The sequence below is a fragment of the Exiguobacterium sp. s16 genome, from assembly GCF_018618115.1.
GTDB lineage: Bacteria > Bacillota > Bacilli > Exiguobacteriales > Exiguobacteriaceae > Exiguobacterium > Exiguobacterium mexicanum_A.
On sequence record NZ_JACSLM010000001.1, the window covers coordinates 1 to 56,982 of the forward strand.

56 protein-coding genes, 14 tRNA genes and 2 rRNA genes (1 of these 72 only partly in view) are annotated in these 56,982 nt (G+C 52.5%); 58 read left to right on the forward strand and 14 right to left on the reverse strand.

Going from position 1 to position 56,982, the window contains the following annotated elements:
• From KNP86_RS00005 to KNP86_RS00075, 15 genes are all read left to right on the forward strand, one after another.
• Positions 1-83, forward strand: a 23S ribosomal RNA gene (locus tag KNP86_RS00005); the annotation flags it as partial.
• Between the two features lie 98 nt (positions 84-181).
• A 5S ribosomal RNA gene (rrf, locus tag KNP86_RS00010) occupies positions 182-297 on the forward strand.
• Between the two features lie 8 nt (positions 298-305).
• Positions 306-380, forward strand: a tRNA-Asn gene (locus KNP86_RS00015).
• Positions 381-393: 13 nt separating this feature from the next.
• Positions 394-484 (forward strand) — tRNA-Ser (locus KNP86_RS00020).
• A 19-nt stretch (positions 485-503) separates the two neighbouring features.
• Positions 504-578: transfer RNA gene (locus KNP86_RS00025), tRNA-Glu, on the forward strand.
• An 18-nt stretch (positions 579-596) separates the two neighbouring features.
• A tRNA-Met gene (locus KNP86_RS00030) sits at positions 597-670 on the forward strand.
• 8 nt (positions 671-678) lie between these two features.
• A tRNA-Asp gene (locus KNP86_RS00035) sits at positions 679-754 on the forward strand.
• Positions 755-781: 27 nt separating this feature from the next.
• Positions 782-857, forward strand: a tRNA-Phe gene (locus KNP86_RS00040).
• 3 nt (positions 858-860) lie between these two features.
• Positions 861-944: transfer RNA gene (locus KNP86_RS00045), tRNA-Tyr, on the forward strand.
• A 3-nt stretch (positions 945-947) separates the two neighbouring features.
• Positions 948-1,018: transfer RNA gene (locus KNP86_RS00050), tRNA-Trp, on the forward strand.
• A gap of 18 nt (positions 1,019-1,036) precedes the next feature.
• Positions 1,037-1,112, forward strand: a tRNA-His gene (locus KNP86_RS00055).
• Positions 1,113-1,118: 6 nt separating this feature from the next.
• Positions 1,119-1,193, forward strand: a tRNA-Gln gene (locus KNP86_RS00060).
• A 4-nt stretch (positions 1,194-1,197) separates the two neighbouring features.
• Positions 1,198-1,272 (forward strand) — tRNA-Gly (locus tag KNP86_RS00065).
• 8 nt (positions 1,273-1,280) lie between these two features.
• Positions 1,281-1,354, forward strand: a tRNA-Cys gene (locus tag KNP86_RS00070).
• A gap of 9 nt (positions 1,355-1,363) precedes the next feature.
• A tRNA-Leu gene (locus KNP86_RS00075) sits at positions 1,364-1,444 on the forward strand.
• Positions 1,445-1,552: 108 nt separating this feature from the next.
• Here the strand turns inward: KNP86_RS00075 and KNP86_RS00080 are convergent.
• Complete coding sequence (locus tag KNP86_RS00080) at positions 1,553-2,212, reverse strand: DUF6241 domain-containing protein (protein ID WP_214752351.1); 660 nt, start codon at positions 2,210-2,212, stop codon at positions 1,553-1,555.
• 293 nt (positions 2,213-2,505) lie between these two features.
• Here KNP86_RS00080 and desA point away from each other — a divergent pair, with 293 nt between their 5' ends.
• The 10 genes from desA to KNP86_RS00130 all read left to right on the forward strand — a co-directional run bounded on the left by desA (position 2,506) and on the right by KNP86_RS00130 (position 9,151).
• Positions 2,506-3,525 (forward strand): Delta(5) desaturase DesA, encoded by a 1,020-nt coding sequence (desA, locus tag KNP86_RS00085; RefSeq protein WP_034776483.1) that lies wholly within the window; start codon positions 2,506-2,508, stop codon positions 3,523-3,525.
• Between the two features lie 225 nt (positions 3,526-3,750).
• Positions 3,751-3,821, forward strand: a tRNA-Gly gene (locus tag KNP86_RS00090).
• Between the two features lie 78 nt (positions 3,822-3,899).
• Positions 3,900-5,048, forward strand: a complete 1,149-nt coding sequence (gene queG, locus KNP86_RS00095; RefSeq protein WP_138860337.1) for a tRNA epoxyqueuosine(34) reductase QueG — start codon at positions 3,900-3,902, stop codon at positions 5,046-5,048.
• Positions 5,038-5,472 carry a methylated-DNA--[protein]-cysteine S-methyltransferase gene (locus KNP86_RS00100; RefSeq protein WP_214752874.1) on the forward strand — a complete coding sequence of 145 codons (435 nt, stop codon included), beginning with the start codon at positions 5,038-5,040 and terminating at the stop codon, positions 5,470-5,472. Before queG ends, KNP86_RS00100 begins: the two co-directional genes overlap by 11 nt.
• A gap of 10 nt (positions 5,473-5,482) precedes the next feature.
• On the forward strand, positions 5,483-5,956 hold the full coding sequence (gene trmL, locus KNP86_RS00105) for a tRNA (uridine(34)/cytosine(34)/5-carboxymethylaminomethyluridine(34)-2'-O)-methyltransferase TrmL (RefSeq protein ID WP_034776487.1): 474 nt from the start codon (positions 5,483-5,485) through the stop codon (positions 5,954-5,956).
• 226 nt (positions 5,957-6,182) lie between these two features.
• Positions 6,183-6,740, forward strand: a complete 558-nt coding sequence (locus tag KNP86_RS00110; protein WP_021066738.1) for a DUF5366 family protein — start codon at positions 6,183-6,185, stop codon at positions 6,738-6,740.
• Positions 6,737-7,195, forward strand: a complete 459-nt coding sequence (locus KNP86_RS00115; RefSeq protein ID WP_214752353.1) for a hypothetical protein — start codon at positions 6,737-6,739, stop codon at positions 7,193-7,195. Before KNP86_RS00110 ends, KNP86_RS00115 begins: the two co-directional genes overlap by 4 nt.
• 110 nt (positions 7,196-7,305) lie before the next feature.
• Positions 7,306-7,704 (forward strand): IS200/IS605 family transposase, encoded by a 399-nt coding sequence (gene tnpA / locus KNP86_RS00120; RefSeq protein WP_138858715.1) that lies wholly within the window; start codon positions 7,306-7,308, stop codon positions 7,702-7,704.
• A 4-nt stretch (positions 7,705-7,708) separates the two neighbouring features.
• Positions 7,709-8,785 (forward strand): RNA-guided endonuclease InsQ/TnpB family protein, encoded by a 1,077-nt coding sequence (locus KNP86_RS00125; RefSeq protein ID WP_214752355.1) that lies wholly within the window; start codon positions 7,709-7,711, stop codon positions 8,783-8,785.
• A gap of 150 nt (positions 8,786-8,935) precedes the next feature.
• Positions 8,936-9,151 (forward strand): hypothetical protein, encoded by a 216-nt coding sequence (locus KNP86_RS00130; protein ID WP_214752357.1) that lies wholly within the window; start codon positions 8,936-8,938, stop codon positions 9,149-9,151.
• 29 nt (positions 9,152-9,180) lie between these two features.
• Here the strand turns inward: KNP86_RS00130 and KNP86_RS00135 are convergent, their stop codons facing one another.
• A complete protein-coding gene (locus KNP86_RS00135; protein WP_251130389.1) occupies positions 9,181-10,968 on the reverse strand; it encodes a transglycosylase domain-containing protein in 1,788 nt (595 codons plus the stop codon).
• 152 nt (positions 10,969-11,120) lie between these two features.
• Between KNP86_RS00135 and KNP86_RS00140 the strand changes: the two genes are divergently transcribed.
• The 4 genes from KNP86_RS00140 to KNP86_RS00155 are packed head-to-tail and all read left to right on the forward strand — an operon-like array spanning position 11,121 to position 17,316.
• Positions 11,121-12,275: a glucose-1-phosphate adenylyltransferase gene (locus KNP86_RS00140; protein WP_214752361.1), complete on the forward strand. Its 1,155-nt coding sequence runs from the start codon at positions 11,121-11,123 to the stop codon at positions 12,273-12,275.
• A 34-nt stretch (positions 12,276-12,309) separates the two neighbouring features.
• Positions 12,310-13,410 carry a glucose-1-phosphate adenylyltransferase subunit GlgD gene (gene glgD / locus KNP86_RS00145; protein WP_214752363.1) on the forward strand — a complete coding sequence of 367 codons (1,101 nt, stop codon included), beginning with the start codon at positions 12,310-12,312 and terminating at the stop codon, positions 13,408-13,410.
• Positions 13,411-13,421: 11 nt separating this feature from the next.
• The gene (glgA, locus tag KNP86_RS00150; protein ID WP_214752365.1) at positions 13,422-14,861 is read left to right on the forward strand and encodes a glycogen synthase GlgA; all 1,440 of its coding nucleotides are present in this window, start codon (positions 13,422-13,424) and stop codon (positions 14,859-14,861) included.
• A gap of 22 nt (positions 14,862-14,883) precedes the next feature.
• Positions 14,884-17,316 carry a glycogen/starch/alpha-glucan phosphorylase gene (locus KNP86_RS00155; RefSeq protein WP_034776498.1) on the forward strand — a complete coding sequence of 811 codons (2,433 nt, stop codon included), beginning with the start codon at positions 14,884-14,886 and terminating at the stop codon, positions 17,314-17,316.
• A 17-nt stretch (positions 17,317-17,333) separates the two neighbouring features.
• On the opposite strand, the gene KNP86_RS00160 is transcribed toward KNP86_RS00155, so the two are convergent.
• A complete protein-coding gene (locus KNP86_RS00160; RefSeq protein ID WP_052090077.1) occupies positions 17,334-18,152 on the reverse strand; it encodes a sulfurtransferase in 819 nt (272 codons plus the stop codon).
• Between the two features lie 99 nt (positions 18,153-18,251).
• Here KNP86_RS00160 and KNP86_RS00165 point away from each other — a divergent pair, with 99 nt between their 5' ends.
• The 3 genes from KNP86_RS00165 to KNP86_RS00175 all read left to right on the forward strand — a co-directional run bounded on the left by KNP86_RS00165 (position 18,252) and on the right by KNP86_RS00175 (position 21,510).
• Positions 18,252-19,979 carry a phospho-sugar mutase gene (locus KNP86_RS00165; protein WP_214752367.1) on the forward strand — a complete coding sequence of 576 codons (1,728 nt, stop codon included), beginning with the start codon at positions 18,252-18,254 and terminating at the stop codon, positions 19,977-19,979.
• Between the two features lie 125 nt (positions 19,980-20,104).
• Positions 20,105-20,863 carry a transporter substrate-binding domain-containing protein gene (locus KNP86_RS00170; protein ID WP_034776504.1) on the forward strand — a complete coding sequence of 253 codons (759 nt, stop codon included), beginning with the start codon at positions 20,105-20,107 and terminating at the stop codon, positions 20,861-20,863.
• Positions 20,860-21,510 (forward strand): amino acid ABC transporter permease, encoded by a 651-nt coding sequence (locus tag KNP86_RS00175; protein WP_214712585.1) that lies wholly within the window; start codon positions 20,860-20,862, stop codon positions 21,508-21,510. Before KNP86_RS00170 ends, KNP86_RS00175 begins: the two co-directional genes overlap by 4 nt.
• Before the next feature lie 345 nt (positions 21,511-21,855).
• On the opposite strand, the gene KNP86_RS00180 is transcribed toward KNP86_RS00175, so the two are convergent.
• Complete coding sequence (locus tag KNP86_RS00180; protein WP_034776508.1) at positions 21,856-22,956, reverse strand: ABC transporter ATP-binding protein; 1,101 nt, start codon at positions 22,954-22,956, stop codon at positions 21,856-21,858.
• 103 nt (positions 22,957-23,059) lie between these two features.
• Positions 23,060-23,917: a PucR family transcriptional regulator gene (locus KNP86_RS00185; RefSeq protein WP_353048135.1), complete on the reverse strand. Its 858-nt coding sequence runs from the start codon at positions 23,915-23,917 to the stop codon at positions 23,060-23,062.
• A gap of 70 nt (positions 23,918-23,987) precedes the next feature.
• On the opposite strand from KNP86_RS00185, the gene KNP86_RS00190 reads away from it, so the two are divergent.
• The 4 genes from KNP86_RS00190 (at position 23,988) to KNP86_RS00205 (ending at position 27,941) form a co-directional block, all read left to right on the forward strand.
• Positions 23,988-25,079 (forward strand): DUF445 domain-containing protein, encoded by a 1,092-nt coding sequence (locus tag KNP86_RS00190; protein WP_052090200.1) that lies wholly within the window; start codon positions 23,988-23,990, stop codon positions 25,077-25,079.
• A 35-nt stretch (positions 25,080-25,114) separates the two neighbouring features.
• Positions 25,115-25,486 (forward strand): YlbF/YmcA family competence regulator, encoded by a 372-nt coding sequence (locus KNP86_RS00195; RefSeq protein ID WP_034776512.1) that lies wholly within the window; start codon positions 25,115-25,117, stop codon positions 25,484-25,486.
• Between the two features lie 129 nt (positions 25,487-25,615).
• Positions 25,616-27,388, forward strand: a complete 1,773-nt coding sequence (locus tag KNP86_RS00200; protein WP_034776514.1) for an SLC13 family permease — start codon at positions 25,616-25,618, stop codon at positions 27,386-27,388.
• A 58-nt stretch (positions 27,389-27,446) separates the two neighbouring features.
• Positions 27,447-27,941 carry a hypothetical protein gene (locus KNP86_RS00205; protein WP_214752371.1) on the forward strand — a complete coding sequence of 165 codons (495 nt, stop codon included), beginning with the start codon at positions 27,447-27,449 and terminating at the stop codon, positions 27,939-27,941.
• Positions 27,942-27,973: 32 nt separating this feature from the next.
• Here KNP86_RS00205 and KNP86_RS00210 read toward each other — a convergent pair whose 3' ends face one another.
• The 3 genes from KNP86_RS00210 to KNP86_RS00220 all read right to left on the reverse strand — a co-directional run bounded on the left by KNP86_RS00210 (position 27,974) and on the right by KNP86_RS00220 (position 30,302).
• Entirely contained in the window at positions 27,974-28,192 is a 219-nt protein-coding gene (locus KNP86_RS00210) for a YhzD family protein (RefSeq protein ID WP_034776515.1), read from the reverse strand.
• Positions 28,193-28,231: 39 nt separating this feature from the next.
• Positions 28,232-29,323, reverse strand: a complete 1,092-nt coding sequence (dinB, locus tag KNP86_RS00215) for a DNA polymerase IV (RefSeq protein ID WP_235420122.1) — start codon at positions 29,321-29,323, stop codon at positions 28,232-28,234.
• Between the two features lie 61 nt (positions 29,324-29,384).
• Positions 29,385-30,302, reverse strand: a complete 918-nt coding sequence (locus KNP86_RS00220) for a magnesium transporter CorA family protein (protein ID WP_052090080.1) — start codon at positions 30,300-30,302, stop codon at positions 29,385-29,387.
• A 172-nt stretch (positions 30,303-30,474) separates the two neighbouring features.
• On the opposite strand from KNP86_RS00220, the gene KNP86_RS00225 reads away from it, so the two are divergent.
• Positions 30,475-31,347, forward strand: a complete 873-nt coding sequence (locus tag KNP86_RS00225) for an HD domain-containing protein (protein ID WP_233004917.1) — start codon at positions 30,475-30,477, stop codon at positions 31,345-31,347.
• A gap of 38 nt (positions 31,348-31,385) precedes the next feature.
• On the opposite strand, the gene KNP86_RS00230 is transcribed toward KNP86_RS00225, so the two are convergent.
• A complete protein-coding gene (locus KNP86_RS00230) occupies positions 31,386-32,384 on the reverse strand; it encodes a peptidylprolyl isomerase (RefSeq protein WP_034776518.1) in 999 nt (332 codons plus the stop codon).
• A gap of 151 nt (positions 32,385-32,535) precedes the next feature.
• On the opposite strand from KNP86_RS00230, the gene KNP86_RS00235 reads away from it, so the two are divergent.
• Positions 32,536-32,874 (forward strand): DUF1878 family protein, encoded by a 339-nt coding sequence (locus tag KNP86_RS00235; RefSeq protein ID WP_235420124.1) that lies wholly within the window; start codon positions 32,536-32,538, stop codon positions 32,872-32,874.
• On the opposite strand, the gene KNP86_RS00240 is transcribed toward KNP86_RS00235, so the two are convergent.
• Positions 32,858-33,421, reverse strand: coding sequence for an HTH-type transcriptional regulator Hpr (locus tag KNP86_RS00240; protein WP_021066715.1), 564 nt, complete (start codon positions 33,419-33,421; stop codon positions 32,858-32,860). The genes KNP86_RS00235 and KNP86_RS00240 overlap by 17 nt on opposite strands.
• A gap of 60 nt (positions 33,422-33,481) precedes the next feature.
• Positions 33,482-33,838, reverse strand: coding sequence for a hypothetical protein (locus tag KNP86_RS00245; protein WP_235420126.1), 357 nt, complete (start codon positions 33,836-33,838; stop codon positions 33,482-33,484).
• A 174-nt stretch (positions 33,839-34,012) separates the two neighbouring features.
• On the opposite strand from KNP86_RS00245, the gene KNP86_RS00250 reads away from it, so the two are divergent.
• Positions 34,013-34,342 carry a hypothetical protein gene (locus KNP86_RS00250; protein WP_232938993.1) on the forward strand — a complete coding sequence of 110 codons (330 nt, stop codon included), beginning with the start codon at positions 34,013-34,015 and terminating at the stop codon, positions 34,340-34,342.
• Between the two features lie 50 nt (positions 34,343-34,392).
• Here the strand turns inward: KNP86_RS00250 and KNP86_RS00255 are convergent, their stop codons facing one another.
• On the reverse strand, positions 34,393-34,821 hold the full coding sequence (locus tag KNP86_RS00255; protein WP_214752373.1) for an HIT family protein: 429 nt from the start codon (positions 34,819-34,821) through the stop codon (positions 34,393-34,395).
• 131 nt (positions 34,822-34,952) lie between these two features.
• Here KNP86_RS00255 and KNP86_RS00260 point away from each other — a divergent pair, with 131 nt between their 5' ends.
• Complete coding sequence (locus KNP86_RS00260) at positions 34,953-36,002, forward strand: hypothetical protein (protein ID WP_214752375.1); 1,050 nt, start codon at positions 34,953-34,955, stop codon at positions 36,000-36,002.
• Positions 36,003-36,048: 46 nt separating this feature from the next.
• On the opposite strand, the gene KNP86_RS00265 is transcribed toward KNP86_RS00260, so the two are convergent.
• Positions 36,049-36,303: a GlsB/YeaQ/YmgE family stress response membrane protein gene (locus tag KNP86_RS00265; RefSeq protein ID WP_034776523.1), complete on the reverse strand. Its 255-nt coding sequence runs from the start codon at positions 36,301-36,303 to the stop codon at positions 36,049-36,051.
• Positions 36,304-36,470: 167 nt separating this feature from the next.
• Here KNP86_RS00265 and KNP86_RS00270 point away from each other — a divergent pair, with 167 nt between their 5' ends.
• On the forward strand, positions 36,471-37,208 hold the full coding sequence (locus tag KNP86_RS00270; protein WP_138859881.1) for an ABC transporter ATP-binding protein: 738 nt from the start codon (positions 36,471-36,473) through the stop codon (positions 37,206-37,208).
• Positions 37,205-38,335: an ABC transporter permease gene (locus KNP86_RS00275; RefSeq protein WP_214752377.1), complete on the forward strand. Its 1,131-nt coding sequence runs from the start codon at positions 37,205-37,207 to the stop codon at positions 38,333-38,335. Before KNP86_RS00270 ends, KNP86_RS00275 begins: the two co-directional genes overlap by 4 nt.
• 39 nt (positions 38,336-38,374) lie before the next feature.
• On the opposite strand, the gene KNP86_RS00280 is transcribed toward KNP86_RS00275, so the two are convergent.
• A complete protein-coding gene (locus tag KNP86_RS00280) occupies positions 38,375-39,673 on the reverse strand; it encodes an ammonium transporter (RefSeq protein WP_214752379.1) in 1,299 nt (432 codons plus the stop codon).
• 128 nt (positions 39,674-39,801) lie between these two features.
• On the opposite strand from KNP86_RS00280, the gene KNP86_RS00285 reads away from it, so the two are divergent.
• From KNP86_RS00285 to KNP86_RS00360, 16 genes are all read left to right on the forward strand, one after another.
• Positions 39,802-40,107, forward strand: coding sequence for a MerR family transcriptional regulator (locus KNP86_RS00285; protein ID WP_034776533.1), 306 nt, complete (start codon positions 39,802-39,804; stop codon positions 40,105-40,107).
• A 116-nt stretch (positions 40,108-40,223) separates the two neighbouring features.
• Positions 40,224-41,273 (forward strand): uroporphyrinogen decarboxylase, encoded by a 1,050-nt coding sequence (hemE, locus tag KNP86_RS00290; RefSeq protein WP_034776536.1) that lies wholly within the window; start codon positions 40,224-40,226, stop codon positions 41,271-41,273.
• On the forward strand, positions 41,270-42,199 hold the full coding sequence (hemH, locus tag KNP86_RS00295) for a ferrochelatase (RefSeq protein WP_214752380.1): 930 nt from the start codon (positions 41,270-41,272) through the stop codon (positions 42,197-42,199). The genes hemE and hemH overlap by 4 nt, the downstream gene beginning before the upstream one ends.
• Positions 42,192-43,577, forward strand: a complete 1,386-nt coding sequence (gene hemG, locus KNP86_RS00300) for a protoporphyrinogen oxidase (RefSeq protein ID WP_214752382.1) — start codon at positions 42,192-42,194, stop codon at positions 43,575-43,577. Before hemH ends, hemG begins: the two co-directional genes overlap by 8 nt.
• Before the next feature lie 89 nt (positions 43,578-43,666).
• The gene (locus KNP86_RS00305; RefSeq protein ID WP_232939005.1) at positions 43,667-44,554 is read left to right on the forward strand and encodes a Cof-type HAD-IIB family hydrolase; all 888 of its coding nucleotides are present in this window, start codon (positions 43,667-43,669) and stop codon (positions 44,552-44,554) included.
• Between the two features lie 68 nt (positions 44,555-44,622).
• Complete coding sequence (gene lplA, locus KNP86_RS00310; RefSeq protein WP_138859874.1) at positions 44,623-45,612, forward strand: lipoate--protein ligase; 990 nt, start codon at positions 44,623-44,625, stop codon at positions 45,610-45,612.
• A 157-nt stretch (positions 45,613-45,769) separates the two neighbouring features.
• On the forward strand, positions 45,770-46,243 hold the full coding sequence (locus KNP86_RS00315) for a PTS sugar transporter subunit IIA (RefSeq protein WP_214752384.1): 474 nt from the start codon (positions 45,770-45,772) through the stop codon (positions 46,241-46,243).
• Positions 46,244-46,346: 103 nt separating this feature from the next.
• Positions 46,347-47,894, forward strand: a complete 1,548-nt coding sequence (locus tag KNP86_RS00320; RefSeq protein ID WP_214752385.1) for a long-chain-fatty-acid--CoA ligase — start codon at positions 46,347-46,349, stop codon at positions 47,892-47,894.
• A 95-nt stretch (positions 47,895-47,989) separates the two neighbouring features.
• A complete protein-coding gene (locus KNP86_RS00325; protein ID WP_034776552.1) occupies positions 47,990-48,292 on the forward strand; it encodes a metal-sensitive transcriptional regulator in 303 nt (100 codons plus the stop codon).
• A 12-nt stretch (positions 48,293-48,304) separates the two neighbouring features.
• Complete coding sequence (locus tag KNP86_RS00330) at positions 48,305-50,416, forward strand: heavy metal translocating P-type ATPase (protein WP_214752387.1); 2,112 nt, start codon at positions 48,305-48,307, stop codon at positions 50,414-50,416.
• Positions 50,413-50,619 (forward strand): copper chaperone CopZ, encoded by a 207-nt coding sequence (gene copZ / locus KNP86_RS00335; RefSeq protein WP_029595964.1) that lies wholly within the window; start codon positions 50,413-50,415, stop codon positions 50,617-50,619. The genes KNP86_RS00330 and copZ overlap by 4 nt, the downstream gene beginning before the upstream one ends.
• A gap of 346 nt (positions 50,620-50,965) precedes the next feature.
• Complete coding sequence (locus tag KNP86_RS00340) at positions 50,966-51,628, forward strand: response regulator transcription factor (protein WP_034776554.1); 663 nt, start codon at positions 50,966-50,968, stop codon at positions 51,626-51,628.
• A complete protein-coding gene (locus KNP86_RS00345) occupies positions 51,625-52,998 on the forward strand; it encodes a sensor histidine kinase (protein WP_214752389.1) in 1,374 nt (457 codons plus the stop codon). The genes KNP86_RS00340 and KNP86_RS00345 overlap by 4 nt, the downstream gene beginning before the upstream one ends.
• 128 nt (positions 52,999-53,126) lie before the next feature.
• Complete coding sequence (locus KNP86_RS00350; RefSeq protein WP_034776556.1) at positions 53,127-53,576, forward strand: competence protein ComK; 450 nt, start codon at positions 53,127-53,129, stop codon at positions 53,574-53,576.
• 108 nt (positions 53,577-53,684) lie between these two features.
• Positions 53,685-56,753: an efflux RND transporter permease subunit gene (locus KNP86_RS00355; protein ID WP_214752391.1), complete on the forward strand. Its 3,069-nt coding sequence runs from the start codon at positions 53,685-53,687 to the stop codon at positions 56,751-56,753.
• A gap of 136 nt (positions 56,754-56,889) precedes the next feature.
• Positions 56,890-56,982 carry the 5' end (the start) of a hypothetical protein gene (locus KNP86_RS00360; RefSeq protein WP_034776560.1) on the forward strand. It continues 324 nt past the right edge of the window, so the window shows 93 of its 417 coding nt (coding positions 1-93); the start codon lies at positions 56,890-56,892; its stop codon lies beyond the right edge, outside the window.

Consider the following 56,982-nt stretch of genomic DNA (forward strand, 5'->3'; position numbering starts at 1 on the left):
AGACGATGAGGTAGATAGGTCATGGGTGGAAGCACGGCGACGTGTGGAGCTGAATGATACTAATCGGTCGAGGCTTTGATCTAGTCTAAGGTTTGTATGAATTGATGAGTCTTCAGTTTTGAGAGAACAATCTCTTAAAAAATATTGACGTTATGACTAAATAATGTTAATATAATACTTGTCTGGTGGCGATAGCGAAGCGGCCACACCCGTTCCCATGCCGAACACGGAAGTTAAGCGCTTCAGCGCCGAAAGTAGTTGGGGGTCTCCCCCTGTGAGGATAGGACGCTGCCAGGCAAGATCGTTCCGCAATAGCTCAGTGGTAGAGCAACCGGCTGTTAACCGGTAGGTCGTAGGTTCAAATCCTACTTGCGGAGCCACTTTTCTCTTTTTGGAGAGCTGTCCGAGTGGCCGAAGGAGCACGATTGGAATTCGTGTAGGCGGCAAAACCGTCTCAAGGGTTCGAATCCCTTGCTCTCCGCCAGTTTTTCAATCCAAGATATGGCCCGTTGGTCAAGCGGTTAAGACACCGCCCTTTCACGGCGGTAACACGGGTTCGAATCCCGTACGGGTCACCATTTAAAGTTTTATATCGTCGCGGGGTGGAGCAGTCTGGTAGCTCGTCGGGCTCATAACCCGAAGGTCGTTGGTTCAAATCCAGCCCCCGCAATTATCAGTGGTCCTGTGGTGTAGTGGTTAACATGCCTGCCTGTCACGCAGGAGATCGCGGGTTCGAATCCCGTCAGGACCGCCATTTTTTTAATTAAATTACTACATACATGGCTTTGTAGCTCAGTTGGTAGAGCAAAGGACTGAAAATCCTTGTGTCGGCGGTTCGATTCCGTCCAAAGCCACCATGTGGGGGGGTAGCGAAGTGGCTAAACGCGGCGGACTGTAAATCCGCTCCCTCGGGTTCGGCGGTTCGAATCCGCCCCCCCCCACCACTTAGGGGCATAGTTTAGCGGTAGAACTACGGTCTCCAAAACCGTCAGCGCGGGTTCGATTCCTGCTGCCCCTGCTTCTTAATATCATTATGGCGATTGTGGCGAAGTGGTTAACGCACCGGATTGTGATTCCGGCATTCGAGGGTTCAATTCCCTTCAGTCGCCCCATTTTATTGGGCTGTAGCCAAGTGGTAAGGCATCGGATTTTGATTCCGACATGCGTAGGTTCGATCCCTTCCAGCCCAGCCATTATGCGGAAGTAGTTCAGTGGTAGAATACGACCTTGCCAAGGTCGGGGTCGCGGGTTCGAATCCCGTCTTCCGCTCCATTTAATTTGGCGCCATAGCCAAGTGGTAAGGCAGAGGACTGCAACTCCTCTATCGTCGGTTCGATTCCGACTGGCGCCTCCAACATAATATGCCGGTGTGGCGGAATTGGTAGACGCGCACGACTCAAAATCGTGTTCCTCTGGAGTGTCGGTTCGACTCCGACCACCGGTATCCGTAGATCCTAGCTGAGGCTAGGGTCTTTTTTTGTTCTATGTAAAATGTGGAAATTTGAGTCGAAATGAAAAATGTTGATTTTCCAAAGTAAAAGAAAAAGAACCATCACGGAGATGATTCTTCATATGACGTGTACGTTGTTTCGTCCAATGTGTTCAAGTATTCAGGACCGAAGTTGTTTAAGATAAAGAGTTCTTCTTCGTTCTTGGTAGCTAATCCGTTCGAGAAACCTCTACTCGCTTGGAGGAAGTGCAACAAACGATCTTGTTCCTTGTCCGCTTTAGAGAAGTCACCTTGCGACCAGTGATCGAGCATCGTTTTCAATTCCGAGTACATACTGTCACCAATTTTGAATTTAGTTTTTAGGAGCTCCAAATAGTCAGCGGACTGTTGTATATTGTCTGGGGTCATCGGAATCGCTCCCCATTTGGAACGGGCCGATATTTTTTGATGTGTCATCAAGTGCATGTTTTTAATCAATCCAGTTCGGCTCGGTTTCTCTTCATTGAAGGAGACCTCCAATTCAACACGCGTCTTTGCGGTGGAGTTGCCTCTCCGATCTAATGGGTCTTCTTTAGAAACTTCGATTTGTAACTCTTTGACTCGCTTTGCATATTTGTCATCAAGGTCTTTATTTTCGACGCCTTGACTCAAATTTTTATAGAACGTATAGCTGACAAAGAAGACTGGGATAAGCAAGATAAAGACGCTCGCCATGATGATCAATCGCTTAGGTGTGATCAATTTTTTTATTTTCTGAAACAATAACATTTCCTCCTATCTCTACATAATTGGAGTCTAACACACTTTATATATTAATAATTCCATATAAGGAATTTTAATGGGAATTATTGAGACTGAAATAATAATTGATTCAATTACTGTTATGGAATGAACGATTTATTCTATATGATGTGATATAATTACCTGGTAATAATATTTTATGACAAATTGATTCTTATGGCGATGGATGCCGTCGTCACTATCATAGTGTAGTTGGTTTCATATTTCATTTTTGTTGTCGTCAACGCTGTATGCAATTGAGGAGGAAGTTGTACATGAGTAAAGAAAAAATCGCCCAGCTCCGGAAACACGTCTCGCCGTTTGAAAAGGCCGATGTGAAGAAGAGCGTCCGGCAGATGATCAACACGATCTTGCCGTTTCTTGCCGCCTGGATTCTTGCCTATCAGGCGCTCCAAATTTCGGTCTTCTTGACCATTCCGCTCGCCATCGTGGCAGCAGGCTTCGTCGTCCGGATGTTCATCATTTTCCACGACTGCACGCATGGTTCGTTTTTCAAAAATAAGAAAGCGAACGCCATCGTCGGGACGATCATGGGTATCTTGACGTTATTCCCGTATGAGAAGTGGAAACGAGAGCATTCGATTCACCATGCCTCGAGTGGGAATTTAGATAAGCGGGGAGTCGGTGACATTTGGGTCATGACAATCGAAGAGTACGTCGAAGCTTCGAAGTGGACTCGTCTCCAATATCGTCTCTATCGTAACCCGCTCGTCATGTTCGGCCTTGGACCTTTGTTCCTGATCCTTATCACGAGCCGCTTCAACCGGAAAGACGCACGTAAGAAAGAGCGCAACAACACGTATCTCATCAACTTGTCTCTCGTCGTGCTCTACGCACTCGTCATCGCGCTCGTCGGATGGAAAGCATTCTTGATCGTTCAAGGAACGACGATGTTCACGGCAGGCGTCCTCGGGATTTGGTTGTTCTATGTCCAACATACGTTCGAAGACTCGTATTTCGAGGACGAGAGCGAATGGGATTATGTGAAAGCAGCAATTGAAGGGAGCTCGTATTATGAGTTGCCTAAAGTGTTGCAGTGGGTGACGGGAAACATTGGTTTCCATCACGTGCATCACTTGAGCCCACGCGTACCGAACTATAACCTTGAACAAGCCCATACGGCGACACCGCCGCTCCAGAAAGCGACGACGATCGGTCTGTTCTCTAGTTTGAAATCGCTGCGCTATAAGCTATATGATGCTAAAAACAAGACGTTCGTCACGTTCCGAGATATTAAACATTTGCTTCGGGAACCAAAGACATCGTCATTGTAATAGAACTTCCTGCCGACAGAGTCGGCAGGATATTTTTATACCGCGACGTTTATCTTATAGTGAGATATGGTTTGAAGAAGAGAGATAAGGGAATTATATGTATTCATACACCATAAGTATAGATTTCATAAGCTATCAAATAAATTTCTTCAAAAGTATTGACTTCCTAAAGGTATAGATGTATATTGATTGTAGTCGCTTTTACAGACGACTCATTTGAACCATGCGGGTGTAGTTTAATGGTAAAACCTCAGCCTTCCAAGCTGATGACGAGAGTTCGATTCTCTTCACCCGCTTCATCATCTCTCTGCCGACTGGCGGGGAGATTTTTTGTATGCGAAAATAGACACGAAAGAGGTGATTCGATGAACGGGATGGACCCGGAGACACTCAAACAGAAGATTGTAGCATATGCGACGACGATCGGGATTGACGAGTTGAAAGTGACGACCGCCGACCCGTTCATCGTCATGAAGCAACGTCTCGTGAAGCAGCAAGAGAAGGGATTCGCCTCGGGGTTCGAGGAGCCTGACTTGGACAAACGGACGACGCCGACGCTGTTGCTCGACGAAGCGCAGTCGATCATCGCCATCGCCATCGCGTATCCGAGCAAATTGAAAGATGCGCCGCGAAGTGTTGCCGATGAACGGCGGGGCTTGTTCGCCCGGGCATCGTGGGGGCTCGACTACCATCGCGCCGTCGGCTCAAGGCTTGAGCAACTGCAAGCGTATATTGAACAGCTCGTCCCGGGCGTCCGGACACGCTCGATGGTCGACACGGGAGAACTCGTCGACCGTGCCGTCGCCGAACGGGCCGGAATCGGCTTCAGCGGCAAGAACTGTTCCATCATTTCGCCCGAGAAGGGGTCGTACCTTTATTTAGGGGAGATGATCCTGGACACATACTTACCGCCGGACGAGATGATTGAGGACGGCTGTGGCGAGTGTACGAAATGTATGACGGCTTGTCCGACGACGGCGCTCATCGAACCAGGTGTCCTCGATGCCAAACGTTGTATCGCCTATTTGACGCAAATGAAGACACTTATGCCACGCGAGTTTCGTTCGAAGCTCGGCGGGCGGCTTTACGGTTGCGACACGTGCCAACAAGTCTGTCCGTATAATCGGAAAAAAGATTGGCGCCATCATGAGGAACTGCTTCCTGAGGCTGAAATCGTCAAACCGTTGCTCGTCCCGTTACTGAACTTGAGCAATCGGGAGTTCAAAGCGAAGTTTGGCCATCTGTCTGGCGCATGGCGCGGCAAAAAGCCGATTCAGCGAAATGCGATTTTAGCGTTGGCCCATTATCGGGAACCATCGGCCGTGCCGGTGCTCGAAGACTTTATTCGACAAGATGAGCGCGAAGACATGCGGGCGACGGCCGTCTGGGCGATTGGTGCGATTCTCGGAGCCGAAGCCGAGACGATTTATCGACAAATCGAGTCGACGGAGACGTCTGAGCTCGTACATGAAGAGATTCGATTGTTCCGAGAGGAGTGGGACCGTGAAGACCGTGTCATCTAAATGGGGTACATTGGCGTATGAATTGAACGCGCAAGGGAAGCTATGCGCGTTAGACTTTGCGGAGACGGAAGCAGATGATGGTTCGGCACCGGCTTGGCTGACCGACCTGATTGAACGTGTCGAACAAGACGGGCTTCAACCGTCTGATCGTGAGTGGATTGAGATGAAGGGGACCGTCTTCCAACAAGAAGTATGGGATGCGTTATTGACGATCCCATTCGGGGAAACGCGTTCGTATAAACAAATCGCTGAACAGATCGACCGCCCGAAAGCGGTTCGGGCGGTCGGCCAGGCGCTGAACCGCAATCCGTTGCCCGTCATTTTCCCATGCCATCGCGTCGTCGGCAGCGGAGGGCAACTGACCGGGTTCGGAGGCGGCCTTCATCAAAAACAACGATTACTTGATCTCGAACAAGTGAAGTGAGGAGTAGATTATGGCAATCCATGTAGTAATGTTCCAACCAGAAATCCCGGCAAATACGGGTAACGTCTCGCGCACATGTGCGGCGACGAATTCCGTGCTCCATTTGATTCGTCCGTTAGGTTTCTCGACGGACGACAAAATGCTCAAACGGGCCGGGCTCGACTATTGGCAATTCGTCGACGTCCGTTATCACGACTCGCTCGATGAACTGTGGGCCAAACACCCGGACGGAGAGTTCTTCTACATTACCAAGTATGGGGAACAGTACCCAAGTGACCTCGATGTGTCTGCGGTTGATAAAGATTATTTCTTTGTCTTCGGACGCGAGACAAAAGGTTTGCCGATGGAAGTGATCGAGGACAACCTCGACCGCTGCATCCGTTTACCCCAATCGAACCTCGTTCGGTCACTCAACGTCTCAAACACGGCGGCCATCATCGTTTATGAGGCGCTCCGTCAACAAGGATATGCTGGATTGAAATAAAAAAAGAGCCGGATTCGTGAGAATCTCGGCTCTTATTGATTACCTTCAGGTTTTCTGTTGTATCCAGCTGTGAAGATAGCTGCGAGGAAGACGACGCTGATTCCGACCATTAGTAACAAACCCATCTAAAAATCCCCCTTTTGTTCTCCGTGACTACGAATATTATAATATACTTGATAATAGATTTGCACTGAATATGAGAAATTCTTGTGAAATTGGAGCCGATATGAAAACAAACGTGTACTTGTTAAGCTATGCCCCGTTGATTGGGATCATTCTATTCTCGATGTCGCTCGCCATTGCCACGAGTGAGTATGTGATTCAATGGCTGACGCGTGTCGGCGTGTACAGCGAAATCATCGCCTTGTTGTCCGTCCAAGAGTCGAAAGTGCTCGTGCTCGTCGTGTTCTTTACCATTTACTTTATGCTGTTCAGCGCCTTCAAGCTCGTCGCCGACACGTTCAACCAACTCGGGTTCGCATTCTTTGCGCGTGAGACGAACGGTAGCTCGTTGCATCGGTTGAAGCCAGGCGCGACGATTTTTCTCGTCGGCTCAGGGATTAGCTTCTTGTTTTTAAATTCGCTGCTTGCGGTCATTGCGGTACTGCTCGGCACGTTCGTTCTCTATTTGTTCTATTACATATGGCAAGTCAGCCAGTTGATGTCGACGTTTCGTGCCATCGGTCTACTGTTAATTCAAGCGATGATGTGGGCGATTCTTTTGAGCGGCCTCGCTTGGGCCATGCTCCGCTTGTTTAACTCGGTCGGGGATATCATCCTATGACGGTGAACACGACGATTTCCCTCATCCCGGCCGAAGAAGTCGTCCAGGAGTGGATGTCGTCGATGGTGCCACCGATGGACTTGTTTATGGCGGACGAGCATCTCGTGACGCAATTAGGCGCACAGGTGTCAGTGTTGATCATCCCGAAAGCAGAATTTGACACACACCCGTCTTACCGGGACGTCCGAGTCGCCAACGCCTATACGTATTGGACGATTGACCGGGAAGTGCCGTACGTCCTGCATGCGCCGCCTGGTTGGATCGAGACATTGCCGCCAGAAGTGAGGCGCGAGTTGCTTGCCTATCAAGTCACGGTCGGACGAGGGCTCGTTTTCCCGGCGACTGACATGGAAATCGATTCGTTGCCGACTTCGAGGGTCACGGTAGATGATGTGCCGTATCTCATCTTACAGAATTTGCGAACGAGAAAGCCCACTGCTTCAGTGATGGGATGAACGTGAGCTTGATTTCGGAGTTCCGCTAGTCGGAATTTCAGAAATCAACAAGTATGATCTTATCCCGAGAAAATGTATCGCTTAAATAAACAAAGTGATACGATAAACGTATGAACAACTATCGAAGAACCAACACCACCGTGTCGATGCTCCATTATCATTTCGTGTTCTGCCCGAGGTATCGCCGAAAACTGTTCGATGACGACCTGTTCGAGCGACGGTTCAAAGAGATCGTCCACGATGTCTGTGAAGGGCTCGACATCCACCTCCTCGCCATCGAGTGCGACCGGGACCACACGCATCTATTCTTATCCGCATTGCCATCCATCAGCCCGTCCGACATCATGGCGCGCATCAAAGGCGTCTCGTCGAAGCGGCTCAGGGAGGAGTTCCCGCACCTTACACATCTCACGAGCCTCTGGACGAGATCCTTCTTCGTGTCGACGGCGGGAAACGTCTCCAGCGAGACCATCAAACGTTATGTCGAGGAACAAAAGACAAGGGGATGAGACCGTGTCGCAGACATTGACCGTGAACATCAAACTCCATCCGACGAAAGCGCAACAGGCCATCTTGGAGCGGATGATGGATACCTACATCCGCACGGCGAACCAGCTCGTCGCGGCCATGGTGCAGGCCCGGGAGAGCTTGAATCTGACGAGCAAACATGTCACGGCGGACCTGCCGAGCGCCGTCAAGAACCAGGCCATCCAGGACGCGAAGAGCATGTTCAAGAGGGCGAAGAAGAAGGACTTCCAGGTCGTCCCGGTCCTGAAGAGGCCGTACTGCACCTGGAACAACCAGAACTACTCGTTCGACTTCGAGTCGGTCTCCCTCCCGATCATCATCGACGGGAAGGTGAAGAAGACGGCCATCCGCGCCGACATGGTCGACCCGGACAACCGGAACGCGACCCTCCTCGCCAACAAGCTCGGGACGCTCCGCATCACGAAGAAGTCGACCAAGTGGATCGCCCAGATCGCCGTCACGATTCGCACGACAGAAAAAACAGAAACGAAGGTGCTCGGGGTGGACCTCGGTCTGAAAGTCCCTGCCGTCGCATCGACCGATTGCGAAAAGGCGCGGTTCTTCGGGAACGGGCGCGAGAACAAGTACATGAAACGCAAGTTCCGGACGAAGCGGAAAGAGCTCGGTCAAAAGAAGAAACTGAATGCGATCAAGAAACTGGACAACAAAGAACAGCGTTGGATGCGAGACAAGGACCACAAGGTGAGCCGTGGGATCGTCGACTTCGCGAAAGAGAACCACATCTCTGTCATCCGCCTCGAAAGACTGGCGAACATCCGACAGACGGCAAGAACAAGCCGTAAAAACGCCAAGAACCTGCACACCTGGTCGTTCTATCGCTTAGCCACATTCATCGAATACAAGGCGAAGTTAGAAGGAATCAAGGTCGAATATGTCAACCCTGCATACACATCTCAGACATGTCCTTCTTGCGGAAGCCGAAATAAAGCGAAAGATCGAACCTATTCGTGTTCATGCGGATTCAACAAGCATAGAGATTTAGTCGGTGCGATGAACATCCGATACGCACCTGTGGTTGATGGTGACAGTCAACCAGCCTGAGAACCTATAGGGTCTGTCTCAGGAGGGGTGATGGCACACCCTTATCTGAAGGCTCGGACAAAACAGAAATGGCCTGCGTCCGCACGGGCACTTCAGAATCCCACCCATCCTGAAGAGATGGGCTTGCGGCTTTAGCCGTGGGAGTGTCAAATGAGAATCGAGTCGGAACTGACCGAACGAGGGGACGTGCTCACGTTCGTTGATGATGCCGTTCGAATTCAACACGCGACATATTCGCTCGGCAACGGACTCTTCTTCAACAAGAACGGGCAGACGATGTTCAATCCGTGGAAGCTGATTCATGAGGATGAACTGTTTGAGTCATGGGGAAATTACGGATACCATACTTATCGAAAACAGCAATAAGGTCAGGGACAACTGTCCCTGACCTTATTTTAGCGATGGGCTTCTGTCCAAATGATGGCAGGATAGGCCCGATTGGCGAGTTCCGGGAACGGCCGCGGCGTGTCGGCGCCGAGCCAGATAGCCGTGATTGTCTCATCGGTCAAGCCGACGTACCACATGTCCTTATGCGAGTTCGTCGTACCGGTCTTGCCGCCGACATAAGGACGTTTGATTTGACCGGCATACCGTCCGGTCCCGTACGTCGTAACGGAAGACAACGCCTCGCGCATCGTCGCGACGGTCGATTTCGACCAGACGGCTTGTTGTGTCACGCTTGGCGTGAGCGTTGGGGCTCCCGACTCGAAACGAATCTGTTTGATGGTTTGACCTGACACGTACACCCCTTGATTTAAGAACGGCGTATAGGCGGCGGCGAGTTCTTTCGGTGACACACCTTGGGTCAATCCGCCGAGCGCACTGGCCAGGCTGTTATCCGTTTTAGCGTCCCATTGGCTGAACATTAGGTCGGCCGTGGCGAACGCCGTTTCCTGGTCAATCGCGGTGAAGGCAGCGAGCGCCGGCGTGTTGTAAGAATACGCGACCGTATCACGGAACGATACATCGCCGAGGACGCGATTGCCGCTGTTCGTCGGACAATATGTTCCGTAACAGACCGGCCGGCCGTCAAGGATCGTATCGAGTTTCGCACCGGTCTCTTCGATGAAAGGCGCGAAGACGAGGACCGGCTTGATGGCCGACCCGGGTTGACGGAACGCTTGCGTGGCCCGGTTGAATTCACCGCTCTGAGTCATTTCTGAATCAACGAGGGCGACGATTCGGCCTTTCGGCGTCAATTCAGCATAGCCACCGTTTAAACCGTTCGGCAGTTTCGTCATCACTTGTTTTGCTTGTTGTTGTCGGGCGACAGACAGATACGTGTCGATCGTCGCTTGATTCGTCGCCAAGTAGTCTCTGGCCGCGTCTTCATCGAGGTCGTAGCGGGAGCGGACGAGTCGAATCGCTTCTTTCATGACCGTATCCATATAATCGGGATAGCGGACGACGTGCTGGCGATAGGTCGCCTTCAGCTTCACACCGTGGTGCGTCTCGTAAGCTTGCTTCGATAGCACGCCGGCATCCCGCAGTTGAGTGAGGATGCGGTCCTTACGTTCATAAAATCCGGATGAAGGTTCGAGCGGATCATAGAGGGATGGATTGTTTGGTACGGTCAACAGGAAAGCGATTTGATTCCAATTTAAATCTTCGAGCGGACGAGCGAAGTACGTATCGGCCGCTGCTTGGATGCCATAAACGTTATGTCCAAAGAAAATGACGTTACTGTAGGCGGTCATAATTTCTTTCTTACTATATTGTTTTTCCAGGGCTCGAGCGAGTAAAAGTTCTTTCACTTTACGTTCATATGTCCGTTCGTGCGTCAAATACACGTTACGAGCCAACTGCTGCGTGATCGTACTTCCGCCCTGTAACGACGATTCATTGGCGTTGTGAATGAACGCCCGGGCGATCCCGCCGAGGTCGTAACCTGGGTGGGCGTTGAACTTACGATCTTCGATGACCATGATCGCCTCACGGATATGGGCCGGCAAGCGGGCGACGGAGACGTCATCACGTCGGCCGCTCAAATAGAGCTGTTCTGTCCCGCCTTTATACGTCAATGTGACGGCATGCTTCGAAGCGAGCGGGGCCGCATCGACCGTCTTTTCGCCCCACGTCAAAATCTGCTTCGTCTGTTCAATCTCCTCTTTCAACGCCCCGCTGATTGTCAGACCGGCGGCTAGCAAACCGGCAAAAAATAGTGTCCCAATCCACGCTCGCATCGTCTCACCTCTCTCTTTATTCATTATATCGTCAATCTTTCGATAAAATTCAAAATGTAAACGTTATCATATAATAATTTGAGCAGGAATACATTAGGAAGTAGAGAAAGAGGGTAATAGATGTTTATATTATGAATTTAGGAGGCTGTACTATGAAGCAAGAAATGGTTGCGATGCTCCTCGCAGGAGGAGAAGGGAAACGACTCGGGCCTCTCACACGGAAGACAGCGAAGCCTGCTGTCAACTTTGGAGGGAAGTACCGGATCATCGATTTTCCATTATCGAACTGTACCAATTCGGGAATCACGACGGTGGGCGTGTTAACACAATATGAACCGCTTGAGTTGAACCGTTACCTAGGCATCGGGTCGGCCTGGGACTTGGACCGCCGCAATGGAGGCTTGGCCATCTTACCGCCTTACCAAGCGCAGTCGGGAAAAAACTGGTACGAAGGTACGGCCAATGCGATTTATCGGAACTTGAGCTATATCGACGACTACGATCCGGAGTACGTGTTGATCCTATCGGGGGACCACATTTACAAGATGGATTATGAGAAGATGCTCGATTTCCATAAAGAGAAGCAAGCAGACGTCACGATTTCAGTTATGGAAGTCCCTTGGGACGAAGCACCGCGTTTCGGGATCTTGAACACGAGCGATGATCTTCGCATCAATGAGTTCGAAGAGAAGCCGGAGAAACCGAAGAGCAACTTGGCTTCGATGGGGATTTATATCTTCAACTGGAAAGTGCTACGGGAGCACTTGATTCAAGATGCAGAAGACGAGACATCAAGCTTCGACTTCGGTAAAAACATCATTCCGAACACGCTCCTCGACGGTTTAGACGTGTTCGCGTATAAATTTAAAGGTTACTGGAAAGACGTCGGGACGATTCAATCGCTTTGGGAAGCCAACATGGACTTACTCGAAGAAGATCCACCGTTCGATCTATATGATCCGGACTTTAAAATCTACTCGGTCAACCCGAACCAGACGCCACAGTTCATCGGCAAAGATGCCTGTGTCGAACAGTCGGTCATCAATGAAGGTTGCCGGATTGAGGGCGAAGTTCAACATTCAGTTTTGTTCTATGATGTGCGCGTCGGTGAAGGCTCGCTCGTCAAAGACTCGGTTATCATGCCTGGAGCACGAATCGGAAAAGATGTAACGATTCATAGAGCCATCGTCGCGAGCTGTGCCGTCATTGAGGACGGTGCGACGGTCGGTGAGCCGGGTGGTGAGATCGTTGTCATTGAACCACATGAAAATATCGAGAGCGGCACAGTCTTCAAACAACGTGCTTAATTTAAAAAAAGACCGACGCAAGGAGGCGTTACTGTTGACGAATGATTTGTTAGGGGTCATCAACTTAGGGACCGAAGAGGGCTTGTTTCCAGAATTTACGGGGCATCGCAATTTAGCTGCTGTCCCGTTCTCTGGGCGTTATCGCCTGATTGATTTTACATTGACGAATATGATTACCCAAGGCATCAACCAAGTGGGTATTTTCACGCTCGATAAGTATCGCTCGCTCATGGATCACTTGGGTTCAGGGAAAGAATGGGATTTGGACCGTTCGCAAGGCGGGCTACACATCTTCCCGCCGGCGCTCAAGCCCGACGGGGAAGCGTACCTCGGCGACTTGGCCAACTTCTCGATGCACCGCGAACACTTCGTACGCAGCAAACAGCCGTACGTCGTGATCACCGGATCGAACGTGTTGACGACGATCGACTTCCAAGACATGCTCGAGCATCATAAATCAATGGGTGCGGACATTACACTCGCTTATACCGGACACGAACAAAAATGTGGCTATTGCCGCCCGATTCGTCTCGGCGAAAACGACCGTGTCGTCGGCATCGGTGAGCGCGGATACACCCCGGACGATGAGTATACGTATACCGAGACGATCATCATGTCGAAAAACTTGTTCCTTCGTCTCGTCGACGAAGCGACGTCAAGAGGCGAGTATGATTTGCTCGACGGTGTCATCCGTCCACAGCTTCATCGTCTGCACGTACACGGCTATCACTATACTGGGAAAATGCAGGTGATTCATTCTGTCCTTTCATACTATAATGAAAGTATGCGCTTACTTCGTCAGGAAGGGATTATCTATGACTTCCCGCATATCTATACGAAGATCAAACATGAGCCGCCGACCCGTTATTTGAAAGGGTCGAAAGTGAATGAAGCGCTCGTTGCAAACGGCTGTAAAATCAGCGGAGAAGTTCAAAACAGTATTCTCTTCCGCGGTGTCGTCGTCAGTGAGCACGCCCGTGTCAAAAACTCAATCATTTTATCCAAGTCGATCATCGAAGAAGGCGCTGTCGTCGAGAACGCCATTTTAGATAAAGAAGTGGTCGTCAAACGAGGACAAGTCATTCGAGGTACGGTCGACGAACCGATCGTCATCGGAAAACGGACAACGGTTTAAAGGGGGATATTATGAAAATATGGTATGTCGCTTCAGAAGCGGCACCGTTCATGAAAACGGGGGGGCTTGCCGATGTCATCGGCTCGCTCCCTCAAGCGGTGTCTGGCCTCGGTGAAGATGTGAGTGTCGTTATGCCGAAGTATGGCTCGATTGCTCAGGAATATGTGGACGAGATGGAGTATCTATTCGACTTGATCGTACCGGTCGGATGGCGCAAGCAGTTTGGTGCCGTCCTGAAACTTGTGCGCGATGGGGTCACGTTCTACTTTATCGATAACGAGTACTATTTCAAACGGGAAGGCGTGCTCTACGGCCATTACGATGATGCCGAGCGGTTCGCATTCTTCTCTCGGGCCGTCCTTGAGATGATCGGGAAACTCGAAGCAGAGGAGATCCCGGACGTGCTCCATTGTCACGACTGGCAAACGGGCGTCGTCCCGGCCTTTTTACGGATTCATTATCAACACCTCGAGGCGTATCAACGCATCCGTACGGTGTTCACCATCCATAACCTGCAATATCAAGGCATCTTCCCGGAAGCGGTCCTCGGCGAGCTGTTACAGTTCGGTCCGGAACACTTCACAGCAGAAGGGATTCAACATAACGGTCTCGTCAACTACATGAAGGCCGGAATCGTTCATTCCGATCAAATCACGACGGTCAGTCCGTCGTATCGCGACGAGATTATGGAACCGTACTACGGGGAAGGACTCGACGCGGCGCTTCGGTACCGGTCAGTTGACGTCCGGGGCATTTTGAACGGCCTTGATTTGGCGACGAACGACCCGAGCACGGACAAGCGCATCGCGCAAACGTATGACCTCGATACGGTGAAGGAAGGGAAGCTCGTCAACAAGCGCGTCCTGCAAGAGCGGTTTGGTCTCGAAGTACGTGACGACATCATGTTGATTGGCTTTGTCAGTCGACTCGTCGAGCAAAAAGGGCTCGATTTGATCGAAGCCGTGAGTGAAGAGCTCGGAAACTTGGACTGTCAGTTCGTCTTCCTCGGATCGGGTCAACCCGAATACGAGGGCATCGTTCACGAGATGACGGCGACGCATCCAGGCAAGGTCGGGTCGTATATCGGCTTCGACATTGAACTCGCACACTTGATTTACGCGGGATCGGATGCATTCCTCATGCCGTCGCGCTTTGAGCCGTGCGGTCTGAGCCAACTTATCTCGATGCGCTATGGGACGCTCCCGATCGTCCGCGAGACGGGTGGGTTACGCGACACGGTCAAGCCGTATAATGAGTACACACAAGAGGGGACGGGATTTGGTTTCTTGAATTACAACGCCCACGAGATGCTCGCGACGATTGAGAAATCGATTCGTGTCTTCTACGACGACAACAATTGGAACGCCCTCGTCCATCAAGCGATGACTGCGGACTTCAGCTGGAAACAATCCGCGAAGCAATACCGTGAGTTGTATCACCTATTCGCATGACCGGAAGGAGTTTTACACACATATGTTTACAGATAAACAGAGCTTCGTCACTTCATTTCAAGAGAGATTCGTCGCATTAAACGGGAAGTCGTTTGATGAAGGGACCGAGCAGGAAGTGTATCAAACGTTGGCAACGATGGTGCGCGAACAGGCGATCCCGAAATGGATCAACACCCGCGACAAGCACGAAGAAAAACAGAGTAAACAAGTCATTTATTTCTCACTTGAATTTTTACTCGGCCGTTTTCTGTATAACAACCTGCTCAGCATGGACGTCTTAGAAGTCGTGCAAGAGGGGTTAGACGAACTTGGTTTCAACTTCACCGACATCACGGAATATGAACCGGAACCGGGTCTCGGGAATGGGGGGCTCGGTCGTTTAGCGGCATGTTTCCTCGATTCACTCGCCGCGCTCAGCCTGCCTGGGCACGGGAACGGGATTCGTTACCGTTACGGCTTGTTCAAACAAAAGATCGTCGACGGCTATCAAGTCGAGTTGCCGGACAACTGGCTCCGTGATGGCAACATGTGGGAGACACGCCGGGCTGACCGGGCTGTCGACGTCAATTTCGGCGGTTGGATCGAGATGCGACAAATCGGGGACCGGCTTCGCGTCGTCCACCATCCGGATGAAGTCGTCCGAGCCGTGCCTTACGACATGCCGATCATCGGCTACAAAAACGATGTCGTCAATACGCTCCGTCTTTGGAACGCCGAGTCACCGTTTGATGACGAGGAGTACATGGAACGGACGAAAGGTTCGTACAAAGACTTGCTCAAATACAAGCAGTCGATTGCGACCATCTCTGAGTTCCTCTACCCGGACGACACGACATATGAAGGAAAAGTGTTGCGCTTGAAGCAACAGTACTTCTTCGTTTCGGCGGGCGTTCAGTCAATGATCGCGTCTTACTTACGTCATAATAAATCGTTGAAGCACTTAGGCGACCATTACGCCGTTCACATCAATGACACGCATCCGGTCGTGGCCATCCCCGAACTCATGCGGATTTTAATGGACGACCACGGTTACGGATGGGATGAGGCGTGGCGTGTGACGAAGAGCGTCATGTCATTCACGAACCACACGCTTCTCGCCGAGGCACTCGAGAAGTGGCCGGTCGAGATGTATGAACGGCTATTGCCGCGCATCTATCAAATCATCACGGAAATCAATCGTCGCTTCTGTAAAGATGTGCTCGTCAACTATCCACATCTCGAGCCGCACATGGGCGAGATTGCGATCGTGTCGAACCAACACATCAACATGGCGAACCTTGCCGTCGTCGGCTCGCACTCGACGAACGGGGTCGCCCGCATCCATACCGATATTTTGAAGCAACGTGAGATGCGTCATTTGTATGAGATGTTCCCGCTTCGCTTCAACAACAAGACGAACGGGATCACGCATCGTCGCTGGCTGCTCAAGTCAAATCCGCGACTCTCGAACTTGATCACCGATGCGATCGGTTCGTCATGGATCGAACACCCGAACGATCTTGAGAAGTTGATGGGTGTGTCAAAAGACGCGAGCTTCCAAGAGCAAGTCATGAACGTGAAGCAACAGAACAAACTTGACCTCGCCGGCTACATTCAAGCAGAGACGGGCATCGCCGTCGATCCGGAGTCGATTTTTGACGTTCAAGTCAAGCGGCTCCACGCTTATAAACGTCAATTGATGGACGCGATGCATATCCACGCGCTCTATCAGAAGATTCAAGCGGACCCGACGTTCACGATGGTGCCACGGACATTCATCTTCGGTGCGAAGGCGGCGCCAGGTTACTATTACGCGAAAGAAGTCATTCGCTATATCAACGCGCTCGCAGCCATGATTAACAACGATAAGCGGGCGAGCCGCTTCATCAAGATCGTCTTCCTCGAGAACTACCGCGTCTCGATGGCGGAGCGAATCTTCCCAGGTTCGGATTTGAGTGAACAGATTTCGACGGCGAGCTACGAGGCGTCAGGTACCGGCAACATGAAGTTCATGATGAACGGTGCGCTTACGATCGGGACGCTCGACGGGGCCAATATCGAGATTCGCGATGCGGTCGGGGACGATCACATCTTCATCTTCGGATTGACACCGCAAGAAGTCATGAACTACAAGAAGTTCGGCGGTTATCATGCGGCCGACATCTACCATGCGAACACGGAAGTGCGTAACGTCGTCGATGCCCTCGTCAACGGAACGTTCGACAAGGTCGGAGAATACCAATTCCAAGCCATCTTCGACTCGCTTCTCGTCTATAATGATGATTTCCTCGTGTTGAAAGATTTTGCGTCTTACATGCAGGCGCAACGACGCGTCGACGAGGTGTTCTCGGACAAAGCACGCTGGGCCGAGAGTTCAATCGTCAATACGGCCAAATCGGGAATCTTCTCGAGTGACCGGACGATCACGGAATACGCGAACGCCGTCTGGAACATCAAACCGACGAGCGTGAAATAAAAAAAGCGATCCACCCGTTACGGGTGGACCGTGTTTTCTGGATAACTGATCCAATCAGAGTAAGACCCTGGGTACAGCCGGACGTCATCTTTACCGAGGGCGTGTAACGCCAAAATGTTCACGCAGGCGGTGACTCCGCTCCCGCAATAGAAGATGGGGTTGGGGACGTCGAGGACGTTGGCGTACAGCTCTCTCAAATCATGAAAATCTTGAAGCGTGCCGAGGTCGGTGACGGCTTCGGTATACGGACAAAGGACGGCGTTCGGGATATGGCCCGGTTTGCGATCAATCGGTTCATGGCTGCCGTCGTACCGGTCGGCCGTCCGTGAATCATAGAGCCCGCCCGTGACCGTGGCGGCACGGACGTCTTCGATCGTCGCAATCATCTCGTCTTGGAACGCTGGGACGTAATCTGAGGCGGGGTAGGACGGAACGTCCGTCGTCGTCTCGCCGCAGTAAGTGATTCCGGACTGAATCCCGCCCTCGAGCACGATGACACGCTCATGGCCGGCCCATTTGAATAACCACCAAGCACGGGCGGCATAAGGGAATCCGTCATCGTAAATGATGATCAAGTCATCTTTTTGAATCCCGATTCGGCGAAGCGTCTCGGTCCATGCTTCTTTTGACGGCAGTGGATGGCGCCCACCGTGTTCGGACACGGGACCAGATAAATCTTCCATCAAATCGAGGAAGACGGCGTTCGGGAGATGCCCCTGTCGATACACATATTTTCCGTATGAGGCGTCGTTTAATGAATAACGACAATCAATAAAGCGAATCGAGTCCGTATGGACGATGTGTTTCAATTCTTGGGCACGCATAGTTGGAAACATAGTATCACCTCGAAGTTTCGTTACTCCCATCGTATACAAGATGGAACAAATTGGCGAGTACTTCGATTGAATTTTTGAATGTCGAAAGGGGAACTGACCATGACATGGCAACAGACATATGACCGATGGAAACAACACGAGGCGCTCGAACCGCACTTGCGCGCCGAGCTTGAGGAAATGGAGCAAGACGAGACGTCGCTCGAGGACGCCTTTTATAAGACGCTCGAATTCGGGACGGGCGGTATGCGCGGGGAAATCGGACCAGGTGCGAACCGGATGAACATGTATACGATTCGTAAGGCATCGCAAGGATTCGCGGACTTTATCGCTGCCTCGGGCGAAGAAGCGAAACGTCACGGCGTTGTCATCGCCCACGACTCACGTCACTTCTCGCCGGAGTTCGCGCTCGAAGCGGCGCGTACGCTCGCCTCGAACGGGATTAAGACATACTTGTTCCCAAGCCTGCGGGCCACACCAGAGTTGTCGTTCGCCGTCAGACATTTAAACGCATTTGGAGGCATCGTCATCACGGCGAGCCACAACCCGCCAGAATATAACGGTTTTAAAGTATACGGTGCCGACGGCGGACAGTTGCCGCCGGCTGAGGCCGATGAGCTCGTCTCATACGTCAACGCGATCGAAGACGAATTAAAGATCGAAGTCCAAGACGAAGCCCCACTCCGCGCCGATGGCACGCTCGTCACCGTCGATGCGTCGGTCGATGCCGCTTATATGGAGGCCCTTCAATCGATTCGCATTCATACAGATGTGCAAGGAGACCCGCTTAAAATCGTCTACTCGCCACTCCACGGGACGGGACGCCGTCCGGTCATGGAAGGGTTGAAGGCGTATGGGTTTGAACATGTCACCATCGTCGAGGAGCAGGCCGAGCCAGACGGGTCGTTCCCGACGGTCAGTTATCCGAACCCGGAAGAACGGGCCGCGTTTGAGCTCGCGATGCAGTACGGCGACCGCGTCGGCGCCGACTTGCTCATGGCGACGGATCCGGACGCCGACCGTGTCGGTTTCACGGTCCGTGACCGCAACGGCGAATGGTTCGTCTTGACGGGGAACCAGACCGGGGCGCTCCTCATGGATTACATTCTGTCTCAAAAAGTCGAGACGGGGACGCTTCCGACGAACGGTTTCGTCGCGAAGACGATTGTCACGTCTGAACTTGGGGCGGCCATCGCCAAGGCGTATGGGGTTCACCTCGAGAATACGCTCACCGGCTTCAAGTTCATCGGTGAGAAGATCAAACAATATGAAGAATCTGGTGAATATACGTTCTTGTTCGGCTACGAAGAGAGCTACGGGTATTTGATTGGCGACTTCTGCCGTGACAAGGATGCCGTCCAGGCGTGCTTGCTCGGCGCTGAGATGGCAGCCTTCCATAAACAACAAGGACGCACGTTATACGATGCGCTCCAAGCTGTGTATGAGAAGTATGGCTTCTATGAAGAGTCGCTCCAATCGATGACATTGAAAGGGAAAGCCGGTCTCGAACAGATCGGCCGGATGATGGAAGCGTTCCGCGCCAATCCGCCGCAGGAAGTCGGAGGGTACGAAGTCGTCCGCTTTGAAGACTATAAGCAACAAGTCGCGACGAACTTGCGTCAAGGAGAGACGGAAGCAATCGAGTTGCCGTCGTCGAACGTACTCAAGTTCATCTTCGAGGATGGCTCATGGTTCTGCCTGCGTCCGTCTGGAACGGAGCCAAAAATCAAGTTCTACTTCAGCGTCCACGCCGATAGCGCCGAGAAGACGACGGTCAAACGAGAGGCGATTGAACGAGATGTCATGAAACAAGCGAAAGCAATCGATTAAGCGAGGACCACTGCCCTGACGAGGGCAGTGGTTTTTGTTTGACATTGAATGCCCCCGTCAGTATGATGAGGTTATTGTTCAAAACCATGTAATCATATAAGGATTATCAGGAAGGCGGAATTCATATGAAAAAATCGTTAACAGCAGTACTCGCTATCGGCGCATCGTTCGGGGTGCTCGCAGCATGCGGCACAGAGACAGACAGCGGTTCAGAAGAAGCCGTCATCACAGTCGGAACAGAAGCGACATACCCGCCATTCACGTATAAAGATAAAGGTGAAATCACAGGGTATGACATCGATGTGTTGAACGAAGCGGCCGAGCGTGCCGGTTACACGGTCGAATACGAGCCGATGGACTTCAAAGGACTCGTTCCAGCACTCGACGCGGAACGCATCGACATGATCGCCAACCAGATGAGCATCACGCCAGAACGTGAAGAGAAATATGCGTTCTCAGACCCATACGCCGTCTCAGGCGCACAAGTCATCGTCGCATCAGACAATGAGGACATCCAAGGCATCGACGACCTCGACGGCAAAGTCGTCGGCTCGACACAAGGATCGGTCTACGCCAAGCTCGCTGAAGAAGCTGGAGCTGAAGTCAAGTTCTACAAAGGCGCGAACCAAGTGTTACAAGATCTTCAAGTCGGACGTCTTGACGCAGCGCTCAACGACCGTCTCTTCATCTTGACGGAGCTTGAGAAGACGGGTTACGACGTGAAAGCGGTCGGTGACGTCTTCAACAAGAGCGAAGCGGGCTACATGACACGCCAAGACTCGGACGTGCTCGATAAGTTGAACGACGCGCTCGCTGAGATGCAAGAAGACGGTACGATGGCTGAAATCGGTGAGCAGTACTTCGGTGAGGATATCAGTCAATGAGTGAACTGATCACGACCGTCATCGAGAACCGTTCGGCCTATGTAGAAGCCGTACAATTGACGTTGATCGCCAGTATCCTGTCGATTCTCCTCGCCTTGGTGCTCGGTCTGATCATCGCATTACTTCATAGCAGTCCAATCAAAATTGTCCGTTTGTTCACGCGTACGTATATCTCGTTCTTCCGCGGGACACCGCTCTTGTTGCAACTTCTCATCTTGTACGTCGGTTTGACCGGATTCGTGCAGTTGAGCGGGATGCAGGCGCTCATCTTCGGGTTAGGCCTTCACTTCGCGGCCTATATCTCGGAAGCGTTCCGGGCGGCGATCAATTCGGTCGACCAAGGACAAGTCGAGGCGAGTGTCGCCCTCGGCATCCCGCGTGCGAAGCGCTTCAAGGATATCATCTTCCCCCAGGCGCTATCGCGTGCGATCCCACCGGTGTCCAACTCGGTCATCGATATTATCAAATCGACGTCGCTCGGTTCGGTCATCGCCGTCCAAGAGTTGACGTACGTGTCGGACCAAATTGCCGCGACGACGTATCTCGTCATGCCGCTCCTCTTGTTCTCGGCATCGATCTATTGGATCTTGTCGACGCTCATCCAGGCAGGGCAGCATCGTCTCGAACGTCGATATGCGATTCGTTGACACAAAGAAATCCCTTTGATTCTAAAATCGAAGGGATTTCAGCTTCCTAACCAGCATTAATTAAATCGCTCGTCCTTCCGGCGCCCACGCTTTCCGCAGGCAATCCCGGAGCCGCATCGCGACGCGCGTCGCTGCTGGGTCTCCGTTGGATTGCTTTCCTGCAGGAGTCGGGGCGCCATCGGACGAGCAACACAAACGGTCACCATCTGGTTGCCGTTTGTGTTTTTTCGAGTCTTTGAGCTCTTCGCGCACAAAAAAAAGACGAATCAAATCGCAATATACGATTTGATTCGTCAATAGCCTGAAAAATCCCTTCGATTGCAACCAATCGAAGGGATTTTTGTATTAACGGATGACTTGTTCTGTTTCCGTGTCGAAGAAGTGAGCTTTCGTCATATCGAGTGCGAGTGTGACGTCGTCACCCATGTGGATGTTCGAACGTCCATCGATGCGAGCCGTGAACTGGTGGCCGCCAAGTTCAGCGTACAAGTATGACTCAGCGCCCATGAGCTCGGCGACGTCGATATGCGTGCGGAACGTGTGCGTCGTTGGTGAGTCGATGTAGATCGGTTCATCATGGATCGATTCTGGACGGATTCCGAGAACGAGCTCTTTACCGACGTAACCGCGGTCACGAAGACCTTTCATTTTGCCTTCAGGGACGTTGATTTCTTCACCACCGACGAGGAACTTCCCATCAGCCAATTTACCGCGGAAGAAGTTCATTGAAGGTGATCCGATGAAGCCGGCTACGAAGATGTTGTCCGGGTTTTCATATACTTCTTTCGGCGAACCGACTTGTTGGATGATTCCGTCTTTCATGATAACGATGCGAGTCGCGAGTGTCATCGCTTCCGTTTGGTCATGGGTAACGTAAATCGTCGTCGTGTCGAGACGGTTGTGCAATTGGATGATTTCTTTACGCATCTGAACGCGAAGCTTGGCATCCAAGTTTGAGAGCGGCTCATCCATCAAGAACACTTTGGCATCACGGACGATGGCACGGCCGATGGCGACACGTTGACGCTGACCACCAGAGAGTGCTTTCGGCTTACGTTGAAGGTATTCTTCAAGTCCGAGGATACGGGCCGCATCTTGGACGCGACGATCGATTTCATCTTTCGGGAACTTGCGAAGTTTCAAACCGAACGCCATGTTGTCATACACACTCATGTGCGGGTAAAGGGCATAGTTTTGGAAGACCATCGCGATGTCGCGGTCTTTCGGTGCGACGTCGTTCATGCGCTTGCCATCGATGATGAAGTCCCCGCTCGAGATTTCTTCGAGTCCGGCGATCATACGGAGTGTCGTCGATTTACCGCAACCTGAAGGTCCGACGAAGACGATGAACTCGCGGTCCTTGATGTGCAAGTTAAAATCGCTGACTGCCTTTGAGTCGCCACCTTCGTATATTTTATCAATGTGGTTCAATTGAATTTCTGCCATGTCGTTAGCCTCCTGGGAATCTGTTCTTGTATAATAGCGCTTACAAGATTGATTATACGGTGAAACCGCTTGCATTGGATATGTACACGTTGCACAAAAACGATTACTCAGATTTGTGCAACGTGACAATGAGTTGAAGCAAACTCGCATCATAGAATTGGCGGGCATCGTATCCCGTCAGTTCATACAGCCGATCGAGCCGATAATTGAGCGTATTTCGATGCATGAACAGTGCTTTAGCCGTATGGGATACGTTTAAAGAGTGGGCGAATAATGCCTCTAACAGCTCGATGTTCGTCTTGTCGAGCGTCGTATATACGGCCTCGATCAATTGGAGACGTTCGGCAAAAGTCTCATGGTCTTCTAGCAAGTAATGGTATAATAGTTGACTAGCAGGGTAAGCTTTAGTAGAGAGTCTCGCGAACGGGCGCAGCGTTTGATGTTGTTGATACAGTGTCCCTAACACACCGAGCGGTCGCTCGCTATAGATGACATGGGCCTCAACGTAGCAATCGCTCGCCACGGCTCGTAACACGTCCTCGAACTCGGACAAATCGACGAGTTGATTCATCTCGATGATTTCCACGTGATGTCGCGTCATGACGACGATTTCCGCTTCAGGCATGAAATCGTGCAATATCTCTAAAAATTGCTCGAGCGATTCCGGCTCTTGATAATGGAGCGACAGCGACAACAACCGAAATGGCTGGGCGATCCGATACGAATCTGTGAGCAAGCGGTCTTGCCATTTCTCTTGACGCGGATCACGCGTCGTCACAAACGGTGTCGCCGACCATTCAAGCAGCTGTCGTTCACGCTCGCTCAATTCCATTTTGGGTAGTCCAAACACGGTCCCATCGTGTGCTTGGTACCAGATGTAGTCTCCGGATGCATCTTCCGACCGATGGACAACGGTCGGGAAAATCGATTTAATACGATCATACGTAGTCAATACAATCACCTCTTCAAACAATGTATCATATTTCAGAACGGAGGCAGGCAGTTTGGACAGTCTACTAAAAATATTCATCATGATCGCCATCGGGGCGACAATCGGGGGAGTCACGAACTTTCTCGCTATCAAAATGTTGTTTCGGCCCCATCATCCTAAATACATCGGGAAGATGAGAGTTCCGTTCACCCCGGGGTTGATCCCGAAACGTCGCGACGAATTGGCAACGAGCCTCGGGAAGACGGTCGTCAAGCACTTGTTGACGCCTGAAGGGATGCGTAAGCGCCTGCTCGATGAACAAGTCGGTAATCATATTACCCACTTCGTGCAAGGTGAGGTTCGGACGATGCTTCGTTCAGACAAGACGATCCGTTCGCTCATCGAACCGCTCTATCCCGATGCGGAGACACGTGTGTTGGGAGAAGCGGATACGAAGCTCCGGCAAGAGCTCCGACTCGTCCTTGCGGATGTGAAGTCGCGTCAACTATATGAGCTTCTCGGTGAAGACGGGATGGACCGTGTCCGCGGCATCATCCCCGAAATCGTGGACGCCCTGCTCGTCAAGTCAGAAGAATACTTTTATTCGGCTGAAGGCGAGGCGCAACTTCGGCACATGGTCGACTCGTTCGTCCAACGTCGGCTCGGTTTCATCGCCGGGTTCGTTCAAAACTTGAATTTCGTCGAAATGATTCGTCCGGAGATTATCAATATCTTGCGAGGTGGCTCGACTCGGTCTGGCATGGCGACGATGATCACGCGCGAATTCGAGCGGTTCAGTGAACGCTCGGTCGATACACTGCTCGACGACCGATTAGAGGAACGGTTGATTGACGGTGTGACGACGGAAGTCGTCTCGCGTCTCCCGGTTGGGGAACTGCTCGATCGGACCGTCCACTCCTATACGCGGGACGTCGAAGACCGTGTCGTCGAAGAACTCGTGCCGAACGGCGTGAGGCTCGTCATCACGCGCTTCACGGATCAAATGGAGACGGTCATGGATCGCCTGAAAATCGATCAAATCGTTCAAGAGCAAGTGAGCTCGCTCGATACCTCGTACCTCGAAGAGATCGTCCTTTCGATCTCAAAACGAGAGTTCCGGGCAATAACATGGCTTGGCGCCTTATTAGGTGGTATGATTGGATTGATTCAAGGGTTGATTGCCATCGTTTGATCGGCACGCCCTAATAGTTTTTAGGAGGACGTCACATGTCACAATCAAACTTGTACGATCATGCTTACCAATTGGAAAAAGCACTTCGCGATTCTGAGGAGTTCACAAATCTCTCTTCACTATACGACCGTGTCAATGCGGATGCAGAAGCGAACCAGTTATTCGCTGACTTCCGTGATATCCAAATGACGCTTCAACAGAAGCAAATGCAAGGCGAAGAAATCTCTGAACAAGAGATGATGGATGCGCAGACAAAAATGATGGGCGTTCAACAAAACGAATTGATCATGGAGCTCATGCAAGAAGAGCAACGCATGCATCAACTGGTCACAGAAGTGACGAAAATTATCATGAAGCCACTTGAAGAGCTCTACGCTCCGATGGTGAATGATAACGAAGTTCAATAACAGTGAAGCGGATGGCAATCGAGCCATCCGCTTTTTTGTTGCCTAGATTGTCACCCAATTCATGATAGCGCTTACATGAAGCGTGGTATACTCTATTTGTAGGTCATTTCACAAGAAAGGGTGGACGTCATGGTCACCTTGGTGATTTTAGCCGTCATGATCATCGGTTTTATCGGAGGTTGGCTCCGGGCCGACTTGGTCGCGCTGATTGGTCTCCTCTTGCTCGTTTTGACAAATCAACTGACACCGGTCGAAGCGATGGCCGGTTTTTCGAATTCGGTCGTGCTCATGATCGCCGGACTGTTCATTGTCGGTGCCGGGTTGTTTCACACCGGCCTCGCCGAACGGTTAGGGGCCGCTCTCATCCCGTACGCGAAAGGGAGTGAAGTACGTCTCTTTCTCGTCCTCATGGTCACCGTGACGTTTTTGTCGAGCCTAATGTCGAACACGGGAACGGTCGCTTTGTTGATTCCGGTCGTGCTCGCCATGTCAAGGCAGATGGGGACGAGCCCGGCGAAATTGCTCATGCCGCTCGCCTTTTTCTCAAGCATCGGTGGGACGATGACACTTATCGGAACGCCACCGAACCTAGTCGCCGCGGAGACGCTCCGAGGCGCGGGGGGAGCGCTTGGATTTTTTGCGCTCTTGCCGATTGGTCTCGTCGTGGCTGTGGTCGGACTGTTATATTTCTATGTCATTGGGAACCGTCTGCTCGGGGCGGGGGATGTTCGTTCGTCGGCGGCCCATCCGTTGATGATACCGCAAGTAGCCGTCTACGCGCTGTCCATCACGAAAGGACACCGCCTCGTCGGTCAGACGCTTAGTGACGTCAAGTGGTCACGAGACGGCCTGGTCGTCGTCGGCGAACACCGAAAAGGAGTGGTCCATCGGTTTATCACGGCCCGAGCCGACACAGTGCTTACGGAAGGGCGTGTCCTCGTCAGTGGCGATGAGACGGATGTCCACCGCATCGCCCGACAAGAAGGATTGGTCGTCGAGCCGGTTAACGTCAAAGATGTGTACGGCAAAGAGTCGGGCGTCGCCGTTTTCACGATTCCGACCGACAGCCCGCTCGTCGGCCGCTGTTTGTCCGAAAGCCGGTTGCGCAATGAGTATCGATTGAACGTGCTTCAAGTCGTACGCCCGAACGAGGAAATCGCCATCACCCGATTGAAAGATGTGCCGCTCGAACGAGGCGACATGCTTGTCGCCCAAGGGGAGTGGGCCGACTTAGAGCGGGTCGGAAACGAGACGCACCTCTTGCTTGCCAATGAGCACGTGACCGACGTGGCTAATCGGGCCGTATCCGAACGTCATCAACTAGCAGCGGGATTGATCATGCTCGGAATGGTCACGCTCCTCGTGTTCGAGTGGGTCGACCCGACGGTAGCGGTATGGCTCGCGGCGCTTGCCATGGTGCTCACCGGAGCCGTCCGCCAAATGGACGTCGCGTATCAATCGATTCAATGGTCCTCGCTTCTTTTGATCGCAGCGATGATCCCGGTCGGCCAAGCGCTCGACAATGCTGGGATCATGGCGTGGCTCGTCACATGGATCAGTGAGTCGTTCGGGCAGGCTGGTCCGGTCTGGGTGCTCGTTGCGCTCTTCGTCGCGACGATGGTGCTGAGTCAAATCATCTCGAACACGGCGACGGCCGTCTTATTCGCTCCGCTCGCACTGTCGCTCGCCTCGGCACTCCAAGTCAGTCCCGTCCCGCTCGTCGTCGCCGTCGCCATCGCGGCCTCGCTCGCGTTCATGACACCATTCGGGTCGCCGACGAACGCGATGGTGTTCGGCATCGGCGGCTATCGCTTCTTCGATTTTGTCAAAGTCGGCTTGCCGCTTCAGGTCGTGACGGCGGTCATCGCCATCTTCACGATTTTGTTCATCTTCCCGTTTTGAAGGAAATGTTGTTTGCTCTGCCGAATGTGTAAAAAAATGCTAAACGGTGAGGTGAGAGATGATGTGGAAACGAGTTGGGATGATTTTGGCTGTGTTCTTGCTTGCGGCCTGCTCGAATGAGAGCGAACAGCCGGCACCGACGCTCGGGGCGGACGCCAAAGTGGGCAAGGCGTACTTAGAGGAGCAAGGCTATGACGTCGTCTCTTATAAAGGGAATAGAATGTCGAGCTTTGAAAAGGCAGATCTGCTTGAGTTGCCAACGCAAAGTACGTGGCAAGTCCAGATGACGCCGCCGGATGACTATATTGGACGTGACATTCGACATGAGAACTTCATCGTCCGCAACCATCCGCTCGATGAAGTCGCAGAACTCGGCCAGACGAACGTCTCGGTCATGATGGTGGACGGCGAGGTCATCGGCGGGACGTCGTATCCGGATTCGGCCGAGCCGCTTACCGGAGCGAGCTATTCACTCGATGGGAAGACGGCGGAAGAGCTGCATCCCGATTACATGGAGTGGCGCAGCGAGTGGGAAGCCAAATATAGCGAATGAACAAGCGCCTCGGGATTCCCGAGGCGCTTCTGTTATGAGGCCGTGCCTTTCAGTTTTCCTGGCAGTTTACAGCGCTCGAAGTAGATGAGTTGGCCGCGACGTGCGATGCGGGCCCCTTTATGGAGATGCCCGGCTTCCTCGAGCATCGCGAGGCCTTTCGTTTTCGCCTCGTCATCGCTTGCCGCGGTAAATGAATCGTTCAAGACGACCGTGCCGTCGTTCTCGAACGCTGTGATCGTATACTGTTCCATCCGTTCGCCCCCTTTGCTTCCATTGTACTGAATGGTCATTCATTCTTCAAGCGAAGGTTTCGTCAGCTCCTCGAACGTGAGCTGACGGGCCGTTTCGGTACGCGGAATCAACTCTGAGACCGTCATCCCGATCAAGCGGACCGGTTCGGTGATCGCCATCTCGTCAAACAGACGGCGGGCGAGCCGTTTAATCTCATCATGGTCGTGCGTCGGGTGGTTCAGTTTGATTTGATGGCTCCGGGCTTGGAACTCGCTCGTCTTAATTTTGATCGTCACCGTCTGACAGCTGAGCTCGCGGCGGTCGAGCTGATGGAGTACGTCTTCGATTTCCGGGACGACACGTTCATACACTTCTTCCGGGTCATCGAGGTCAAACGCGAACGTCGTCTCGGAGCCGATCGATTTTCGTTCCCGCGTCGGCACGACGGGGCGGCTGTCCCGGCCGTGGGCAAGCTCATATAACTGATTTCCCCGGTCGTGGCCGAAGATGGCCTTCAACTGCTCGGGGCGGGTGCCCTGCAAATCGGCGATCGTATGGTAGTCGTGCTTGAACAACGTCTGGGCGGTCACTTTGCCGACCCCGTGCATCGTCGTGATCGGGAGCGGGGCGAGGAACGTCTCGACGTCAGCCGCCTCGACGACCGTCAGTCCGTTCGGTTTGTTGAATCCTGAGGCGATCTTGGCGACGAACTTCGACGGGGCGACCCCGGCCGAAGCGGTCAGTCCGGTCCGCCGTTTGATTTCCCCGAGGATGTAGCGCGCGATATAAGGGCCCGACGTGCTCATGAGCGTGTTTTCTGTCACGTCCAAGTACGCCTCGTCGAGCGAGAGCGGTTCGACGAGCGGCGTAATCGATTTGAAAATGGCCATCACCTGTTGGCTGACGTGCCGATAGACGTGAAAGCGCGGTTTGACAAACGTCGCCTGAGGACAGAGCGCGAACGCCCGCCGTGACGACATGGCGCTGTGCACGCCGTATTTTCGCGCCTCATACGAACAAGTGGCGACTACCCCACGGCTGTGAGGGGCGCCACCGACGATGACCGGTTTATCGCGTAAGTCAGGGCGGTCGCGTTGTTCGACCGAGGCGTAAAACGCGTCCATATCGACATGGATGATCAATCGTTCCATGAACATCACCTTTCTGTATCATCTGCTCCTTTCAGTATACCGAACTTTTGTTCGTTTTTTGCTAGTTTTGCTTATTTCGTTTGCTGCGCTGTTTATCTAACTTTTCTTGGCTACGGATTTGATTCGGGAATTGCAGGAGCGACCCAATCCAATTTTTTTGCTTCAACCAGAAATAAATCAAAACCGTGAAGCCGATGATCATAAGCCAGGCGAACAAATAGCCGAGCGGCCACTCGAGCTCGGGCATTTGTTTGAAGTTCATGCCCCAGACCGCACCGAACGCGACGACGGGCGTCGTCAAGGCCGTGAAAACGGTGAGCGCCTTCATGATCTCGTTGCCACGGAAGTTTGACAACGTCGCGGCCAAATCGGTCATCGCGATGACGTCTTCTTGGTAATGTTCGATCAACGTCAGGAGCCGATTGACGCGATATTTGGCGAGACGATACGCTTTCAATTCGTTTAAGTCCATGTCGAGAAACGCCTCGCGCCCGGCCATGAGCAGTTCGCGGTACGGGACGACGGTATCGGACCATCGTTCGATCTCGCTGCGGAGCCCGAAAATCTCATTCATGAACTGGGGCGGCACTTGCCCGCTCATCTCGCGCTGGGCGACCATCAACCGTTCTTCATATTCATCGATGCCATGAAAGTAATAGTCCATCTTTTCAGCGAGCAAATCATAGAACGCCTCGATCGGGGTATCGTATTGCTTGGCCGCCACTGACTGGCAATAGACGTCGTCAAAGCCGATTGTCCATAAGAAATCCCGGGTCACGAAGTAGTGCCCGATCTTTTGCGGTTCACGCTCGAGCTGTTCATAGTCGAGCGTGAGCGAGCCATACATATAGTCTTGCTCGACAATGATTTTTGTGACTTTCGCCGTCGTCAACTGCTCTAGCCAATACGTGTACGCTTCTTCATAATGATTGTCGACCTGTACGATTTCTTCGGGTCGTGTATACCATTTCCAACTCATCTTCCATTCCCCCAATTTCCTTCTCCCTCAAGTATTCCCGCTTTCCTAAGAAAGTTGGCATCTCACGTGAACTTTCGTTAAGATGAAGGTACTGACAAGAAGAGAGGTGCTTTTTTTGACGACTACTAAAATCGGTCAGCTCAAAGTGGGCGACACGTTAAACCAATATGTCATGATCAAACAATCCTATCGAGGACTCGCCGGAAATGGCAAACCATATTTGACGCTCATTCTTTGCGATGAGAGCGGAGAGATTGAGACGAAAGTATGGGATAGCGCCGACACGGATAAATATGCGACGAAGAAAATCGTCCACGCTTCCGGAGAAGTGATGGATTACCGCGGGCGGACCCAACTGAAGCTCAAACAAATCTCCATCATCGAAGGGGAGACGGACATCGCGCCATACGTCCGTTCGGCACCTGTACCGAAGTCGGAACTCGAGACGGGGATCCGCGGCTATATCGATGCGATCGGACACGCGGGCATGCGTGAGCTCGTGACTGCGCTCGTCGACCGGAACGAAGAGGCTTACTTCACGTATCCGGCTGCGGTGCGACACCACCATGCGGTCTATTCGGGCCTTGCGTTCCATGTCTTGTCGATGCTGAAACTCGCTGAAACGATGTGTGACCTGTACCCGCAATTGAATCGTGATTTGCTCGTCTCAGGTGTCGTGCTCCACGACTTGGCGAAAGTAATCGAGTTGTCGGATGCGATCACGCCGGAGTATACGCTTGAAGGCAAACTGCTCGGCCACTTGTCGCTCATGGCGTCTGAAATCGAGGTCGTGGCCCGAGAACTCGGGACCGAACGCGAAGTCGTGACGTTGCTCCAACATCTCGTCCTCAGTCATCACGGGAAACCGGAGTGGGGATCGGCGAACGCGCCACAGCTCCCGGAAGCTGAGATGTTGTTCTTCATCGACAACATCGATGCCCGGATGAACATGTTCGAGAAGGCGTTCGAGGGGATCGAACCCGGAGCGTTCACTGAGCGGGTCATGGCACTCGATAACCGTGCGTTTTATAAACCGAAGCTATGAAGGCATACAAAAAAGACGTCCCGCGGGACGTCTTTTGCTTATTGCTCGGTCGATTCTTCGGCCGGTGCTTCTTCTGTACCTTCTTCTGACGCTTTAATGGCGTCTTTCACAGCGTCGAACTGTGTTGAAGCTTTCGCATCTTTCACGTCGACGTTATATTTCTCGATCAACTCGGCGTAGATCTTGTTCGCGTCGACAGAGGCTGCTTTTTCAGTTGCCAATTCTTCACGGATGCGATCTTTCTCGTCTTCGAGTTTAAGATCTTTTTCTTTACGATCCATGACTTTGATGACGTGGAAACCGAATTGTGATTGGACCGGCTCAGATACTTTGCCGACCACGTCTTCTTGGAACGCGTATTCTTCAAACTCTGGGACCATGGCGCCGGCTGAGAAGTAACCGAGGTCGCCACCTTTTTCACCAGAACCTGTGTCTGTCGATTTCTCTTTCGCGACGTCTGCGAAGTCAGCGCCATCGTTCAATTCTTTGATGATCGCTTGGGCTTCTTCTTCTGTCTCAACGAGGATGTGGCTCGCTTTGACTTCGACGTTCTCTTTCGCGAATTGTGCCTCGATGTCTTCGTCCGTCACTTCGACGAGTTCTGACTTCGCTGCATCGACGAGCATTTGTCCGCGGAGCGCTTCTTTGAACTCGTCCGTGTCAGTCATGCCAGCTTGTTGAATCGCTTGCTCGAACTCTTCTTTCGAGTTGAACTGCTCTTCAGTCTTGCTGAACTCTTCGTCAACTTTGTCTTGTTCGACTTTGTCGCCGTATTCTTTTTCAAGCAACTCGTTCATCGTTTCTTGGAAAGCTAGTTGTGGGACCATACGGTCGTAGCTCATGTCCGCGATCTCGCCGCGTGTCACTTCGCCGCCTTCAAAGGAAACAACTGCTGAGTTGTCCGAAGACCCGCCGTTTGTCGCCGCATATGTGCCGCCGACACCGATGAGAAGTGCAATCGCTGATGCGCCGACGAGGGCGCCTGTTGAAAACTTCTTGTTTTGTTTGTTCGGTTCGTTCGTCATTCCGTTTGACATATATTCCACCCCTAAAAATCTATAAGTTTCTAAATCCGACTATACCACATTTTGTTAATGATAACAGCTGTTCTCTTGCCTGTGTAGTATCATAGCACAGAAACGTGTCGTATAATGATGAAATAGAATGTGAAATGATGGGGTGGAGAACGTGTCGTTAGAAGAGAAAATCAATCAATTATCGTTTCAAATGGAACTGTTGCTCGGGGCGGTCGATTGGTCGGAGCGGCCCTTTGAACATGAGGTGCTCAAGGCGAATCTGACACGGCAAGAAGTCGTCGCGTTTTTCGCGCTGCTTGATGATATCCGAGAACGACAAAACGAGCAAGCGCGCTACGGTCTGTCGTCCGTAGAGCCTTTGCTCGTTCATTTCGTCGGCATGCTTCATCCTCATTTAGAGGCCGAGACGATTCTCGAGGCGTGCGTGCGCCAAGGAATGGCGCTAGACGTCACGGAACCGCTGTATCGGCAGGTCAAGCTTCTTTACTGATCTCGTCGTCCTCAGGGCGACGTCCGGCTTCTTCTGTGATCATCTTCGATGTTTCAGCGAAGATGTCCATGAAGTTGTCGCCATACAAGCGGCGAACGATCGCTGTGATGTCCGTCAAGTCCGGGAATTTCCCGTACAATTCTTGGAGCGGGAGGGAGGCGCGGAAGACGCCGTTCTCTTCCGGATCGAACGCATGAATCGTCTCGAGCAAGAGCGCTTCACCTTCAGGCGTCAATTGGACGTACGTATTTCGTTTGTCCGTCTCCTTTTTCGAGAACGTGAGCAAACCGCGGTCTTCGAGTTTCTTCGAGAAGTTGAACGCCGTCGATACGTGCATGACCCCATATTTGGCGATCTCTGAGATCGAGGCGCCGCCGAGGGCGTGAGCGATCCATAAAATATGGTGTTCGTTAATGTTCAAATCGAACGGCTTGATCCAATTCTGCCAGTCTTTCTCGACCGTCTTCCACAATGCCTTACTAAGTTGAATGATTTTATGACTATAGAGCATGGCCTCAGGGCCAGTGAATTCTTTTTCATGTTCCATGTCGATCCATCCTTTCCGGATACAATGTGACTAAAACGACGGGCGATGACAACAGACCGGTCAGTTGGTCTTTTCCGCTTTCGCTTCGGTCATGTCTGACTGTACGTTCGAAAGCTCGTCTAGGTTTCCTTGGATCCGCTCGATTGAAGGCTGAATGTCTTGTTGATAACGTTCGACTTCGGCTTTCACTTGATCCGTCAATTCTTTCCCTTGCAATTTACCGGCCGCGGCTACTTGCGACGCGTCCTTGGCAACTTTTTGGAATTGTTCTTTCAACGTAGTGATTGTGGACGCCCGGTGTTGATTGGCCGCGGCGTCATTTGCCGTTCCACGGGCGATTTTCTTCACGGTCGCAACCCCTAAAAACGCTACGACGAAGCCAAATGCAACCCACTCTCGACGATTGTGACTCGACAATACATTCCCCTCCTCAAGCACACTGATGCTACAATACATTCTTTTCATATTATTTTACCAAAAAAGAGTGATTAAAAACCTATATCTTAAATAAAATTTTTCAGAACATTCAATTTTGACCGAAAAATCATTTTATTTTAAACTATGGGTAAAGGAAGGTGACCTCCAGTGAACATGCAAAAGCGTTGGGTTGATGACATGCTAGACCTGTATAACGCGGCCAAGCGACTGGGAGATGACCCTTGGGCACAGACAATAATGGAAGCACTCGAGGCGGGATATGAAGCGTCGGAACAGAATGAACAGACGCGTAAACAAACTTTGCTTGAAAAGCGACTCGTTGAAATAGACGCCCGTCTAAATTTGTTAAGAAAAGAATTCGAACAAGCGGAATCTGTCAAATCGCGGCAACAGTTGTACGAGCAAGCGATTAAATTACAAGTCGAACGGGCCCAAATCGAGGAAGAGCGGAAACGTCATCTCGATTCGATCAATTCGTCATAAGGGCACATAAGACAATGGACCGGTCGCTCCAGGAGCGGCGGTCCATTTTTTCATAGCTTCGCTTTGATGCCGGCAGCGATGGCTTGCATGTCTTCAGTGGAGTAATCGTCTTGGTGCGTCTCCCATTTTGCGTCAAATCCATCTGTCTCGCCATAGCGTGGCAACAGATGCATATGGAAATGGTAAACCGTTTGTCCGGCGATTGCTTCGGCGTTCGATAGGATGTTCATGCCGATCGCGCCCGTCTCGCGCTGGATGGCGTTTGCGATAGCAGGCACGGCTTGGAAGACGTCCCGGGCGACATCGGCTGACAGTTCATAAATGTTTCGGGCGTGATGTTTTGGGATGACGAGCGTGTGGCCTTTCGTGACTTGCGAGATATCGAGGAACGCGACGACGGCGTCGTCCTCGTATACCTTATAAGAAGGAATCTCGTTTTGGACGATTTTACAAAAAATACAGTTGGCTTCAGTGTGCATGTGGGTTCCTCCATTCGTAAATGACTATTCCACTTCATCATAACATGGAAATTCAGGCGGAAGAATGATTGTCCGGGAGGATGAATCGTCTTAGACTAGAAACAACAGCAATCAAGAGAGGAAGTAAACGGATGGCGTATGTACGATCGAAAAAAACGGTACGGCGGAGGCGAATCTATTATGTCCTCCTTGCGACAATCGTGCTCGGGCTGATCGCCGGGGCCGTCTATCGCTGGGGATATCAACCGGCAGCCGCCAATGACAAGATTCATGTCCGGTTCAAAGAGGCGCTGTTGAACGAGGATGTCAGCTTCTTCCAGGAGAACGTCGAGTATGAATCAGAACCGCTGACGCGAGCCGAGGCGCTCCGCTTCATGGGCTGGTTGAATGAAGAGAAGACGATTCGGGGCGAGGCCATCTCGGAAGTAGCGCAGGACCGCGCCGACCGGGAGCAAGGTATGGAGACGGATGGGTTGTTCCGGCTCGTCGATACGGGGGCAGGACGATTTGGTTTCTCGGACTATCGGATTGAATTGTTGCCGAAGACGCTCGTTGTGACATCGGACGTACCGTTGACGAACGTGTGGGTGGACGGTGCACAAGTCGGTCGAATTGATGAAGGGGGCGGTGAGGTGGCACTCGAGCGTATGCCGGGTCGTTATGACGTGAAAGCCGTCGCCGTCATCGATGGGTCGACGGTGACCGAGACTGAGGTCGTGACGCTGACAGAAGACGATGACTTGGCGTTTGCCTTGTTGCCGGAACAAGCTGAGACCGTCGCCGGGCAGTTCGATCTTGATCGGGCCGAGTTGATTGAAATCGAAGTCGAAGCTCAGACAGGTCACTCGATTGAGACGATCGAAGGGCTGATGAACAAACGTGAACAAACCGTCCTCGACGAGATTGGTGAACCGATGGAGCGAGGGGACGTTTGGCGCTATGTGGGGATGGAGTTACGGTTTGTTGACGGGCGCGTCGAACGCATCGACATCGATTTACAGAAGCGGCCGGATGACCTCATTGCGCTTTTAGGTGAACCGAACGAGCGAGTCGAAACGGACCTCGGTGTCGAATGGCGCTACGACCGGACGCTGCTCGAGTCGATTTTCACGTTTTTGCGCTTGGAGAGCGAGAAACGATTCATCGAGCGGGATGAGGCCCTCTATCTCATCCTCACATGACAAAAAACGGGACCCTCGGCGAGGGTCCCGTTTTTCTAGCACTGGATTAGCGCTTTTTGTTCATTGACTTCATAACGAACGATACGATCAAGATCAAGATAATCGCACCGAGAAGTGCTGGGATAATCGCGATGCCGCCAACTGCAGGACCGAAGTCTCCGAAGATGAGGCCACCGAGCCAAGCACCGATGATACCGGCAATGATGTTCCCGATGACGCCACCTGGTACATCCTTACCTAAAATAAGACCTGCTAACCAACCGATAATACCCCCGACGATTAAAGTGATAATCCAACCCATAAAAACATTCTCCTTTCTGTTTTGTCCATTGTTCTTCCTAACAATTTTATGGAACAATGGAAGTAATGAATAAGTTTTAAAATGCCTTACAGTTCAGATTATTCCCATGTGACAGCTTTTAAAACATATATCACGAAAAAAAGTTGAAAATGAGGGGTGGAGTTTTCATGTTGCACGTCGACCAGTTGAACGGCGGTTATATAGGTAAACAAGTGTTACACGATGTTTCGTTTGAAGTGAAAAAAGGTGAGCTCGTCGGGCTCATAGGGCTAAACGGCGCCGGAAAATCGACGACGATCAAACATATTTTAGGATTGCTTGATCCGATTTCGGGATCGGTCGAAGTCGATAGTGAGACACTCGCTTCTTCGGAAAATAACTATCGTAAAAAAATAAGTTATATACCCGAGACCCCTATTTTATACGACACATTGACGTTGCGTGAACATTTGACGCTAATCGGGAAAGCGTATGACATCGACGAGGCCGACCTGAAAATCCGGACCGAAAGATTGTCCCGAGATATGCGGATGGAGAAGCAATTGGACTGGTTTCCGTCCGTTTTTTCAAAAGGAATGCGGCAAAAAGCGATGATCCTCTGTGCACTCGTGACAAAGACGCCGCTCCTCATCGTCGATGAGCCGTTCGTCGGACTCGATCCACTCGCGATTCGTCAACTATTGAGATTGTTTGATGAGTATAAGGAAGATTGCGCCATCTTGATGTCGACCCACATCTTGGAGACGGCGGAACGTCACTGCGACCGCTTCGTTTTCTTGCACCAGGGGTCGGTCATCGCGACCGGTACGGCGGCGCAGTTGCGCGAGACATATGGTCTTCGTCCGGACGCCACGCTCGATGACATTTATGTCGAGGCGATTGATGCCGAGGAGCGGAAGCAATGAACGTGTTCAAACAACGATTTGGCGTCTGGGTGGAGGACGTCGTGAAATACAGCCGGTACGTGGCGAACGGCGGTTTGTTGTTCACACTTTATTTCACGCTCATTTACGGAGCGTTCGTTTACAACCAGTTCTTGACGGACTTGGACCCGGCATTCCCGAGTGAATGGATTGTGGCGCTCCTCTGGTTGCTTCTGCCGCTCGGGCATCGCCCCCGCACATTGATTCAAGAAGCGGACCAAGTCTTCTTATTGCCGCGACTCGGTGAGATGCAAACGTTCATGAACGGCGTTCGACTATTCAACGTCGTCTTCGCTGCCGTCCGTGCCGTCCTCATCATGCTCGTCGTGTTGCCGTTGCTCGTCCGGACGCAAGCGCTCACCTCGGTCGAAGTCGGGGCCATCATCGCGACGAGTGTCCTGATCTCGGTGGCGGGGCGGCTCGCCAAGTTGGAGGGGGTCAAATATGTCGTCTTGCCGAGCGCGCTCGCCAGCGGCTTTCTCATCCTGTTTGGTGTGCCGATGTTGACACCGGTGCCGGCGCTCATCCCATTCATCTTGCTCCACGTGCGACGAAATCGACGCATCCCGCTGTTCGATTGGCTCTTGCTTGAAGAGAAGAGCAAAGCCCAGTTCAACCGGGTCGTCAGTTGGTTCGTCGATGTCCCGGCGATGCGGGAAGATGTGCGGGAACGATCGCTCATCGTCAGCCTGCTCGAGCGCTCGGTCTTGAAACGGGCCGATGCGGCACGGTACGTCTATGGCCTCCGGGTCATGCGCTCGAACGACTCGCTCGATCTCGTGTTGCGTCTTTCCGCCGTCGCGCTCGTCGTCATGTGGCTCTCGGGCGGGTGGTACGTCGGGTTGGTCGTCCCGCTTTTCGTCGGGTTGACTGCCTTGCAACTCGTCCCATTGTTTAAACGACTCGACACGGTGTCGATGGCGTCGTGGTTGCCGATCACGCGTGCCGAGCGGCTCGTCGCCTATAAATGGTGGGCGACACGGCTGTTGTTCGCGCAAATGCTCGCCCTTGGCGCGGCTTCGCTCATGTTCGGGGCGACGTGGGACGCGCTCGTCGGTCTCGTGCTCGCACATATGGTCGTCCGGTACTATTTGAGCCGACTGACATGAAACAGGGACACCCGCTTTGGGTGTCCCTGACTGTTGTCGTTATTTCTTCGGTGACATGACCGATACACTCGACCCGAGAATTTTCGGGAGGCGTGCCGGAGTTTCAGGTTCTGTCTCGACTTCACCGTATGCGGATACACCGTGCTCGGCGATGTCGAGGCCGATATCTTCTTGTTCTTCCGTGACACGAAGACCGATCGTGACGTCGAGCAATTTCAAGAAGGCGTAGCTACCGCCACCAGCGATGACCATTGCAATCAAGACGCCGAGTGCTTGAACACCGAGTTGACCCAAGCCGCCGCCGTAGAAGAGGCCGGCCGAACCGATGCCCGTGATTTCGACCAAACGAGGCGAGGCGAAGAATCCGAGTGCGAGCGTCCCGATGATTCCGGCGATCCCGTGTACCGAGAAAGCACAGAGCGGGTCATCGACATATTTTGCCATGAGGATGCTCGTGCCGTATGTGGCGATTGAAGCGACGGCACCGATGACGACGGCGGCCCATGGTTCGACGAAGGCACAGGCAGCAGTGATCGCGACGAGCGCCCCGAGCACACCGTTGACGATCGTGGGGATGTCCGCTGTCTTCTTATGCATCATGACGATGGCGAGGGCGCCGAGGGCACCGGCAGCCGTGGCGAGCATCGTCGTAAGAGCGACGTAACCGAAGAATCCATCTGCGACCGACATCGTCGATCCGGCATTGAATCCGAACCAGCAGAGCCAGAGCACGAGTCCACCGACGACCGTCAAGACGTGGTTGTGACCGGCGAGTGATTCGGTTTTACGACGTGGTTTCAAGATGATGGTGGCCATGAGGGCGGCCATTCCGCCTTGAAGGTGGACGACGGCCGAACCGGCGAAGTCTTGCATTCCCATCGATCCGAGGAGTCCACCGGCCCATACGGAGCGGGCGACGATTGGATACAGGATGGCGACGAAGAAAATACCGAACAAGACGTACGCGGAAAGTTTGGCCCGCTCTGCGAAACCGCCCCAGGCGATGGCGAGTGCGACAGCGACGAACGACAACTGGAACAAGAATTTGATGTCGATCGAGACGTTGGCCCAATCAAGGCTCGTGAACGATCCGTTCATGAAGAATCCTTCCGTCCCGAACCAGCGGGTCCCGTCCCCGAATGAGAGGCCGAAGCCGACAGCCCAAAAGGCGAGTGCCGCCACAGAGAGGCTGATGATTTGTTTGACTGCGACGTGCCCGGCGTTTTTAGCCCGGAGCGTCCCCGTCTCGAGCAAGCCAAAACCAAGTTGCATCGTTAAGACGAGCAGTGCAGCGATGAGTACGAACAGCGTGTCCATATAATATAAGATGTCTTCCATGTTGCGATTCCTCCTTTTTGCGATTGATGATTCAAAAGTTGTTTTCAGTGTAAGACGAAAAATTCGACTTGGATTGCAATTTGTCAGATTATCTGACATAGTTTTTTTATGAAGGAGGAGGACGAGCGATGGACTATAAGTCGAAGAAAGTAATCGGGATGGGCGTCATCACTGAGCTGACAGGACTTTCGGAGCGACAAGTCCGTTATTATGAAGCGAAAGGGCTCGTCTTTCCGGATCGGACAAAAGGTGGGTCACGTAAATATTCCTTCCATGACGTCGAGCGATTGGTCGATGTAGCGTCGAAACTTGAGGATGGCTGGCGAATTCAAGACATCAAAGAGCGTGAGAAGCGTCTGTCGTCGAAACAGCGTGACGATTTGATTCGAGGTCAGCTCAATTCAGCCTTCCGCACGTATCCGACAAAGAAATGACACAAAGAAAACACAATGAAAATGCTTCACATTAGCATTATTCTAATTAATTTCTGTATAATGTTTTTGAGTTCACATACCTATAGAAGAAGAGTGTAGGAGAATTATAGAGGGGAATGACGCGACGTATGAACGATACTATTTTGAAGGCGTTTCGAGGAGAGGCGACAGACTATGTGCCCGTCTGGTACATGCGCCAAGCCGGACGCTACCAACCAGAATATCGTGAGATCAAAAAAACGAGGACACTATTCGAGATCACGCATGATGCCGAGCTGTGTGCCTACGTGACAGAGCTCCCGGTGAAACAACTTGGAGTCGACGCGGCCATTCTGTATAAAGACATCATGACGCCACTCCCGTCGATGGGCGTCGATGTGGAAATCAAGAGCGGCATCGGTCCGGTCATTGATAACCCATACCGGACGATGGAAGATGTGGAGCGTTTGAAACCGCTCAATCCGGAAGACATCTCGTACGTGTTCGAGACGATCCGTTTGCTTCGGGAACGTTTGGAAGTTCCGCTCATCGGATTCTCAGGCGCACCGTTCACGCTCGCGAGCTACATGATTGAAGGTGGTCCTTCGAAGAGCTACCACCGAACGAAAGCACTCATGTACGCCGAGCCGGACGTGTGGAACGCGCTCATGGAGAAACTGGGCGACATGGTCATCACATATGCGACGGCACAAGCAGAAGCCGGGATCCAGGCGTTCCAATTGTTCGACTCATGGGTCGGGACGCTCAGCCGTAAGGATTATGTCCGTTATATCAAACCGACGACAGAACGAATCTTCACCGAGTTGCGCAAGCTCGACATCCCGCTCATCATGCACGGTGTTGGAGCGAGCCATCTCGTCGAAGAGTGGCAAGACCAGCCGCTCGACGTCGTCGGACTCGACTGGCGCCTATCGATTCAAGAGGCGCGCGACCGCGGCATCACGAAAGCGGTCCAAGGCAACCTTGATCCGTCATTCTTGCTGGCCCCGTGGCCGGTCATCGAAGCGAAAGTGAAAGAAATCCTCGACGAGGGGATGAAACAACCTGGATACGTCTTCAACTTGGGACATGGGGTGTTCCCGGAAGTCGATCCGTCCGTTCTCGTCAAATTGACAGCATTTATCCATGACTACTCACGTGAAAAAATGGGAGGCAAATCATTATGAAAACCGTCGGATTACTCGTAATGGCTTATGGGACACCATACAAACCTGAAGATATCGAGCGTTACTACACACACATCCGCTATGGCCGTAAACCATCACCGGAAGCACTCCAAGACTTGACGGAGCGCTATGAGGCCATCGGAGGCGTGTCACCGCTCGCGAAAATCACGATCGACCAAGCGGAGACGCTCCGTGACATCTTGAACGAGCGTCACGCCGGTGAGATCGACTTCAAACTCTACATCGGGCTCAAGCACATCGAACCGTTCGTAGAAGATGCGGTCGCGCGAATGGCGAACGACGGCATCAAAGAAGCGGTGTCGGTCGTATTGGCTCCGCACTACTCGTCATACAGCGTCAAGTCGTACAACGGGCGGGCGCATGAAGAAGCCGCGAAATACGGCATCGAGATCCGTTCGGTCGAATCGTGGTACGATGAGCCGAAATTCATCAACTGGTGGGCGGAAGCGATCAAAGCGACGTTTGCGAACTTGCCGGTACCGGCCGAGAAGGCATGCTTGATCGTCTCGGCACACAGCCTCCCAGAGAAGATTTTGGCAGGCGGCGACCCGTATCCGGATCAATTGAAAGAGACGGCGGATAAAATCGCCCAAGCGGCGGGCGTACCGAACTATGAGGTCGGTTGGCAGTCAGAGGGCAACACGCCTGACCCGTGGATCGGACCGGACGTCCAAGATTTGACGGCTGAACTTTATGAAAAGCATGGTTATGAGGCGTTCGTCTATACGCCGGTCGGATTCGTCGCGGATCATCTCGAGGTGCTCTTCGATAACGACGTGGAATGTAAAGTCGTTTGTGACCGCCTAGGCGTCCACTATGCACGTCCAAACATGCCAAACGCGGAGCGGAGCTTCATTGAAGCCATCGCCGATCGAATGGAAAGCGTGATTGTACATCATGCGTAATGTAACGATTGTCGGTGGTGGGATCACAGGTCTCACCGCCGCTTTTTATGCCGAGCGTTATTTGCCGGAAGACGTCACCATCAAGCTCGTCGAAGCGAGCGGCCGTTTAGGTGGAAAAATCGATACGTTCGAGACCGGGGAATTTGCGGTCGAACGAGGGCCGGATTCGTATGTGTTCCGGAAAACGGCGATGACCGACTTGATTCATGAGGTCGGGCTCGGCGATGAGATCGTCCGGAACGGCGTCGGCCAAGCGTACGTGCTCCATCATGACGGATTACATCCGATTCCGAAGCAGACGGTCATGGGCATTCCGCTCGACGTCGATGCGTTCAAGGATACGACACTCTTGTCCGAGGAAGAACACGCCACGCTTCGGAAGATGCTGTTGTCGCCCCCGGACGTCGAAGCGCCGAAGACGGACGTCTCGCTCGGGCTTTATTTACGCGAGCGCGTCGGGGACCCGATCGTCGACCGGTTGATCGAGCCGCTTCTTTCCGGGATTTATGCGGGAGATATCGATCAGATGAGTGCGTTGTCGACGTTCCCGCAATTTATCGAAGGCGAGAAGAAATACGGCAACTTGTATGAGGGAATGCGTCACCTTCGTCCCGAGCAGCGGGTCGCTGAAGTCGGGGCGAAGAAAGTCGGACAGTTCGCTTCACTCAAACGAGGGTTGAAGTCGCTTACCGACCGTCTAGCCGAACGGCTAGAGCGCACTGAAATCGTCTTGAACTGTTCGGTCGAACAAGTCGAGGAGATTGAGGGCGGCTATCGACTATTGACGAACCGTGGGGATATCGAGTCCGATCACCTCATCTTGACGGTCCCGCCCCGGCTCATCCGCCAGTTCTTGCCGAAAGTCGACAGCGATTTTCTCGCGGACATGAAGCCGCACGCGACGGCGACGTGCTCGCTCGTGTTTAAACAAGACGATATCGAGCTGCCGTTCGTCGGGACAGGTTTCGTCACGAGCCAAGAGGCGGACGTGACGATCACCGCGTGCACGTTCATCGACCAAAAATGGCCGCACGCCGTGCCGGAAGGGTATCATGTCCTGCGCGTCTTTCTCGGACGACCGGGCGCCGATGACATCGTCGATGCGTCTGATGACGAGATTGTGACGACCGCACTTCGGGACCTTGGCGGCTTGATGACGATTAAAGCAACCCCGCTCGAGACGGTCGTCAGCCGGCTCCGGGACGGGCTGCCGCCATACGCCGTCTTCCATTCCGACCGGGTCCGCGCGCTACGCGCCGAGATGGGCCGCGTCTATCCGGGCATCCTGCTCGCGGGCATCGCCTACGACGGGATCGGCATGCCGGACTGCATCAAGAGCGTCCATGAACAGATCAAAGCGCTCGCGGAAGAACGTTAAAGATTCATGAAGGGAGGTGTCGGATTATTCCGATGGCCTCTCTTTTTGTTATAGTTATAAGCGAAACAGAAAAAGAGGAGTGGATGTTGATGACAACGTACAAATTGTTCGTATCCGATATGGATGGCACGATCCTGCACAACCACACGAAAATCGCGCCCGAGACGGCAGAAATCGTTCGCGCGGCAGAAGAACAAGGGATTCGCTTTGCGATTGCGACGGGACGCAATTACTTCAACGCGAAAGAAATCCTCGATGAGGTCGGCCTCACGTGCCCGATCGTCTCATCAAACGGCGGACGAGTGTTGACAGAAACCGGCGACGTGCTACATGAAATCGATTTGACGACGGAAGAAGCGCTCGAGGTCGTATCGGTGTTGCATCAAGACCATAAATATTCGGACGTCTTCTATGAAATGTATTCGGAGGCGGGACTCGTCGCGAGCCGACTCGACTTGATCGATGCGACGATGGAAAACTTGAAACAGAACGGGGACGAGCGGTCGCTCGAGATGTATGAGTTCTTCCGCAAACGTTATTATGTCAACGAAGATGTCCGTCTCGTCGAGGATATCGAAGACTTCATTAAGAACGAGGCCGGACGCGTCTATAAATTCATCGCTTTCTCGAGCCACTTTGAGAAAATGTCATCGCTGTGGACGGAAATCGATGAGCGCGTCGAAGGCGTTTACGTTACGTCTTCAGGCAACGATAACATCGAGGTCATGGCGAACGGGGCCGACAAAGGGCACGGCATCAAAAAACTGGCCGAGCATTTCGGTGTCGATTTGTCAGAAGTCGTCGTCATCGGCGACAACTTGAACGACATTCCGATGTTTGAGGTCGCCGGCAAAGCCATCGCGATGGGCAATAGTCACGAAGACTTGATCGCCATCAGCCATCACGTCACCGAGCGTCACGACGAATATGGTGTCGCGAACGCATTGAAACGCGTCATGACAGGAGAATGGAAGTAAACGAGTTGTAGCGCCGGGCCGACGTCTCGTATAATACAACTAACGAACATCCTTAGGAGGAACTTACTGTGAAATTTATTTTCAACCCGGACATCCGGGACCCAAAACTCAACTTGGCGGTCGAGGAGTACATCCTCAAACATTTGAACGTCGAGCATGAGGATTATTTCTTGTTCTATATTAACGGCCCGTCAATCATCATCGGTAAGAACCAAAACACGTCAGAAGAAGTCAACTTGAAGTATATCGAAGAGAACGGGATCGACGTCGTCCGTCGTCTCTCAGGCGGCGGGGCCGTCTATCACGACGAAGGGAACTTGAACTTCAGCTTCATCACAAAAGATGACGGTAACTCGTTCAATAACTATAAGAAGTTTACGCAACCGATCGTGGATGCCTTGAAACAGCTCGGCGTCGAGGCGGAATTGACGGGACGTAACGATATCCAAGTCGGCGAACGCAAAATCAGCGGTAACGCCCAGTTCACAACGCGCGGCCGCATGTTCAGCCACGGGACGCTCATGTTCAACTCGAACATCGAGGAAGTCGTCAACTCGCTCAACGTCTCGGAAGAGAAGATGCGCTCGAAGGGAATCAAGTCGGTCCGGAGCCGTGTCGCCAACATCACCGAGTTTTTAGAAGAAGAGATGGCGATGGAGCGCTTCGTCGAGGCACTCCTTCACTCAATCTATGACGGACAAGAACCCGAGCGTTACGTGCTTCGCGATGAGGACTGGGAGATCGTTCAGGACATCTCGAAAGAACGCTACGCGAACTGGGATTGGAACTTTGGGAAATCGCCGAAGTTTGATGTCGAGTCGAAACGTCGTTTCCCGATCGGCACGATTGATGTCCGCTTGAACGTCAACAAAGGGACGATTACGGAAGCAAAAATCTACGGCGACTTCTTCGGCGTCGGTGATATCCAGGATGTTGAACAAGTGCTCGTCGGGACGCGCTTCGAACGCGGCGCGATTCGGGAACAATTGTCACAGCTTGACGTCAAACATTACTTTGGCAACGTCGAGCTCGAAGAACTCGTCGATCTCATTAGCTGAAGCGGGTTTGAGGGAAGAAGGGGCTCTGAATAGGGTCCCTTCTTTTTGGCGTTTTCGTGACATCTTATGTGGACCGTTGCGCGTCGTTTCGACGAGGCGTATCATAATCAATGCAAGCGCTTTCGTAAATTGGGTTCAACCAATAGGAGGAAACAATATGTACCGATTTATCACAGAGTGGATGGACGCGAATTGGATGTGGGTGACGGAGCAACCGACGTTTGACCTCGCTGTCCGCGCGATCGGTCTTGAGTTAGAAGGAAGAGGGATTGTCGATGAGTCATTCGCGCGCGTCGTCATCGAACAAGAGCGGACGATCCCGTCTGGCGTGACAGATGTCGCCGTACCGGTCGCTGTCGTCGATGTACCGCTCCACGTTTCGAAACAAGATGGAATCACGTTGTTACATCTTAATCACCCGTTTGCGATGCAGACGATTGCTGCTGAAACCATTCGGGCCGAGGCGATGTTCTTCATCACGGCAACGACCGAAGCGAAGAAGTCGGCGCTCCACAAATTGATGGACGATTTGCTCATGGATGACGAGACATTGCAGGCGCTCGTCCACGTACAGAGCCGGACCGGTTTGTATCATTTGAAGATGATGGACTTGAAAGCGTTTTCTTATTGAGCCGTTTCATGTACAATGAAGATAACTGAAAAAGAGCGCGGATGCCGTGCTCTTTTTTACGGCTCAAAAGTGAATAGTCATTCATTTTCAAAGGGGGATTACCATGGCAAACTTAGTCACGGCACTACAGGGCGTTGTGGCCGCGCATCCGAATAAGGCGGCCTACGTGTTTGGGGAAGACACGGTCAGCTACGGACAGTTTTTCGGCCAGGTCGAGGCGATGGCGGCGACACTTGAGCAAAAAGGGATCGGACAAGGCGACCACGTCGCACTCGTCCTCGGGAATAGCCCGGCATTCTTGATTTCCTATTTTGCGGTGCTCGCACGAGGTGGGGTCGTCATTCCGATCAACCCTACATACACGCCAGATGAGATGGCCTATATTTTAGTCGATGGGGACGTGAAGGCAATCGTCGCCTTGTCACCGCTCGTCGCGCAAGCAGAAGCCGCGCTCACGAAGTTACCGCAACTCCGCCTCGTCATCTCGGTCCCGTACGCGGACGTGCCGGCGTTGAAACGGGACGGGGACATCGAGTTCTTGCCGTTCGAGGAGGCGTTCGCGACGACGAAAGGGGAACTCGTCACGGTCGATGAGGAAGACGTCGCCGTCATCCTCTATACGAGCGGGACGACCGGGAAACCGAAGGGAGCGTTGTTGACGCATCTCAACTTGTTCTCGAACGCCCATTCGATCGGCGAATATTTGGAGATCACGCCGGAAGATAAAGCGCTCGCGGCGCTGCCGATGTTCCACGTCTTCTGTTTGACGGTCATCGTCAACGCACCGCTCCTTCGCGGTGCGACGATTGTCATCTTGCCGAAATTCTCGCCGCAAGACGTGTTCGACCTCATCCCGAGACACCGCGTCAGCATTTTCGCCGGGGTGCCGACGATGTACAACTTCTTGTTACAGACGGCGATGAAAGTCCCGGCCTACGCCTCGGCACTCAAGCATGTCCGCGTCTTCGTCTCCGGTGGGGCGAGCCTGCCGGTGCAACTGCTCGAATCATTCGAGCAGAAGTTCGAATGTAAGATCCTTGAAGGGTATGGCCTCTCGGAAGCGTCACCGGTCACCTGCTTCAACCCGCTCCATGGGGAGCGGAAGGCAGGTTCGATTGGTCCGTCGATCGTCCACGTCGAGAACAAAGTCGTCGACGAACTCGGGGAAGAGGTCGGGATCGACGAGGTCGGTGAACTGATCGTCCGTGGGCCGAACGTCATGAAAGGGTATTACAAACTCCAAGAAGAGACATCGATGACACTTCGGGACGGATGGCTCTACACCGGCGACTTGGCGAAGCGGGACAAGGACGGATACTTCTATATCGTCGATCGGAAGAAAGATATGGTCATCGTCGGGGGATATAACGTCTATCCGCGCGAAGTCGAAGAAGTGTTGTATCAGCATCCGGGGATCGTCGAGGCGGCCGTCATCGGGGTGCCAGACGCAGAACAAGGGGAAGCGGTCAAAGCGTTCATCGTCACTCGTGACGAGCAGGTGACGCTCGACGAGATCCGAGCGTTCGCGGCGACGAAACTGGCGAAGTATAAACAGCCGACACAGATTGAAATCATTGATGAACTGCCTCGGAACACGACCGGGAAAATTTTACGGACCGTCTTGAAGAGCGAGGCGTTCCAACGCAATTGATTAGGGGGAAGAGCGACAAATCAGTCGCTCTTTTTTTGATTAAATGATTTGACACCATTACGGGGTAGGGGTATATTGAAGGTGAGGTGATAACCATGGAAGAATTCATGCATGACGAACCGATCGTTCCGCGCGAAGACGCGGAGCGTGAAGCGCTCAGCAAACGGCTGCGCCGGATTGAAGGACAAGTACGAGGGATTCAAAAGATGGTCGAGAGCGACCGTTATTGTGTCGATATTTTGACTCAGACGTCAGCCATTCAAGCTGCGCTCAAACAAGTTGAGATGCAACTGCTCGAACGTCACATGCGCAAATGTCTAGTCCATGCAAGCGAAACGGAAGACATGGACCCATACATTGACGAATTGATGACAATCGTCAGCCGCATCAAAAAGTAAGGAGGTGGACCGATGAAAACCGTCGAACTGTCGATTCAAGGGATGACATGCGCCGCATGTTCGGCCCGAATCGAAAAAGTGTTGAATAAAATGGACGGCGTCGAAGCGACCGTTAACTTGCCGCTTGAAACGGCGACGATTCGCGTCGAGGAAGGTATCACTGAAGAAGAGTTGATTGCCCGAATCGAGAAGATCGGCTACGGCGCAGAACGGAAAGCGGAATTGACCCCGAAACACGACCTCCGCCCGCTCGAACGAAAAGTGCTCATCTCGGCGCTATTGTCAGCACCGCTTCTGCTCGTCATGATTACGCACATCCCGGGTGTGACGTTCCATGCCGATTGGCTCATGAATCCGTGGTGGCAATTCGCGCTCGCCACACCGGTCCAGTTCTGGATTGGGGCCCAGTTTTATAAAGGGGCGTATAAGAGCCTGAAGAGCGGCGCGGCCAACATGGATGTGCTCGTGGCGACAGGGACATCGGCAGCTTACTTTTATTCCGTCTTCGAGATGCTCGTGCATCCGATGCATCCGTCGCTCTATTTTGAGACGAGTGCCGTTTTGATTACGCTCGTATTGCTCGGGAAATGGTTAGAGGCCCGAGCGAAAGAAAAAACGACGGACGCGCTCAAGTCACTTTTATCGTTACAGGCGAAAGAAGCGATTTTACTTGTTGACGGTGTGGAACGGCCAGTCGCGATCGACTTGGTCAAAGCCGGTGACGTCATCGTCGTCCGCCCTGGCGAAAAAGTGCCGGTCGATGGAAAAATCGTCGAAGGTGAGACGGTCATCGATGAGTCGATGTTGACCGGGGAGTCAATCCCATCTGAGAAAAGTGTCGGCGCCGATGTTGTCGGCGGAACGATTAACCGCTCGCACCGGGTCTTGATGGTCGCCGAACGTGTTGGCAGCGAGACGATGCTCGCCCAAATTGTTCGTGTTGTTGAACAGGCGCAGACGGACAAAGCCCCGATTCAACGGCAAGCGGACCGGATTTCCGGTGTGTTCGTTCCAATCGTCGTCGCCATCAGCGCCTTGACGTTCGCCGTCTGGACGCTTGGCTTCAATGATTTGGACATGGCGATCCGGGCCTCGATCGCCGTTCTCGTTATCGCTTGTCCGTGTGCGCTCGGTCTCGCGACACCGACATCGATCATGGTCGGGACGGGCCGTGCCGCCGAACGTGGTGTCTTGTTCAAAGGTGGCGGTCAGCTCGAATCGTTGAATGGTGTCGATATCGTCGTCTTCGATAAGACGGGGACGCTCACGAAAGGTACGCCGGAAGTCGTGGCGACGTTCGGAGACGCGTTGTTCTTGAAACAAGCCGTCATGGCCGAACGTCAGTCGACGCACCCGCTCGCCGAGGCAATCGGTCGGGGCGAAGGGGACGGTCAGGTCGAACGCGTTGAAGAGTTGGCCGGTCGAGGATTGAAAGCGGTCGTAGATGGGAAACCTCTTCTTATCGGCTCGGTCCGCATGATGCAAGAAGCCGGATTTGCATTACCGGAGTGGGACATGCAGGCGATGACGCCGGTCTATGTGGCCGACGAGTCTGGGGTCGTTGCGGCGTTCGGTCTGCAAGATCGGTTGAAAGACCAAAGCCGTGCCGTCGTCCAACAACTTGCCAAGACGAGACAAGTCTACGTCTTGACCGGTGATCGGAAAGAAGTCGCATTCGACGTCGCCCGTCAACTCGGGATTCCGGAAACGAATGTCATCGCCGAGGTATTGCCCGTCGAGAAGGCGGATCATGTCGAGGCGCTGAAACGCCAGGGCCGTGTGGCCATGGTCGGGGACGGGATGAATGACGCGCCGGCGCTTGCTGTCGCTGACGTCGGCATCGCCTTCGGAAGCGGGACGGATATCGCCCTTGAGGCGGCCGATGTCACCGTGATGGGGCAAGATATCGATGGGGTGAACCGTGCCATCGAGATGAGTGCATTGACGATGCGTAACATTCGTCAAAATTTGTTCTGGGCGCTTGCCTATAACAGTCTCGGTATCCCGGTCGCAGCGGCCGGGTTGCTCGCCCCATGGATTGCCGGGGCGGCCATGGCGTTCAGTTCGGTCTCGGTCGTCTTGAACGCGTTACGATTGAAAACACAAGGAGGAACATCCAAATGAATGAAACGACATTAAAAGTAGAAGGTATGACATGTAATCACTGCAAGGCGGCGGTCGAAGGCGCCTTGACAGAACTTGAAGGCGTCGAGTCAGCGATCGTCTCGTTACAGGACCATCGGGTCGATGTCATCCACAACGATAAAATTTCAGTGAAAACGATGATCGAAGCCATCGAAGAACAGGGTTACGACGTCAACGCATAATCGAGAGCTCCCGCCTAAGCATGGCGGGAGTTTTTTTGTCATGTTCATGCTAAGAAAAGTATGCTATATTATAGGTGATAATGAGAATCGCTATCAGTAGGAAGGTGGAACATGATGGAACTCATGATGATCAGCGGTGTACTGGCCCTCCTTAGTGGCGGCACGGTATTCCTCGCACAACAGATGCGCACTCGGCCGACGCGGTAAGGAAGGGGGAACCCTTCTTTTTTTGTGGGCTTGTTTGCGTGTCGGGAACACATTGAGCGCGGAGGAAACGGCTGCATTCCCATCATTCATCCACAATTGTTTGATATGATAAATAAAAAACGTTGCAGAGGTGACTGGAATGTACACAATCTATTTAGTCGATGATGAAATCAATTTAAATAAGATGCTCGTCACGTATTTAGAGCAAGAAGGGTATCAGGTCCGTTCGTTCACCGACGGGACCTCGGCCCAGGCCGCAATCAAAGACGAACCAGACTTATGGGTGCTCGATATCATGCTCCCGGACCTCGATGGGTTCCAATTACTGAAACAAATCAAAGCGAAAAACGCGTTCACGCCGACGATTTTCATTTCGGCGCGAGATGAGGATATCGATAAAATTATCGGACTCGAGATGGGATCGGACGATTACATCGCGAAACCGTTCTTGCCACGGGAACTGGTCATCCGCGTCAAAAAATTGATCGACCGTGTCTACGGTTCGAAATCGAATGAGCATATCGAATATGGGGAATATACGATTTATCCTGAGAAACGTCTCATCAAGCATGAACAAGATGAGATCGATTTGACATCAAAAGAATTCGACTTGCTGCTGCTCTTCCTCGAACATCCGGGCTCTGCCTTATCACGCGAACAGATTTTAGAAGGGGTATGGGGCCATGACTATTTCGGCTCGGACCGCGTCGTCGATGACTTGGTACGCCGTCTCCGGAAGAAACTGCATCGCCTTGAGCTCGAAACGCTCTATGGCGTCGGTTACCGACTCGTTAAGCCATGAAGCTCGATCGTCTCCAGCCGAAACGGCTCATGTGGAAGATTTGGGTATTGATCCTTCTGATCATCGTGACGCTCGCCTTGATGATTTTGTTGACGATTCGTTCCTCGATCACGCAGTTTATCGATGAACAAGTGTACGAGACGTTGCAAGATGTGGATTATTACCTGGGGAATACGAATGAGCTAGAAAACATTCCGCAAAATCCGATTGAGTATGACCGTCGCCAACAAGAATCCCGATCGGTCAACCAGCTCATCTTTTTGCCGAACGGACGCATCATTTATGGTTCGGCCCCGCTCGAATTGACGAACCGAATGTATCAAGAGGCGCTCACACAGACGAGCGAGGTCGCCAAATACCAGACGACGATTGATGGAGAGGACGTCTACTATATCATCCGCCAGAACGAGTACGATGGGGCTCTGATTTACCAAGCTTCCTACGCCTGGGACGCTTACCGGCGTGAACTTGTCTCGACGCTCTACTGGCGCATCTCGATTTTAATCGGCGTCATCAGCCTGTTGTCGTTAATCCCGGCTTTATGGATGTCGCGAGAGTTGACGAAGCCGATCGTCGAGATGGAGCGGGCGGTCGAGAAAATCTCGAACCGACAATGGGAGACGGTGCTCCCGCTCGCTCGTCAAGATGAGCTCGGGCAGTTGGCCCGCTCGATTGACGCGATGCGGCAAGAGTTGCAAGAGCAAGACGTGGCCCAACAGGCGCTGCTCCAAAACATCTCGCACGACTTGAAGACGCCGATCATGGTCATTCGCGGTTACGCCCAATCCATCGGGGACGGGATTTATCCGACCGGGGATTTGAAAGGGTCGGCCGAAGTCATCGATGAAGAGGCGTCCCGGCTCGAGAAGAAAGTCGTCGATTTGTTATATGTCACGAAGCTCGAATACTTTAAAGGCCAGGAGATGCGGCTTGAACCGATCAATCTCGATAAGTTGATGGAACTGCTCGTTAGCCGATTCAAACTGCGCGGCAACTTGGACTGGTCGGTGACAGGACATGCCGGCGAGATGCTCGGGGACGGAGAACAAATCCGTGTCGCCTTCGAGAACGTGCTCGATAATGCCTTGCGCTATGCCGAGTCGACGATTCGAATCGAACTGACACGCTCCGGGGCGGGTGTCGACATCACCATTGAGAATGACGGTCCCCCGGTCGACGCGAACCTCGACTTGTTCCATCAGTTTTCGCGAGGGAAGCAAGGGAAGTTCGGTCTTGGCCTGTTCATCGTTCAACGAATCGTGACACTCCATGAGGGGACGGTCGCCTTGGGAAATACAAAAGACGGAGTACGTGTACATTTTCACTTTCCTCAATCGAAATCGTTACAGAATAAGAAATTAGATCACTGAAATTAAAAAACCAGCCGATAATCGGTTGGTTTTTTTAGTGGGAAATATATGAACGCGATTTGTTTAAGTCTTCATTTCTTGGTATGAATGACATGTAAGTCACTATATCCATGATGGAGGCAAATCAGATGACTCAGTTGACGAATGAAACAAGAGCTTTGATTCCAGTTTTCAATGAGTATGGGGAGGCGGAGACGCTCGTCTATCAATCCGACGGTGTATCGCGAATGAAGGGATCGCCCCTGTATTTACTCGAATCGGCCTGTCTGTATTACGGTTCAAGCATTCAAGGACGGATCGAGGCGGCTCGTAACGTACTCGGCCCGCACCGGAAGACACCTGTCATCATGGATTGGCATGCAGATGCGATCTTTTTCCCGACGATCGCAAAAGAAAGTCCGGACTGTGCCTGGATCAATTTTTCTCAAGTCCTCGATGCTAAGAAGAGTGGTAAAGGAAGTCGGATTATCTTTCATTCGGGTGAATCGGTCGAGGTCCCGGTCTCAAATCATACCGTCTATAAGCAAAAGCAACGGTCCATCGAGTTATCGTATTCGTTTCAAAAACGCTTTCACTGAAGCACATTCAACTGTGTTTAAAGATTGAAATGAATGGTGAACCCCTCTATGATAAAGAAGAATAGTTCATATGTGTATTTGCACATTATCTGAAAGTGAGGGGTCAACATGTTTTTTCAAAAAATGATTGAACGAGGAAAACTGGTCATCGTGTTTTTGCTCGTCGCAGTCGTCGTCGGAGTGCTCACGTTCTTCCAACTTCCGAAACGTGAAATTCCAGAGACGAGTGTCAATATCATCTTGATTCAAACGCCATATCCGGGCGCGACCGCAGAGACGGTCGAGCGGAACGTTACGAATATTTTGGAGACTGAATTGAGAGGACTCGATGGTATCGAGAATGTGTCATCATTATCCGCATCCGAGTTCTCGAATATCACCGTCGAGTATGAAGACGGCTTCGATCGAAGTGAGCTACAGTCGAATGTACGCCAAGCGATCTCAGACGCTGCGCCTCGCTTGCCAGAAAATGCGCTGGCTCCGACCGTCAATGACTCGATCGGGCAGTTGCCGGTCGCTTCTTACTTGTTGACGGCAGATGATCGCCAGACACTCCAGACAGTGCGTAAAGATATCGAGCGGTTGGAGGATCGTCTGTTGCGGACAGACGGAGTTACCGGTGTGACGATCAAAGGACTACCGGAAACGGAATTCGTCGTCTCGCTCGACTCGGCGGAACTCGGGGAGCGTCAACTTGCTTTTCCGGACGTCTTGACGGCAATCAATGAAGAATATAAGACGACCCCGCTCGGTCGCCAGTCGACTGAAGATGGGATTTACCAATTGGCGATCGATAGTTTGACGAACGTCAATGACATGGGCCAAGTCGTCGTCGGCTCAGTGGATGGGACGCCTGTCCTCCTTGAAGACGTCGGCACGGTCGAAGAGACGGAGAAAGCGGTCACGGACCTCGTTTCACTCGACGGACAACCTGCCGTTTCCTTGACGGTCACGATTGAATCGGGTCAAGATATTCCGACTCTTCAAGAACGCGTCGACGAAGTCGTTGCGGATGAAGTCGGGAACGTGAATGGTGTTGAACTTGTTCCATATTACGAGCAGGCCAAAGCGGTCGATGATATTTTCTCATCCCTCACTCGTGAATTCATCATTGCCATGATTGCGGTCATCGTCGTCACGACGATCGGGCTCACGTTCTCAGGCTCGCTGATTGTCAGCTTAGCGATTCCATTGTCGTTCTTGCTCGCGTTGATTCCACTTCGTTTCACCGGAGTCGACTTGAACCAAATCTCAATCATCGGGGCTATCATTGCGCTCGGGATTCTCGTCGATGACGCCATCGTCGTCAATGACAATATCCTGCGCCGTTACCGAAAAGGAGACACGGCGATGGGCGGTGCCGTACGCGGGACGAAAGAAGTGTGGGGCTCGATCGTCACATCGACGCTCGCCGTCGTCTTCGCCTTCTTGCCATTGACACTCCTCTCGGGAGCGAACGGGAACTTTATTCGTGCCTTGCCGACCGTCTTGGCCTTGTCGGTGCTCGCTTCGATGCTCATCAGTTTGACGCTCGTGCCGATCGCCCAGTACTGGTTGAATCGGAAGCAAGTAAAAGTATCGAAACGCGAGCCGGGTTGGTTAGGTGGGCCACTGAACCGGCTCAGTAATTTCTATGCAGATACGTTATTACCCAAAGTCGCGAAGCGTCCATGGACGTTCGGTCTCGTCGGTTTCGTCATCACGACCGCATTGTACGGCTTGATCTTGTTGACGCCGTTCGAATTCTTCCCGGCTGCGAACCGGCCAGAAGTCGTGACGAGTGTCACCTTGCCGGTCCAAACCGACCTTGAGGAGACGGAACAGAGACTTCGAGCGATTGAGGAAGAGTTCCAAAGTATTGATGGTGTCGTCGAGACATCTGTCTTTGCGGGTGGCGGCCTACCGAGCCTCTTCACGGGAGGGCTCGATCAGACCGGTGAAAACACGGGTCAAATCGTCGTTCGTGTCGACAACGAGACGATTGATGCGATTCAATTGATCGACGAATATACGACACAAATCCGGGAAAACAACCCGGATGCTGAAATCTTCTTGGATACGCAGCAACAAGGGCCGCCGACTTCGGCACCAGTCGAGTTTACGATGCGCGGTGAAACGATCGAGCAACTCGTCACGGCCCGGGATACCGTGAAAGCGGACCTTGAAGCCATCGACGGTGCACTCGTGCTCGACAACATTAAAGAGCCGTTCCAGACGCTCACGTATGAACTTGATCGTGACGCGATGGCGGCCGCTGGTGTGACCGCGAAATCAATCAGTGACCAGATTCGCCTCGTCACGGACGGCATCCCGATCGGCACGTTTGATGACGGAGTCGAACAACGCGATGTGAAAATCGTCGTCGATGCGGAAGCGAACCGTGAGGCGCTCGCCTTAGACGATATCCTCGTCCCAGTTCAGACGGAGGCAGGTCCTCCGGTCGCACCGCTCAGTACGTTCGTCACTGAGACGACGACAGAACAGATTCAACAGATTCCGCGTGAGAACGGGGAACGGATCGTGACGCTCCAAATTTATGCGAGCGAAGGCATGGACGAAGAGGCGTTCAAACAAGACGTCGACCGCGTGCTTGCTGACGCCGAGGCGTCATTGACCGATGAAGGAATCGCGTTCGACCAATCCGGCGCGAGCGACACACAAAACGAGTTCTTCCTTGAACTTGCTACGTTGTTCGTCGTCGTCTTGTTCTTGATCTTCTTGATCATCGCGTTCCAGTTCAATTCACTGTCACTTCCGCTCCTCGTCTTGTTCACGATTTACTTGGCGATTGCCGGTGCTGTGGTCGGACTGTTCGTCACCCAGACACCATTTAGTTTCATGGCCTCGATGGGGATCGTCTCACTAGCCGGGATCGTCGTTCGGAACGCAGTCGTCTTGTTCGAGTTCATCGAGCAAGGAATTCGCGACGGCATGGCCGTCACGACCGCCGTCTATGAGGCGGGACGCGCCCGGATTCGTCCGATTCTGTTGACGGCGTTGACCGCTGTCGTGGCACTCTTGCCGGTCGCACTTGGAGAAGACCCACTGTTCCGACCGCTTGCTATCGGAATCGTGTCAGGAATTCTCTTCTCGACCGTATTGACGCTCGTGCTCGTTCCAGCTTACTACTTGATTTTGGCGAAACGTCGCCATCGAGATAAGCCGTTCACGGAGTAATGTGGCAAACAGAGGGTGGTCCGAACCGGGCCATCCTCTGTTTTTGTGAACGAACGTTCACGACAACTCATGTTTTCCCCAGATGTTGTATGGGTATAATAAGAAAAGGTACTTCAGTATATTGGAGGGAATAAACATGAACGATTCGTACACATGGATCAATCGGCGCAAGATGCGCCCTGCTTATAGCGCGACAGGGGGTCGCTCGTGGACGAGTGAACGGATAGTC

Coding starts and splice junctions, on each gene's coding strand:
- KNP86_RS00175 (WP_214712585.1), top strand. CDS start 20,860: ATGAGTGAACTGATCACGACCGTCATCGAGAACCGTTCGGCCTATGTA.
- KNP86_RS00355 (WP_214752391.1), top strand. CDS start 53,685: ATGTTTTTTCAAAAAATGATTGAACGAGGAAAACTGGTCATCGTGTTT.
- queG (WP_138860337.1), top strand. CDS start 3,900: ATGGACCCGGAGACACTCAAACAGAAGATTGTAGCATATGCGACGACG.
- KNP86_RS00265 (WP_034776523.1), bottom strand. CDS start 36,303: ATGGGTTGGATTATCACTTTAATCGTCGGGGGTATTATCGGTTGGTTA.
- hemG (WP_214752382.1), top strand. CDS start 42,192: ATGCGTAATGTAACGATTGTCGGTGGTGGGATCACAGGTCTCACCGCC.
- KNP86_RS00330 (WP_214752387.1), top strand. CDS start 48,305: ATGAAAACCGTCGAACTGTCGATTCAAGGGATGACATGCGCCGCATGT.
- KNP86_RS00305 (WP_232939005.1), top strand. CDS start 43,667: ATGACAACGTACAAATTGTTCGTATCCGATATGGATGGCACGATCCTG.
- KNP86_RS00210 (WP_034776515.1), bottom strand. CDS start 28,192: ATGGAACAGTATACGATCACAGCGTTCGAGAACGACGGCACGGTCGTC.
- KNP86_RS00140 (WP_214752361.1), top strand. CDS start 11,121: ATGAAGCAAGAAATGGTTGCGATGCTCCTCGCAGGAGGAGAAGGGAAA.
- tnpA (WP_138858715.1), top strand. CDS start 7,306: ATGAACAACTATCGAAGAACCAACACCACCGTGTCGATGCTCCATTAT.
- KNP86_RS00160 (WP_052090077.1), bottom strand. CDS start 18,152: ATGTTTCCAACTATGCGTGCCCAAGAATTGAAACACATCGTCCATACG.
- KNP86_RS00280 (WP_214752379.1), bottom strand. CDS start 39,673: ATGGAAGACATCTTATATTATATGGACACGCTGTTCGTACTCATCGCT.
- KNP86_RS00340 (WP_034776554.1), top strand. CDS start 50,966: ATGTACACAATCTATTTAGTCGATGATGAAATCAATTTAAATAAGATG.
- KNP86_RS00110 (WP_021066738.1), top strand. CDS start 6,183: ATGAAAACAAACGTGTACTTGTTAAGCTATGCCCCGTTGATTGGGATC.
- KNP86_RS00135 (WP_251130389.1), bottom strand. CDS start 10,968: ATGCGAGCGTGGATTGGGACACTATTTTTTGCCGGTTTGCTAGCCGCC.
- KNP86_RS00115 (WP_214752353.1), top strand. CDS start 6,737: ATGACGGTGAACACGACGATTTCCCTCATCCCGGCCGAAGAAGTCGTC.
- KNP86_RS00345 (WP_214752389.1), top strand. CDS start 51,625: ATGAAGCTCGATCGTCTCCAGCCGAAACGGCTCATGTGGAAGATTTGG.
- KNP86_RS00195 (WP_034776512.1), top strand. CDS start 25,115: ATGTCACAATCAAACTTGTACGATCATGCTTACCAATTGGAAAAAGCA.
- KNP86_RS00285 (WP_034776533.1), top strand. CDS start 39,802: ATGGACTATAAGTCGAAGAAAGTAATCGGGATGGGCGTCATCACTGAG.
- KNP86_RS00260 (WP_214752375.1), top strand. CDS start 34,953: ATGGCGTATGTACGATCGAAAAAAACGGTACGGCGGAGGCGAATCTAT.
- KNP86_RS00230 (WP_034776518.1), bottom strand. CDS start 32,384: ATGTCAAACGGAATGACGAACGAACCGAACAAACAAAACAAGAAGTTT.
- KNP86_RS00255 (WP_214752373.1), bottom strand. CDS start 34,821: ATGCACACTGAAGCCAACTGTATTTTTTGTAAAATCGTCCAAAACGAG.
- KNP86_RS00350 (WP_034776556.1), top strand. CDS start 53,127: ATGACTCAGTTGACGAATGAAACAAGAGCTTTGATTCCAGTTTTCAAT.
- KNP86_RS00325 (WP_034776552.1), top strand. CDS start 47,990: ATGGAAGAATTCATGCATGACGAACCGATCGTTCCGCGCGAAGACGCG.
- KNP86_RS00170 (WP_034776504.1), top strand. CDS start 20,105: ATGAAAAAATCGTTAACAGCAGTACTCGCTATCGGCGCATCGTTCGGG.
- hemE (WP_034776536.1), top strand. CDS start 40,224: ATGACGCGACGTATGAACGATACTATTTTGAAGGCGTTTCGAGGAGAG.
- KNP86_RS00240 (WP_021066715.1), bottom strand. CDS start 33,421: ATGGAACATGAAAAAGAATTCACTGGCCCTGAGGCCATGCTCTATAGT.
- KNP86_RS00180 (WP_034776508.1), bottom strand. CDS start 22,956: ATGGCAGAAATTCAATTGAACCACATTGATAAAATATACGAAGGTGGC.
- KNP86_RS00275 (WP_214752377.1), top strand. CDS start 37,205: ATGAACGTGTTCAAACAACGATTTGGCGTCTGGGTGGAGGACGTCGTG.
- KNP86_RS00155 (WP_034776498.1), top strand. CDS start 14,884: ATGTTTACAGATAAACAGAGCTTCGTCACTTCATTTCAAGAGAGATTC.
- KNP86_RS00130 (WP_214752357.1), top strand. CDS start 8,936: ATGAGAATCGAGTCGGAACTGACCGAACGAGGGGACGTGCTCACGTTC.
- glgA (WP_214752365.1), top strand. CDS start 13,422: ATGAAAATATGGTATGTCGCTTCAGAAGCGGCACCGTTCATGAAAACG.
- KNP86_RS00200 (WP_034776514.1), top strand. CDS start 25,616: ATGGTCACCTTGGTGATTTTAGCCGTCATGATCATCGGTTTTATCGGA.
- KNP86_RS00225 (WP_233004917.1), top strand. CDS start 30,475: ATGATCAAACAATCCTATCGAGGACTCGCCGGAAATGGCAAACCATAT.
- hemH (WP_214752380.1), top strand. CDS start 41,270: ATGAAAACCGTCGGATTACTCGTAATGGCTTATGGGACACCATACAAA.
- KNP86_RS00190 (WP_052090200.1), top strand. CDS start 23,988: ATGATCGCCATCGGGGCGACAATCGGGGGAGTCACGAACTTTCTCGCT.
- KNP86_RS00205 (WP_214752371.1), top strand. CDS start 27,447: ATGATGTGGAAACGAGTTGGGATGATTTTGGCTGTGTTCTTGCTTGCG.
- desA (WP_034776483.1), top strand. CDS start 2,506: ATGAGTAAAGAAAAAATCGCCCAGCTCCGGAAACACGTCTCGCCGTTT.
- KNP86_RS00315 (WP_214752384.1), top strand. CDS start 45,770: ATGTACCGATTTATCACAGAGTGGATGGACGCGAATTGGATGTGGGTG.
- dinB (WP_235420122.1), bottom strand. CDS start 29,323: ATGGAACGATTGATCATCCATGTCGATATGGACGCGTTTTACGCCTCG.
- KNP86_RS00220 (WP_052090080.1), bottom strand. CDS start 30,302: ATGAGTTGGAAATGGTATACACGACCCGAAGAAATCGTACAGGTCGAC.
- KNP86_RS00270 (WP_138859881.1), top strand. CDS start 36,471: ATGTTGCACGTCGACCAGTTGAACGGCGGTTATATAGGTAAACAAGTG.
- copZ (WP_029595964.1), top strand. CDS start 50,413: ATGAATGAAACGACATTAAAAGTAGAAGGTATGACATGTAATCACTGC.
- KNP86_RS00165 (WP_214752367.1), top strand. CDS start 18,252: ATGACATGGCAACAGACATATGACCGATGGAAACAACACGAGGCGCTC.
- KNP86_RS00250 (WP_232938993.1), top strand. CDS start 34,013: ATGCAAAAGCGTTGGGTTGATGACATGCTAGACCTGTATAACGCGGCC.
- KNP86_RS00320 (WP_214752385.1), top strand. CDS start 46,347: ATGGCAAACTTAGTCACGGCACTACAGGGCGTTGTGGCCGCGCATCCG.
- trmL (WP_034776487.1), top strand. CDS start 5,483: ATGGCAATCCATGTAGTAATGTTCCAACCAGAAATCCCGGCAAATACG.